Here is a 57,671-nt window from a genome sequence, read left to right on the forward strand (position 1 = left end):
AAGCATATGTTGAAGTTCCGTTAAGCGTTCACAATCTTGTGCCTCTATCTGATAAAGTTTGCCATCTATTAATACGGCATTATATGAACTAAAAAGTAACATCCGATCGAATCCTTGTATAGTCAATTGATATTCACTTTCTATTGAATCTATTAAGAATTGTAAAGGTGGTACTCCATCAACAAATTGTAGACGTTGAGTTGGTTGTCCATCTTTTTCAATCAATACAACATGCGTTTGTTCGAGTAAAGAACTAAGCCCAACCCAAGCAGATGGTGGTATAAGTAATAAGTCATCCCTAACAAGGATCGAATTGTTATTTGGTAGTACATTTAAAAAAGTAATTTCGTCACGGGCTACGCGAATTAATTGGTGTAGGACCGCGTCAACTTCGTTATTAAAGCAATGCTCGTTTGGGTCAAAGTATAATGTTGGAGTTAAAATACAAGGTTTCCCCAGCTTTATGTGTTGAAGAAAATTACGTATAGACGGAATTTTAGTTTGACCGATAAATACTTCCACACCAAACAAATTTTGCCCCACCCCAATTTGGCAAGGTTTAAGCAAAAATTGAACGTCAAGAATATCTCTTTTCTCAAAATGAAGTTGATGACGGCTTTTTCGAATCGGTTCGTCCTGAAACAGTGTCAGAATGCCCTCTGACAGTAATCCTTCTTGTGAGTGTGAATCGAGTGTACCTGTTGCTTCATTCCCCTGCCGTTTCTTTTCAAAGATAGCTAGTAAAACAGCCGCAACATGTTGACAACTCTTGCTAAAGTTTTCTAAACTAGGACAGCTACAGGATGCTTGAATATTTCCAGAAGCACTTTCAATTGTGACATTGAATTCTTCTGCTCCATAAACAGTTGCTGTACATAGATTTCTGCTGTAATCGTTAATTTTCACCTTATTAGCTTGATAATAAGAATCGCCTCTTTTATAGGATACGGTACCACACATTTCTTTGATAATTTTTTGATTGATTTTAATGTCCATGAATCCCGCTCCTTCCATGCGATTTTTACTAGAAATTTCTTTATTAATAACTAATGCTTATTTTATCATGTATTTTAGTGGCTATCGACAAATAGTAAAGACTACTGGGAATTTAAGGATGGTCATCCGGTTATTAGTGGAATGCTGCTCGTTTCGGGGGCAGATAAATGGAGATTTTACTGTTATCGGCAGAATCCTGCTCGTTTCTGGAGTAAATAAGGGGAGATTTTACTCTTATTGATGTAATCCTGCTCGCTCCGGGGGCAGATAAGCGGAGATTTTACCCTTATTGATGTAATTCTGCTCGCTTCAGGGGCAAATAAGCGGAGGTTTTACCCTTATTGAGGCAATATTGCTCGCTCCGAGGACAGATAAGATGATTTTTTACCCTTATTGAGGCAATCATGCTTGCTACAGTTGCAGATAAGCGGAATTTTCACCCTTATTGATGTAATCCAGCTTGCTCCAGGGGCAAATAAGCGGAGGTTTTCCGGTTTTCTATGTCTTACGAGCTGATTACCGGAAACTCTCCGCCTATTTTGACTATTAATTATTTATTATCGAGAAAAACTATCCCTAAGTCAGTAGTTATACTGGACGCACTCCATGCTTTTTATCTACACGGTCAACTTGTTTAGATTTATAAACATCCAGTCGTCTTTCTAAAGCTTCTCTTAGTTTATTTGGTTCAATGACTTCGTCAATAATAAGTTCTGATGCAAGTTTATAAATATCGATTTCTTCTCGATATTCATTACGTTTATTTTCAATGAAACTTGCTTGCTCTTCTTTTGGCATATCTGCAATTTTGTTTGCATAAACAGCATTTACTGCTGCTTCCGGCCCCATTACTGCAATTTGTGCACCTGTTAAAGCTATACATACATCAGGTTCAAACGCTGGACCAGCCATTGCATATAGCCCTGCACCGTATGCTTTTCGCACAATCACTGAAATTTTTGGCACCGTTGCCTCACTCATTGCAAAAATCATCTTAGCACCATGACGTATAATCCCTAATTTCTCTACTTGTGTCCCAATCATAAAGCCTGGAACATCCGCTAAGAAAATTAATGGAATATGGAACGCATCACAAAGTGAGATAAATTTAGCAGCCTTGTCTGCTGAATCGTGGAATAATACTCCACCTTTTACTCGGGGTTGGTTTGCAATAATACCAACGGATTGACCGTTGATGCGTGCAAGGCCTGTAATAATTTCTGCAGCAAATAATTTCTTCACTTCACAAAATGAACCTTCATCGATAATTCGATCGATTAAATCATACATATTAAACGCTGCGTTTTGATTTTTAGGAATAATTTCATCAAGTGTTTTTTCAAAGTTAGCTGGGACCTTTGGCGTTTCTATATTCGGTTTAATTTTAAAGTTATCTGGGAAGTAACTAATATAACGACGTGCATAGTCAATGGCTTCCTCTTCTGTTTTCACCAAAACATCTCCACAACCCGAAATTGTGCAGTGCATTCTTGCTCCGCCCATCGTTTCTAGATCCACCTTTTCTCCGATGACCATTTCAGCCATACGAGGCGAACCTAAATACATCGAAGCATTTCCTTCAACCATTACAACTACATCACAGAATGCCGGGATATACGCTCCACCTGCTGCAGATGGTCCAAACAGTAAACATATTTGTGGTATTTTTCCTGACAATCTCACCTGATTGTAAAAAATACGTCCAGCCCCTCGACGCCCTGGGAACATTTCTATTTGGTCAGTAATACGAGCACCTGCAGAATCTACTAAATAAAGTATTGGTACCCCTAATTTTTCCGCCATTTCTTGAATTCGGATTATTTTTTCAACAGTATGAGCACCCCAAGAGCCAGCTTTCACAGTTGAATCATTTGCCATCACACATACAGTTCGTCCGTGAATTTTCCCAATTCCAGTTACAACACCATCTGCAGGTAAATCTCCAGAAAGAACGTTTGCAAACGCGCCGTCCTCTACTAGTAACCCTTCGTCAAAAAGTAATTCAAGTCGTTCACGGACAAACAATTTCCCTTGTTCTTTATTTTTTGCGTGATATTTTTCTTTTCCACCTTTTTTAATTGCTGCTTCATATGCTTTATGTTTATTTTCAACAGATAGATTTGTCATTTCTCCCATCCCCCTTTTATTTACCTCTATATACAGGCGAGCGCTTTTCCTGAAACGCTCTTAATCCTTCCAAACGGTCCTCTGTATATAGCAATCGGCTATAGGCTAATGATTCAATTTGTAAACCCGTCGTAATATCTGTTTGTAAACCCTTATTGATGGCCGTTTTTGCCTGAACAAGTGAAAGCGGTGCATTTTTAGCCATTTCAGCCCCAAGCGCTTTAGCTTCAGCCGTTAAATTGCTAGATGGAACAACCTTCTCTACTATGCCGTACTCCAAAGCTTCATTTGCGGTTAATTGACGAGCAGTATAAATAAGCTCTTTCGCCTTACCTACCCCTATTAAACGAGGTAAACGTTGAGTTCCTCCTGCTCCTGGAATAATGCCGAGTGCTGTTTCGGTTAATCCAACCCTTGCATTGCTACTTGCAATTCGAATATCGCAAGCGAGTGCCAATTCTAAACCACCACCAAATGCGACACCATTGATTGCGGCGATGACTGGTTGTGGAAGCAATTCAAAATGACTCACCGTACGTCCAATTAATGCAACTGTCTGCCGTACTTGATCTTCACTCATCTCTTTACGCTCTTTTAAATCAGCACCAGCACAAAACGCCTTTTCTCCATCGCCTGTCACAATGACAACACGAACTGAAGAATCATATTGAATTTTTTCTAAAGCTTCATTCATTTCGTGTAACATTTGAATTGATAGAGCATTAGCAGCTTCGGATCTCATGAGTATTACAATTGCAATTCCGTCCTCTACTACTACATTTACGAAGTTTGACATGATTACTCCTCCCCACGTGCAATCATTACTTGTTTTGAGGATAATTTTTTTCCTAACACATTTTCCATCGAAAGTGCCACCTCAGTTACGCGTTCAAGCTGCACACCAGTTTCAATTCCCATTTCTTGCAACATATACAATAAATCCTCCGTTGCCACATTACCTGAAGCACCCTTTGCGTACGGACAACCGCCTAACCCACCAATCGAACTATCAAATTTCGTAATACCATGCATTAAACTGGTCATGACATTTGCTAGTGCGGTACCTCTTGTATCATGGAAGTGCATTGCGAGTTGTTCTGATTTAAAATGCCGTAACATTTCTATTAGCAAAGTATCTACTTGTGTTGGCACACCAACCCCAATTGTGTCACCTAAAGAAATTTCGGTAACTCCCATTTCAAATAATTTTTCCGCGATTCGTACCACTTGAGTAGGCTCTGTATATCCGTCGTATGGGCAGGTAATCACAGTTGAAACATAGCCACGTACGTTCTTTCCAGCAGCTAATGCCCCCTCTACTACTTCCTTTAAAATTGGAAATGTTTCATTAATTGATTTATTAATATTCGCTTGGTTATGCCCTTCGCTTGCTGACATAAATATGCTCACTTCATCAACATTGCACTCTAATGCTCGCTCTAGACCTTTCATATTTGGTACAAGCGCTGCATATGTCACATTGGGATTACGTTTAATTGACTTTAGAACTTTTACCGCATCTGCCAATTGCGGAATCCATTTTGGATGTACGAAGCTCGTTACTTCGATATAATCGAGCCCCGTTTCACTTAAACGATCAATTAATTTGATTTTTTCCTCTGTTGGAATAAATCCTTTTTCATTTTGTAATCCGTCACGTGGACCTACTTCCTTTAGTTGAACTCGTTTTGGTAGCTCCATCTACAAGTCTCCCTTACTCGATTTCTACTAAATCTGCTTCACTGTTAATGAAGTCCCCTTCAGCCACAATGACTCGTTTTACTGTACCACCTACTTCTGTAGCAATAGGAATTTCCATTTTCATGGACTCCAAAATAACAACATCTTGCCCAGCTTCTACAATATCACCTTCTTGAACTAAAACTTTCCATACCGTCCCCGCCATATCTGCTTTTATGATTGTCATATTTAGCCCTCCGTCGATTTAATAAATTAATAGAACATTCCAAATTAACTGTCTATACTGCCTTCAAAACCTTATTTTGATAAATAATATTCCTCTACGAAATTCGTTGTGGTTACTCCTTTTATAAATTGTGGATGAGTAACAATACCAAGTAACATCGGGATATTCGTTTTTATTCCCTCTATTACATAGTTTCGTAGAGTATTTGCCAATTTCACACATGCTTCTTCTCTCGTCTTTCCAAATACAATCAATTTCCCAATCATTGGATCGTAAAACGGTGTTACCTCGCTACCAGATTCAACTGCGATTTCATGGCGAATACCATCACCCTCAGGTAATTGAAGATACGTAATTTTTCCTGGCGATGGGAAAAACCTCACTGGATCTTCAGCATAAATGCGCACTTCAATTGCATGCCCATTTCTTTTAAGGCTTTCACGTGTAACATTTAACGTTTCCCCATTCGAAATTTTCAACTGTTGTTCGACTAAATCCAAACCAGTAATCTCTTCTGTCACTGGGTGCTCTACTTGCAAGCGTGTATTCATCTCTAAAAAATAAAAGTTTTGCTCACTATCTACTAAAAACTCGATAGTTCCTGCATTCGTATAACCTATATGCTTCGCTGCTTTTACTGATGCATCGAGCATTTTTTGTCTTGTCTCCTCTGAAATGAATGGTGACGGAGCTTCTTCTACAACTTTTTGGTTGCGTCGCTGAATCGAACATTCTCGTTCAAAAACCGGTACGACATTACCGTATTTATCAGCCAATACTTGCACTTCCACATGATGAGGCTGGTCAATATATTTTTCGATAAACATTGTTCCATCGCCGAAGAAGCTTTGTGCTCTCTTTTGATTGCCTTCAAATGCTTTTCGTAATTCCTCTTCGGTATGAACAAGCTGCATTCCAATTCCACCGCCACCTGCTGATGCTTTTAACATCACAGGAAAACCGATATTTTCTGCAATTTTTACAGCTTCATCTACGTCTGATATGGGATTATTGACACCTTGCACAATAGGAACTCCCGCTTGCTCCATTGTTTTACGTGCCTCAATTTTACTCCCCATAGCGCGAATAACATCTGATGAAGGACCTATAAATACAATACCTGCTTCTTCTACTCGTTTAGCAAAATTCGCGTTTTCAGATAATAATCCGTAACCTGGATGTATTGCATCAGCACCGGATTGTTTTGCTACCTCTAAAATCGCATCCATATTTAAATAACTTTGTGCAACGGGAGGCTTACCAATTAAATAACTTTCTGTTGCTTCTTTTACATGTAAACTTTCTGCATCTGCCTCTGAATACACGGCAACTGTTTCAATACCTAGCTTTTTACAAGTTCGTATAATACGGCGTGCAATTTCACCACGATTAGCAATTAACACTTTTTTAAACATTTCGATCCCCCCTCCCTTGTATTAACATCCAAGTTGACGTGAAATAACTACTCTTTGGATTTCCGAAGTTCCTTCCCCGATCTCCATTAACTTAATATCACGTAAGTGGCGCTCTACATCGTACTCAGCCATATAGCCATAACCACCGTGGATTTGTATTGCCTGATTACATGTTCTAAAGCCCATTTCTGAAGCAAACAATTTTGCGTATGCCGCTTCCTTTTTAAACGGTTTACCATTGTCCTTAAGCCATGCCGCTTTAAACACCATGTTTCGCGCTAATTCAATTTCCATAGCCATATCAGCTAATTTGAATTGAATTGCCTGTAACTTTGATATTGATTGACCAAATTGAACTCGTTCTTTTGAATATTTCAACGCTTTGTCAAATGCTGCTTGAGCAATTCCAACGGATAATGCAGCGATCGAAATACGTCCTCCATCTAATGTATTTAAAAATTGACCGAAGCCCTTTTTCTCATCGCCTAACACATTTTCTTTCGGAACACGTACATTTTCCAATATAATTTCACACGTATTAGATGCTCGAACACCCATCTTTTTATAGTCCGAACGAATTGTTACTCCGGGAGTATCAGTTGGCACAATAATCGCTGTAATTATATTTTTACCGCGCTCATTTTGCCCTGTTACAGCAGTAACAACAACCTGGCGAGCATAACTTGCATTAGTAATCCAACACTTCTCTCCATTGATGACCCATTCGTCTCCATCTAAATAGGCCTTCGTTCTAGTTCCACCAGCATCTGATCCTGCATTTGGTTCGGTTAAACCAAATGATCCTAGTGTTTTACCTTGTGCCATCGGAACTAAATATTCTTGTTTTTGCTCTTCTGTACCGAAGTTATAAAATGGTGTAGCACCTAGACTTACAGCTGCCGCATACGATAACCCTGTACCCCCACATGCACGGCCTATTTCCTCAACTGCTAGTGCATACGAAATCGTATCGCCCCCTGATCCCCCATACTTTTCAGGAAACGGTATACCAAACAGTCCAAGCTGCGCCATTTTGTCAAAGCTTTCTTTACGGAATTCATGCTTTTCATCTAACTCTCTAGCATGTGGCGCGATCTCTGCCTGAGCAAAATCACGTACCATATCCCGAACCATTTCTTGCTCTTTTGTCAATTCAAAATTCATTGTGAAATTCCCCCTATCCCCTTAGACCGACTAGTCGGTCTGATTATTGTTTAAAAAAAACTAGCTTATAACTAGTTATTTTCCCTTGAAATGATTAATTGTAATTCGTGAGCTTCTTTCAAGCCCACATCAGTAACAATCCCCCGTAAAACAATATCGTTAAAGTAGGCTGTGATTTTTTCCATGGATAGTGGACCATCACTCTTATACCATTTATATGTCCAGTTCACTAAACCGATGATAGCCATTGTTGTAATACTTGTTGAACTTTCTGAACGAAAATGTCCGCGTGCTTTACCATCATCAATTGCTCTTTCAATTAGCTTTCGATATTCTTTTCGTTTTTGATTAATCGTATCTTTATAGTCATCGTGTAAATAAGCGCTTTCATCATAAAAAACAGTAATATGACGATTGTATACATCAAAAACTCGTGTAAATGAAACTAGCATATTGTATAACCTTAAAATTGGAGAATCATAACTCTCATAAACTTGTTTCGTTTCAGCTAATACATGTGAAATAAAAATATCGTGGATTTCATAAAGTAACGAATCTTTCGACTTAAAATAGTGATAAAATCCTCCTTTTGAGGTTTTAGCTTTTTCAACTATTTCATCAATCGTTACACCGTGGTACCCCTTTTGTTGAAATAAATCAAGTGCTGTTTCAATAACTCTCTCTTTAAGCGATTGCTTCAATTTCTTTACCTCCTATATCACTCCCTAATCTGCTAATTTATATTAGGCTTTAATCTAGGATGATGTTGGAAAAAATATACCACTTGTTCAAAGCTTCGTCTAGTGGAAATTTTAAAAATTCGCAATATTACACCTACTACCTTCAGCTAGTCAAAAAACTCCATATGTTGTTTTTCACGTTTATAGTATTCTAGTCGATCTTGTAAAGTACCCGTGTGGAACTCGAATTTATGACCATCTGGATCAGTAAAATAGATCGATTTCTTATCTTTGTCATCCCTTGGGCGACTTGGTAGTAGGTTGACATTTAATTCCTTTAGCTTTTCTAACATTTTATCAAATTGAGATTCTTCAATCGTAAAAGCAATGTGTGTATATGATTCTTTTATTTCATTACGAGGAATGTCTTTTTCTACATTAAGAGCAAGCCACAACCCATTTAAATCAAAGTAAGCTGTGTTTCTTCCCTTTACTAACAACTTAGCATCAAACACTTTTTGGTAAAACTCTATGGAAATGTCTAAATGTGAGACGGAAAATAAAAAATGATTAACGCCTTTTATTGTCATTAAAATTGCTCCTAATTTATATTTTACTATGTAACTATCATATAACTATAAATTAAAAATGCGGAATAAATCACTTACTTCATTTGCAAAATAGCTCGGTTCTTCATTTAATAATTGATCTTTTGAATGACTTCCCCAATTCACTGCTACTGTTTTACAACCCGCTGATTTACCCATTTGAATATCAAATATAGCGTCCCCGACCATAACACAGTCGTTTACATCTAAAGAATAACGCTCTACAATTTTCAATATTCCATCTGGATGGGGCTTATAGTGTTCAACTTGGTCTGAACCAATCCAGTCAGTAAGATGTTGGTCTAATTGAAGTTTTTGTAAATTTCGATATAATACATCTGTTTTTTTACTTGATACAACAAACGTCATTATTCCATTTTTACCAAGAGTTTTTAATACTTCGTCGATTTGTGGAAAGGCGGTAATAGTTTGTTCTTCAAAGGTTTTATAAGCTTGGCGAAATCGTTGTAATAGCTCAGAGAAACTCTCATCATTCAATGTATGATTCGTCATTTCATGAAAAGACTGTTCAATAGGGATCCCCATATAATAATCCACGATTTCCTTCGTAGGGATAGGTAAATTACATTCTTCAAAAGCCTTTTGTGTTGCTAATAATCCACACTCTCCAGAATCCGCTAAAGTACCGTCAAAATCAAAAATAATTGCTTTCATGTATATTCACTCCTATTGCATTTCATAAATATTTTGTTTTGCATATTTTAGTAGTTGTTTTGAGTCTATAATTTCTAAAAACCCAGGAATTCGCCTTACAATTTCTTTTTCTTCAAAACTCTGGATACATCGATTTTGATGCCTTACCGTTATTCCAATAAATTCAGCAATGGTTTTTAATTCGCTCTTAGGAATAAGCGGGTTCATGAACCTACAATGTTCATCATGGGTAATGGATGCTAGAAAGCTAGCGAACCTGACTTCTGCCTCATGCAATAAATGAAAAGAGAGTGTCATCGATTTTGTTAAAAATTTACGACTAATCGACTGGAGCAACATTTCATTAAAGCTAATGTCTTCTCGTAATGTGTTTGCTCTTTTTATAGGTAATATCCCTATATGAACAGGTGTAACGGCCTCAATTGTATGTAATGTATCTACTTTTTGTACAAGCTCTATGTCACCAAATAGTTCTAGTGGGTTATTAAATGTAACAATTAATCGTTTGCCCTCTTCAGAAGTACTGTAAATTTTAACTTTTCCCTTTACCAAAAAAGAAACAAAGGGTAAGGGAAAACCTTGTTCATAAATACATTCTCCAGGAAAAAAAGATCGCCATTCAAGAAATTCTGTAGGGATTTTATATTTTTTGGATAGTTGTTCTTTATATTTTGTTATTGCATTTGCATCTTTTAGTATATTCAAGCTCATCCAACTTTCTATTAAATATACTTTAAAACTATCATAACAAAAAGGACATATGTCCATTACGTTAAAAAATTGTAATTTCGATTTAAAACACGTTTAAATATTTTATTAAAAACAGGAAAGAATAAATTTAAATCTCTTTCTAATTTTTAATTCTAGCCGTGAAAGGCGGTATTTTTATGGGAAAAATTAAAGTAAAACTTTGGACAAACCAATATGTCATTATAATTGCTTTATCGTTAGTGATGTTCGCTTCTTTTTATATGATTACTGCAGGGTTCCCAATATTTGTTTCTACCATTAGTGATAATCCTACTATTGCAGGAATCATGACGACGACATTAATGACCGCTTCACTAATTACCCGCTTTTTTGCAAGTGTTATTATCCAAAAGATCAATATGAAATTGCTGTTAGTTATCTCCATGGTCTATTTTATTGGTACGATTGGACTAACATTTTTAAGCGATGCTATTTGGTTTTTAATATTCATTCGAGCACTACAAGGAATTGGATTTTGTATGTTAACAACATTAGTGTTCACTATGTCCAGTAATATTGTTCCTAAGTCTAGACTTGGTGAGGGGATTGTATTTTTTGCCATGTCTACAAGCGTTGGGACGACAATAGGACCGTTAATCGCCATCTCTTACCTATCGAATTATTCATTTCAGTCATTGTTAATGTTAACACTAGGTCTCATGGCATTTTCATTCGTATGTAGTTTATTTACAAAAAATAATCCTGTTAATAAAGAAGAGTCTAAAGCTAATCCAGAGGAAACGAAAAATGAACCGTTCTATAAATACATGTTTGATAAACGTGTTTTACTTCCCTGTATTATAGTTTCATTAAACTATATGACCATCGCAGGCACTGTCAATTTTGTGGGAGCATTTGGGAAAGAAATAAATGTTGGAGGAAGTATTTCTCAGTTTTTTATCGCACAAGGGATTGCGATGATCATCGTTCGTGCCTTCTCAGGTAAAATTTTCGATCGATTTGGTCACAGAATACTCATCATACCAGCAGCCATCTCAGGGGCTGCAGGCTTATTTTTATTGGGCTTCTCAACAAGTATGTGGATGGTATTAGTTTCAGGGGTATTATTCGGAATCGCATTTGCTATCATTCATCCAATTTCCCAAGCATGGGCATTAACGCTCGTACCCCCTGAGAAAAAAGCAACTGCTAATTCCATGCTTCTCATTTTTATTGATTCTGGAATGGCCATTGGATCAGTTGCACTAGGAATATTAGCAAGTTATGTTGGATATGGTATGACTTTCATGTTTTCAGCAACGATTATGGTGATCATCTTAGTATTGTATCTATTTGGAAGTAGAAAAACTGAATCAAATAAAGTTGCAAAGAAAAAACCAACCATAGCGAAACAACCGCGCTTACGAACAGGCTTAAACTAATATTTACTGGGCTGTTCCTTGTCAGTATTGACATTGGGAACAGTCCATTTTTTTATCGTTCACCATAACGTTTTGCAAATGGTGATATCAGTTTTTTCGTCGTGGGAGTAACATATGGATTAGTTGGTTGGGGTTCTTTCATTCCTGTATAAGCAATCAACAACGTTTTTGCCTGTTTAAAAGAAAAATACGTTTTTGGATTTCTTTGTTGATCATCTAAATCTCCTAAGTGAGGTAGACTTTGGAAATCATCTTTAGTCGGGGGCAGGTGAAATAAATAGTCTCCACAAGAAATAAGTACAGTAGACGTTTGTCTTGAAAGTTTAGGGTTTCTAGAAAAATGTAACCCCATTTTTTCAGCTTTACCTTGTTTAATCAATTTCTCTAACGACTTTTTCTTTAATTCATATAAAAATTTAGGGTTTGTAGCTGTTTTTGCATGTTTGTTAATGACAAAAATTGCTTTTGATAAATTATCAATAGAGAAATCAAGATGATGTTCCTTTTTATGTCTTTTATCGTTCGAATTCATATTCTCACCTACTTTCAATACGATATTTGGTTTGCTAAAAACTACAAAAAACTGTACCAATATTATATAACGATTTACTATTAAATTTATAGTATTCTTTCTTATTTTTTCTCACATTAATCATTAAAAGTCTAAAGTTGCCGTTTATAAAAAAAGAAGTGCACTTTTGCACCTCTTGATTTTTACATTATTTTTGAAACCCTACACGAATTGTGCTATCAGTTGGTTAAATTTGTCATGTTCTTCCCAAAATGGACCATGACCACTGTAATGAAATGGCACAAGTATGGAATTTCTTATTTTTTGGTTTAATTCTTGCGCTTGTGCAAATGGAATCACTTTGTCATGAACCCCATGAATGATTAAAGTAGGTACATTTATTTTTGGAAGATCTGTATAGAGTTTTTCGTCTCTTAAAGTTATGATGATTGCAGCTGTTGACCAGCTAGCTGCTTGTAGTCCCATTTGCATAAACCAATCTGAAAATGGTTTTGTAATATATTGAAAGAAAAAGCCATCCGTTACGTCTTGCATCATTTGAGGTCGGTCATTTAAATTTTTCTTCAGAAAATCACTAGCCGTATCAGCGGTGAATCCAGTTGGCGCCGCTGCATCAACAAGTACAAGTTTGGATACTCCATATCCGTTGTGGCGTGAAACATATCTCATAGCTATTGCTCCGCCAGTTGAATGACCTAATAGCGTAAAGTCCTTTAGACGAAGTGCATCAACTAACGACTTTATATCATCTGCAAGTCGATTGAATGAATAACCAGTCATTGGTCTATCTGACTTTCCAAACCCTCTCCAGTCAACCCCTATACAACGATACCCCATTGCAGGTAAAACATTAAATTGATACTCAAATTGTTCATGGCTTAATGGCCACCCATGTAAAAATACAATCGTTTTCTTTCCACTTGGGTTAATATCTTCAACATATAATATCACACCTGAATCTACAGTAACGTAATATCCTATGAGGATACCTCCTTACTCAAATTGGTTGCCCAATAGGATATTCATCTTGCTATATTTAGGTGAGTTCCCTACCTTTATCTGTATTAAAAATCAGTTTATCGGCTGTTCTATTTCTCTAACTACCAACCATTTCTCATTCTGCCAACTCCAATTTTCGATGGTAAATAAACGTGCTAATACAACTTCATTTTTTACAATTAATTGTTCATAAAACACAACTGCATTTTCATTATTTCTTAAACGTATCACACGGTTCTCAAATCTTTTAGTTGCTCCTAAGAAATGATTCACCGACTGTTTCATACCTTCAATTGCTTCCTGTCTTGTAAAGTACAAAGGTTTTTCGTTACTACCGTTAAAAAAGGCAACATAATATTCGTCGGCCATTCTTTCAACCGTAGATGTATCGCCTGATTGCATTGCTTTGTTCCAATCTTTGATAAATTCATCATGCATCATTCTAAATTCATTTAGTTTGTTTTCAGTGTCTAACAATTGACTACCCTCTTTCAGTATAATTTTGTTTAAAATTCAATTAAAAATGGTTGGGCATCATCATTTAAACATAATTCAATTCTATTTCTGAAATTCTTAAAGGTTACCATTTCTAGTGCTTGTTCAATAGAAAAGAATCCTACTTCAAGGCTTTCTGGAGTTGTCGTTAACTCTCCTCCAATAGGTTTTGCTAAAAATAATGTATTGCAAATTGAGCGTTCTACATTTTGGAATATGCCACAAAATTTTATAATTTCTACATCAATGCCTGATTCCTCTTTTGTTTCCCTGATTGCTGCATCTTTTAGCGATTCACCCTCTTCTACTTGACCACCCGGCATTTCCCAGCCTCGTCTAGGTCCTTTAATTAATAAAATTTCATTGTTTTCATTAATAACAATCGTTGCTGCAGAAACTATATGTTTAGGTGGTGTGAAAGTATTGATTGCATTTTGATCCAAACTATTTCCCCCTCAATACTAATTTTTAATGTTTAGCTTACTTTTCCAAACCCTTGTAACATCGACTAATGATTTTCCATCGAAAGATAACTTATAAATATCGGGCATTTCTAACCTTTTCCAAAAATCGAAATTATATTGCTGATCGAAGTATTTCATGATTAAAACCATTATATTTCCGTGGGTACCGATGACGACATTTTGGTCTTTATATTGTTCTAATACTTGATTAATTGCTGCAATACCTCTTTTTTGAGCGACAAGATTAGATTCTCCACCATTCCATGAAAAATTTTCGTCCTCCCAAACTTTTGTAATTGCATAGTTAAAATCTTCGGCAGGTTCACTAGTTAGAATTCTTTCTTTAAATCCTTCATGGATTTCAACATCTTTTCCTATTAGGTTTGCTATACCCTGAACCGTTTGAATTGCTCTTCTATAAGGGCTTGAAATTACGATATCAATGGCTTCTGATTTTAATATTTCTGTTACCTTTAATGCATCAGCAAGTCCTTTTTCTGAAAGTGGCCTCCCTAACTCATCAGGTGAATAAATAGAGTGAGCATGCCGAGCAAGATATAGATTTGCCAATGATCTCCACTCCTTTAAAAATTATTTGATAATGCCCCTTCAACCAATATTAATGAAATAATTAATTATCCAAGAGTGTTCAACAGTAATTCTTCGCTTTTTCAAACTATACATCGTATAATAAGCAAACAAATGAAGAATTCAATTTTCCTTTAGTTTAATAAAGAGGTGCAATTACTTGAAACAATTTAAAACAGATTTACCTGAAAACTACGAAGCATTAAAAAAACAGGCGAATTATACATCAAGCTGGCGAAATCGTTTAGACGCAGTTGAAGAATTATCGAAATATAAAAACGAGAAAGTCATAGACTTACTTAAAAATCGCATGCAAAATGATACCGTTTATAAGGTACAATTGGCAGCCTATGATTCGCTAGTAGCTTTTGGCGAAGACGTGGAAAAGCCGTTACCCGCTCGTTTTGATATTATTAAAGGGACAGACAAGATTTTTCTACGTGTGAAAAAAAGCTTACCAAAGGACCACTCAGTTGCGGAATTTGCCGATAAACTAAAACGAATGCGTTTAGATGTATATGATGCATACGAAGGTGACAAAGGTGCACAATTTTTGCAATGGTTAGAGGAACGTTGGGCAAAACTTTAATAAATCAGATCACTCCAGTCATTCTCTTCACTTTTGAGAGAATGACTTTTTATCTAATGAGAGATCCTATTCCTCTATATAATTTAAAACCTCTTGAATGTAACTATCTAAAGGTTTGCTAGTATCAACTTTTAAACATTTATAATTATTTGGTTTTTTACTATTTTCAATCGTATATCTAAAATCTTCAATTGATTTTACTTCTTTTATTTGACTAATTTTACGATTACGATTTCTTAAACGATAATTTATCTCGTCAAAATCATTTAAATAGCATTCAACATATTTATATTTCACATTATATTTTAATGCTAGATTTGTTCCTTTTTGAACCATCTCCTCATATAAGCAAGGACAATCAAAAATGACATTGTGATTGTGAGATAAGTAAAATTCAATTAATGACCAGTCAATATTGTAAGATATTTTACCAGTCAGCTCTAATTCAATATCTATTTCTAATTGCTCTGTAGATTCCAATAAGGTAGTTTTCGAAATATCATGATCAACAATAATTGCACCAATTCTCTTTGCGATTTCCTGAGCAAGTGTAGATTTTCCCGAACCGGGGAAACCAGACATTTGAATGAAGAACATTAATTTACCTCAATTCTTATTACTTATTTATTCACTTTTTCCTAATGAAAAACCGTGAAATAATCGTCCACCATAAGGTTGTAAAACTTCGTCTACAAGTTGGATCACTTGTTTTTTGGCACTGAATTTATAAAACAATTCAAAAGTATCAACATATTGTTTAGCAAATTGTTCGTCATATTGTTTTAAAGAACGTACTATCCACTTTGATGTACCAATCCATTGACGATTTGTCCTTAATACGAATTCACTTACAAGTTCTGCTAGAGTATTAGCAATAAATATTTCTTCTTCTCGTTTGGTACAACCTATAAAATCATCCAACACATCCGTAATAAAATAGCGCTTAACCTTTATCGTTTCTTTTGACCATTCTTCTGGTCCCTCTTCTAAAATTTTAATCGCTTCTTTTTTAATACAATCAACAATTCCATCATCTTTTAGAATAATTCCTTCCGCAACCATTCTTGGCAAAGAAGGTCTTGCTCTTTGAACATCGTGATCAAAAAACTGTTTATATGAAGTAAGATTATGTACAAAGACTTCAATAGGCCATCCAAAATCAATGAGTGATTCACGGTAAGATGAAGGGACACTATTATCAAAAATAACAATATCAAGGTCAGATGTATCAGTTGCTACACCGCGTACAACACTTCCTGCTAATAGAGCTCCTTGACAACTTGGGAAGTATTTATTGAGAAATTGATAACCTGCTTCAATTGGTTGTAACTTGTTGTGCTCTTCCATAAATTACTCCTCGGTTTTACTAGTTTTTATTCTCTCCATCTCTTCTGCAACTTCTTTCATTTCAACTAAGTATTAGGATTTCTTTAAGTCTAGCTAAATTTTCTTCAAGAAATTTAGCATTTTTTTCAATTCCGCGCCGTTTGCACCAACCGATACTACAAAATGCATCGTAGAACCGATAAAAAGGTAACACAACCTCTAAATCGATTAAAGGGCGTATACTCTCATACCCTTCTTTGTATGCCTTATACAAAGTTGAATCATAGCTTAAGAAATCACGATACAATTTTGTGTAGTCCAATTCTGTTGAACCGAAACGTACGCTTTCAAAATCAATAACACCCGATACTCTATCGTCAGTTACAATAATATTTGCTGGACGAAAATCCATATGCACAAAGCCCGGGCCATCTGGAGGCGGAAGTTGTTCTTTCATTCTTTCAAATTTTTCAATCGACTGTTTGTACAGTTGTGGATCCAAAACATCTTTTACATCTTCAGCAAAACTGTAAAATTGTTTTCCAATAAAACTTGACCAGTTGTCAAATTCATTTTTTATACCAGTTAACTTTTTCGTAGCAGGTAGTTGAACGGCATGCATCGAGGCATGTAGGATACCTACTTCATATGCTACTGTTGTAGAAACGTTCGTTGTTAGCGGTTGGCCTTTTAATTCTGAAAGTAAAAATGCACCTGGACACTCTTCATCTCCATTCCAATAATCCAACAGTTCTGGTATTGCCACATTCCCTTTTAAAATTTCATAGGATTCGAGTTCTCGTTGATATTTCAATTTTGTATACGGGATTTTCACAAAGACATTCTCACCTTTGTGCAACTGACATTTGTAAACTGTTGAACTATGTGAATCTTCAACTTCATCCATAGATTTCATCTTCAATCCAAATTGTTCTATGACACGATTTAACATCTTTCATACCTCCCCATTCTTCGTCCGAAACTAAATTGTTCATATATTAAGTTCAACAAAAATAAGCATCAATCCTTCTAGGATTAATGCTCATTATATTGATGATGTTAATATTAAAGTACTACCTGAGTTACCTTCCTAAAGAGCTCATTTGAGTTGAAGTATACTCAATAAATTCACGAACAGCAGGTGAAGTATGTTTCTGCTTTTTTGATATTAAACCTAAAAGCCACGGGAATTTTGGATTAACGATTCTAATGGATTTAATTAAATTTGGATCCACTAAATTTTCAATGGGTTTTGGGAAAATCGAAATACCTAAATTTTCACTAATCATTCCTCGAATCATGTCCCACTGGGAACTTTCGTAAGCAATTTCCGGACGAAAACCAGCTCGTAGACACTCTTGAATAACGATGTCATGAATGGCAAATTCTTTTTTAAAAAGAATAAATGTTTCATTTACTAATTCTTTCATTTCAACTGTATCCCTTTGCGCTAACGGGTGGGAAGTATTTACGAAGAGCGACAATTCTCCATCTACAAACGGAACAACATTAAATTCCTTTTCATCCACTGGTAGCATAACTACAGCAAGATCTAATTGGCCATCACTAACAAGTTCCTTCGTTTTTCTAGAATCCTCTTCATATAGTTTAATTTTAATATCAGGATAAAGGTTATTAAAACCTTTAATAATTTTGGGGAAAAATAAAAAGCCGATGATTGGGGGAATACCAATTTTTATCTTACCCTTTTTTAAGCTCATTAAATCATAGAGGTTTGAAGATAAATCATCGAGTGACTCCATAATTATTTCGCCTTCAGCTAACACAATTTCCCCTGCTTCTGTTAATTCAATATTTTTGGCAGAACGGTCAATCAGTTCTATATTCAATTCTTCTTCCAAACTACGGACAGCTTTACTTAATGTAGATTGTGATAGGTGAAGTGATTTTGATGCTTTTGTAAAACTTTTATATTTCGCTACTTCGATAAAGTATGTAAGGTGTCTAATATCCATTTATGTAATCTCCATTCAATGAAATGTACATATATATTATAATCCATCCGTTCATAACACTCATGTAAATGGTTGCAAAATAAAAAAGAAAAGCATTCTGTATTACACAGAACACTTTCTTTTGTATGTCAAACAATAAATTTTCTAATTACTTTTTCTCTTTACCCATTGAATGGAATAATTGAATTGAAGATAGTGCATTAAATGGCATTTCTAAGTTGTGTTTAATGCTTTCTTCATAAGTAGCTTTTAAGTCTTTTTGTAATACTGCTAATGCTGTGTCTGCAGTCCACTCAGAAACATCGCTCCAGTTTCTTGCTACCCAGCTATCACCAGTACTTACATGTAATAATTTAATAATTTCTTCTTGTGGTAATCCGTAATGAGCTCCTAATTTTAAACCTTCTGCAACAGCATTCATGTTAATACCTAAGATCATGTTGTTTACTAATTTAGCAACTTGGCTGTTACCTGCTTCAGCACCATAGTAGAATGTGTTTGAACCCATAGCATCGAAGTATGGAGTAAAGCCTTTAACGATTTCCTCTGCACCTGAAGTCATGATAGATAATGTACCAGCCGCAGCACCTGATGCACCACCAGAAACTGCAGCACTGATTAATTTTAATCCACTTTCAGATTCAACACGAGCACCTAATTCGTTCATTGCATCTGGAGAAAGTGTACTCATAACGATTACTGTTTTACCGTCAGTGTTTTGTGCAGAAAGGATACCGTTTTCGCCAAAAATAACGTCAACGTTTTGTGCATAGTCACGAACCATTGAGATCACTGCTTCGTCAGCTAATTCTGCAACTTCTTTCACTGTATCTACCATTGTAAATCCTGCAGCTTCCGCTTTTTCGTAAACACCTTTCCAAGCGTCAAAACCGATTACTTCAAATCCAGCTTTTTTAAGGTTTGCTGCCATTGGGAAGCCCATTGTTCCTAGTCCGATAAATCCGATTTTTTTACCCATGATAAATTCCTCCAATATTGTATATATGTTATTTTGAAATACTAAAATCTATTACATTAAAAACTTTAGATGAAAGTTTGATGCCATATATTGTTGCAACAATTTGTTATTAAGCTAGTCCCATAATCGCCATGATTACAACAATCGCCATTGCTACCCAGTGAGTTACACAGACAGCAATGAAACCATTTTTAAATGATTCTTTCATTGTTAAACCAGTAATTCGGTTGAAAATTAATAAGAATCCTGAATAAGGAACGATTGAAAGTGAAACAGATCCGATTGCAACTGCACGATGAATTGTTTCTGGATCTAAGCCTAATTCTAAATAAGATGGAACGAAGTTAGCGATCGAAATACCGATTGCTCCTACAGCAGATGCTGTAATACCACCGATTAAACCTGTACCCACCATTAATGATAGAACTGGCGGTCCTGGAATCGATTGAATTAATGAGAAAATGCCTTGGAATGCTGGTACACCAGTCGCGATACTACCAAATGCGATTGTACTACCAGTTGTAATTGTTGAACCAACTGATTCATTTGCACCTTGGCTAAGTAAATCTTTCTGATCTTTGATTTGCTTGCGGAAGAAAATTGCACTTAATATTATTGCAATGATTAACGCAATGTAAATGATATAAGCTACATCACTGAAGATTAAGATTGTAGCTAATAATACTAAGATTGGTAAGAAACTGATAAAGAAACCTGGAAGATCACGTTTTTCTTCCTTCGCTGCTTCCGCCTCTACAAATCGATCTTCAAACACTTCATTTTTAGCTAAGCTACGGTTTAATACAATCTTCATGAATACTAGAATGAAAATGATCGCTGCAATTGTTGTAACGATACCGATTAATGCACCAGCAGTTAAGGAAGTACCTAATGCATTTGATGGAACAATGTTATGCATTGATGGTGCACCTGGTAACATCGTCATTGTAAACGTAGACGTACCACCGAAGATTGGAATAATTACTAATTTCCATGAAATGTTTAACTTTTGGAAAATTGGTTTCGCCATTGGAACTAACGCGAAAATAATAACGAAAACATTAATACCACCGTAAGTTAGAATTGCAGAAATGATAAATAATGCAACTAACGCGTTATATGGGTTTTTCGTACCTACAATTGACAAAATTTTATTGGCAATTGAAACTGTTGCGCCACCCATATCCATATATTTCGCTAAAATAGAACCTAATAAGAAGATAGCAAAGTTCCCTGCAACAAACCCAGCAAGGTATGTCATATAAGAATTCTCTTTACCAAACACTGATTCAAGTATTGGTACGTCGTTAAACAGTAGTAGTACAATCGTTGCAATAGGTGCTGCAACTATAATATTGAACTTTTTAACGATAAAGAGAATGACTGTTACTATACCTAATAAAATCCCTAAAATACCTAAAATATCCATTGTGAATTTACCTCGTATTCTCTTGATGTGAAGGATATTTAGCAAAAAACTATTATCCTAATATAGATTTGTGAAGCTAAAATTTTTGAATTGGTCTTATTTTTGTCCCCCTTCCAACTAGAACTTTATCTAAGTTAATCTTTTTCAAATAAGCGGATAGAAAATATTATCTTAGTATTTTATATTATTTTGAATTAATAATTCTTGAATTCGAGATATTGGTAAATGATAGTTCATAAAATACTAATACAACGAACTTAAAATTACTAAAAAATTAGAACATTCAGAAGTGCAAGTATTAATTTAACCGCTTTCATGATTGTCGAAAAAAATTAACTTTTTGTTCACATTTAGTATACATTTCATACACTCATTAGTAAAATGAATAATAGGAATTTAAACTATGCAATTTTTTCATAGGTTCGCTAAATACAAATTATTTAACGTTATATTAGAAAAACTAAAAAAAGCCAGTGAATGCCTTGTCGCAAAGCAAACTCTGACTTTTCTTTTGAGTTAATTTATCATTTCTTATAAATATTTAATAAAGCGTACCTTTAAATCTCCCGGGCTTTTTAACATACCCTTCAATGATATATCCACATTCAGTACATAACAGGTATTCAATTTCAGATCCGATACTCATTTTCCTTTAGAGTATTTTTACGAAACGGTACACAAAAAGTTTCATTATATTTACATTAGGTCAATATTTTAGAAATTTATAAGAAAAAATCTGAATCTATGTTTCTAAACAAAATGTCCGACGACACTGGTTTTCTATTAAGTTCTCTTGCCCAAATCGATAATTGTCCGATATGATGCACTTCATGCATACATATATGAAGAAGAACTTTTTCGTAAGGGAATCGATATGGTTCTTTTTCCTTCCGGTTTATTTTCAATACTTGGTCCTTAGCATTTTCTTTATTTCTGAATTCTAGTAAAAATAGTCGTGTTTTTTCTTTTATTTCGTTTGAATAATCAATTACTTCGCTAAGTGTATTTACCTCTTGCATATTTCTTTGAATGACAGGTTCTTTCATCATTTGATTTACCCAAATTTGTTCACAATCAATTACATGATACAAAGTATGGAGGAAACTCCCCATTCCACCAACACGCTTTTTATTTAATTCTTCCACAGGTAAACTTTCACACCATTTGAACCATTCATCTCGTATTTGCCAATTATATAAGAACAACTCATACATAACTTAACCCCTCCATAGTTTAAATGATTTATAGCATTTCTAATGCATAGCTGAAATTCCTTCTTCGCTCGACTTTTTTGTCACAAAATCAGCTGCTTTTTTTACAGATTCATTGCAATTTCCACCTAGCGATTACTTTCCTCATGTATACCTCAAAAACTACTAACTTAAAAAAGGAAATTTAAAAAATTTCATTAATAACTTCATGCTATACTAACTATACAATACTTGGAAGTTTATGTATCTACGCCAGATGAAAGGTGGTTTGTTGTATGGAGAGTAAACCTGTTTATGTTGAAATCGATATTAATACTGAAATGGACAAGTTATGGACAGCGACTCAAACACCAAACTTGCATGAAAAGTGGGATCTTCGCTTTTCTTCTATTACCTATTTGCCGAAAAAAGGAAATAATCCTCAGCATTTCTCATATAAACGAACTCTTGTATTCGGAAAGTCCATTGAAGGTTGGGGAATTACGATAGGGAGTCATGACGGAAAAAATGGTGAGAGAACCTCGTCATTACATTTTGGAACAGATGATGTCCTATCCCCTATTAAGGAAGGTAGAGGTTATTGGAAGTACCTGCCAAACGATAACTCCATTACCTTTTTAACTCAATATGATTATGATGTGAATTTTGGCAAATTTGGTCAAATGGTAGATCGACTGATTTTCCGCCCTCTTATAGGATGGGGAACGGCACTAAGTTTCGATGTGTTAAAAAGATGGATTGAAAAAGAAGAAACTCCTTTCTCTCAATATGTTCGTTTCTTTCTAGGCTGGATGATCACTTTTCTAGTTAGCTTTGTTTGGATTTATCATGGGCTGATACCGAAACTTATTTTTAAACATCCAGATGAAGTTTTCATGTTAACTAATGTAGTGCCCCTTTCATATGATGTAGCTTATTGGATTGTGATGTTTGCTGGAATCAGTGAAATTATACTCGGTGTATTATTTCTGTTGTATAGAAATAAACGAGTTTTATTTCGTTTACAGATCATTATATTCCCTCTTCTAACCATAACAGCGATCATGGCAGATCCAAGTACTTTGACTCAACCGTTTAATCCTTTAACGTTTAATTTAAGTCTTTTCGTTTTATCCATCGCCGGTTTCGTCTTAACGAAAGACCTACCAACCGCAAGTTCATGTAAGAGAAAGAGATGAGAACATGTCGATTTATAAAAAAATACTAGGTTCACAATTTAATAAATTGCATCCTAAATTACAAAAAAGGTATGCATTTTCAAATGGCGCTCCATTTATTGCAAAAGGAACGATGAAAAAGATTCAAAGGGGCCCAAAGATTCTTTATCCCATCTTTTTACTCGGGACAAAATGTAAGTTGCTATTCCCTGAACACGGAACGAACATCCCTTTTACTATTACGAATACGCCTTTAATTGGTCCAAATGGCGAGGAACAAATCCATTGGGAAAGAACCTTTTATTTTGGAAAAAAGAAGAGATATTTTAATGCACTGATGAGTTTCGATTCCAAACGCAACTTGATTAAAGATTATTTAGGTGAGCCAAGTCCACTCTATTCCGATTTAGCATTTATCGTTTCGTCTACGGGAGATTTGAAAATCGAATCAAGAAAACAACGATTGGTCCTAGGAAAAGTAGAGATTCCCTTACCGAAAATTTTTCAAGGTTTAGCGACTGTCACAGAAAAATACTGCGAAGAAAAAGACGTTATTCAAATATCCGTTGATGTTAGAAATCCATTAATCGGTCTGATTTTCGCCTACGAAGGAGAGTTCAACCTAGATGATATGGAATAAATGGACGTTTATATCGATTATTTTGTTTTTAATCGCAGTTATTTTTGGACAAGATCCGCCTTACCTTTTATTGCTAACAGTGGCACAGGTCGTTTATGTTCCTCTCATGTTGCAACTCATTTTGAAAAAGGATAGTTGGTTCAGCCGTTATTACGCTGTTTTTACCATTCCAGCTTTCATTTCTGTCGTCATTTTACATATAACTGATCAGTCAGAATGGGATGTTTTATTTGCAGCTATCTATTTGCTATTTACTTGTGTGGTTGCTGCCTATGGAATTAGCCGTTTTTTAACAAGAGGATTTGTACATTTTGAGGAATTCTCAATAGATGCAGCTTTTATAAGCTTATCCATAGGCGGTATGTGGTACTTCGCCTATATAACCAACATCGATACAGGATTTTCACCGATGATTACTTGGTTGACTGCGATCCATTTTCATTATGCTGCTTTTTTATTGCCTGTCTTTGTTGGATTGCTTGGTAGAATTTATAAGCCTCGGTTTTACCCTTTCGCTGCAGGAATTTTACTAATATCACTTTTCCTGTTAGCCATCGGGATTACTTTTTCTGTGTGGATTGAGTGGGTTTCGGTTGTGTTTTATATTATTGGAATCTATATGATAATCTACTACACTTTACAAGCACCCCTTGTGAGCCTATTCCAAAGATGGTTAATTGTATTATCATTTAGTTCATTAGGTGTAACAATTCTACTCTCATTTTTATATGCTTTAGGTCGTTTAACGAATGACTTTTCGGTTAGCATCGATTTTATGCTTCAGTTTCATGGAATGTTAAATTGTGTGATTTTCGCTTTATTAGGAGTAATTGGTTGGTCTATTTACGTTCCCCCGGCAAGGTCAATAAAATGGACATTTCCAGTTAGTAAAATACGAGGATCAATAATCATAGCAGAAAAGATACTTTCTAAAATTAAGGATGAGCGAGCTATTAATTCGCATAGGGGATTAGTAGATGAGATGGCATTTTATAGGCCGGATATCGAGATTGAGTCGCTTGCACCAGCGATTCGAGACTTTTATGAAAATACTTTTGATTATCGACTTTATGCAAATGTCCAATGGAAAACATGGTTTAAACCATTTGCTGCTGTTTATCGTTTAATTAGTTCCGTTGTCCAACAAATTAATCTTCCTTTATCAAGCAAACGTGTTGAAATGACGGGTGATATCATAACTGTAAATGCAGATTTGGATGGAAGAAGTAACCCAAGAGCATGGGTAAGAAAAATAAATAATCAAGTTACTTTTATTGCTTTATATTCATCTCATCGAACGAAAAATCGCACCTATATGAACATCGCTCTCCCCCTTCCATGGACATCGATGATAGGAATTTTAGAGTTACGTCAAGTAGGTGATGAGCTCCAATTATCAAGTAAAAAGCGCAACGGAGAGTCTGATGCAGGCATCTATTTAGCTTGGAGTAAGCAACTTCTTGCCTTACCAATAGAAGAAACATTTCATGTGAAAGAAATGGATAAAGGAAGACTTTATGCTGAGCATCATATGTGGATTTTTTCTATTCCGTTTTTAAAAATCACTTATCGTATTGAGCACCGTGACTTACAGCAAAAAGACGATTCCCTAAATTAATGTGGAATCGTCTTTGTTGTGAGGAACAAATGCAATAACAAGCACAGTCAAAATCACGAATATTAACATACCTGAACTAATAACGCCTATACCCATACCCAACCAAGATCCGATAATAAATGATGATAGAAGGACGGCTATAAAGGAAATTAAGCATAGTAGTAAGGATTTATTATTCGATTGTTTTAGAATTTTACAAACAATAAAAACAACTAAATTAATAACAAATCCTATACCAATCGGTATAAATATGTCCAACTCATAAAACCCCCTTGCCGAATTGGTTTAACAGTTGCAAACCATTAAATGGTTCCCATCAGGATCTTTGAAATTAAACCAGTGATTATGCTGAATTTCTGTTGTTAATTCAACATTCTTACTCTTCATAAACTCGTATGCTTCTTCTATGTCGCTCGTATTTAAATGAAAAAGCGGAATTTTAATTCTATTATCCTCTGAATAAATCTTGCTATCTAATACAATTCCCGTACCTTTCATAGGTAATATATACAAATGATCAAATAATATTTCACCATCTGCTGGTAAACCTAATATGTCACAATACCATTTTCGAGCTTTTTCAATATTACTCACGGGAATAAAAATAGTACCAACTTGATTTACTATAGGATTCATAAAATACCTCCATAATTATTTATATTGATTAAATTCGCCATGCATTATGTATCCCCCTTGTTAAGATTCAATTTAACTTTCTTTATATACATTCTTCATGTATGGTTGTCTTTTTGTATCTATTAAACTCCAATAGTTCGATAGTAGCCCATCTATGGTAACTGTTAATATAATTTCTGAATTGTTAAACTATTAATAACTTCCAAGAATATACTTGAAACTTAATTCAATCAGGAGGGATACAAATGGAGCAGAAGTTACATTTACTTCCGTATCAAGTGAATGAAGTAGTCGAAGCGGTGTCTGAAGTGCCTAAAGGAATTGAGCTTATTGCAGCGCCAAAAATTTGGGAGAAATCTAAAGGGAATGGAATTACGATTGCAATATTAGACACAGGCTGTGACGTTAACCATCCTGATTTAAGCACACGTATTATCGGCGGGCGCAATTTCACTAGTGATGATAATGGACAACCTGATATTTATACCGATTATAATGGCCATGGTACCCATGTAGCTGGAACAATTGCTGCCATCCATAATGGTGATGGAGTTGTTGGAGTTGCACCTGAGTCAAATTTATTAATTGTGAAGGTGCTTGATAAAAATGGATCCGGAAAGTATGACCGGATCATCAATGGCATTAATTACGCAGTGGAACAAAAGGTGGATATTATCTCTATGAGTCTCGGTGGACCTACCAATGTACCTGAGTTGCACCAGGCGATTCAAAACGCAATTGCTAACCAAGTACTCGTCGTTTGTGCAGCAGGAAATGAGGGTGATGGACAGAGTTCTTCCGATGAGTTTGCTTACCCTGGAAGCTACAATGAAGTTATCAGCGTCGGATCCATTAATTTGCAACGTCGCTCCTCTGAATTTTCAAATTCGAATAATGAAATTGACTTGGTTGCACCTGGTGAAGAAATCCTTTCAACGTATTTAAACGGAAAATATGCAAAACTTAGCGGAACGTCAATGGCAACCCCGCATGTATCCGGCGCACTTGCACTTATAAAGGATATTGCCAACAAAAACTTTGAGCGTAATCTAACAGAGACTGAACTCTATGCACAACTAATTAAAAGAACAATTCCTTTAGGTAACTCACCAAAACTAGAAGGTAATGGTTTGTTGTACTTAACTGTTGAGGAATATTTAGCGGAAGTGTTCAACGAACAATTATCTGCACAGGTATTGAATATATAATGGAAAAACTAGAATTGCTCTATCGTGAATGGGAATCAGCTAAGTCAGATTATCATCATAGTACTGATGACAGACCCTATTATGATGAAAAGAAAGATATTGAATTTAGAAATGAATATTATCAAGGCATTTCATTCACGGATGCAAATCTTCTAGAAAGTCTTCATAAGTTGTTAGAGAAAACTCATTCGAATCAGTTAAACTACAGCCCGCACCGTTATGTGTACCCTTGGGTTGATTTACAGGAAAACGGATCGTTAAAAAGTCTATATTCCGGTAATCGCATGGATCCCCTCACAGTCATTGAGGATGACATTCGGCTCCATGAAATGCAGGTAAAAGGTTTGGTAAGTATTTTATCAAACACACAATTTAACTGTGAACATGTCGTGCCCCAATCGTGGTTCGATAGTAAAGACCCGATGAGAGGAGACTTGCACCATCTATTTGCCTGCGAACCGACTTGCAATAGCAGTCGTAACAACTATCCATATTACGATTTCGACGATTATTTCCCTGAAGGTTCAATTTTAGGAATCAAAGACGGATGCGGCAAATCTGAAGATCATAAATTCGAGCCAGAATACGGCAAAGGGATCGTTGCTAGAGCAACACTTTATTTCCTCATTCGTTATCCAAACATTATTAACAAAGAACTTACTGATGTCTCTTTATTGCTAGAATGGCATCGAACTTTTCCGGTTTCAATCTACGAAAAGCACCGTAACCTGGCAATTCAAGAACTTCAAGGCAATCGAAACCCGATGATTGATTTTCCAGAGGTTGCTGAAAGAGTATTTAAAAAGCTTCTTTATTAAAAATTTAAAGACTAGTAATGAAAAGCCGATTGTATTATCTTTGAGCATGATGCAACCGGCTAAAATTCTTAGTGAAATCAAGTTAGATCCGCCTAGTATACTAGCTTAAGCGGAAATTCGAGACTGTCGATTAACTAGTTTCGAATGAAGAGTCTTTGTAGCCCAGTATGAAATATAACTTTTAGTAGATTGATGAGAGGAATCAATGCACAATGTTTGAAACCGGGAGCGGATCGAATTTGAGAAACGAATAATAGTAAAATAACGGGAGTTTTTACCGTTATCTATATAATTAGGAATTTTTTAGGAAAAATAAGAGTAGATTTTCCTCTTATTTTAAGAAAACCACCTCATTTTCACCTCTTTTTAGCAAATAAGGGTAATTTTTCCCTCTATTTAAGCGATTTTTCGGATATTTTACTAATTAGAGGGAAATTCTCCTCTTATTCATTCGATGAGTGAAATTCTGCGACCAAAGATAGACGGAAATACCACCAATATAGATATTTTATATACTTTAAGCAAAAGCGGATATTATGTTCGTTATCTAAAGCGGTAATGAGTTAATCGACAGCCACTAAACTCCCCTTATTTACCCGAAAACGAGCAATAATTTACAAATAGCGGAAAAAATTCCGCCTAATATTCTCTCACCTAAATTAGTAAACCCTTAAAATGTACAAAAAGCCTCTGCTAATGTTTTGGCAAAGGCTGGTAATGTAACTATTAAACGGATAAATCAAGTGATAAAAAATTCGGCAGTTGACTTTCTCGTTTATCAAGCATAATTTGATGAGGTTTGATGCCTTGCTCACGCAATACTTCAATGTTCTGAAGAAGAAACTCGTCGCTACCAACAATATAGAAGATTCCATCCTTAACAGCGGCAAGTTTTTTAACTTCTTCATAGTAGTCATTTCGATTGTCAACGAACTGTGCAGTGAAGTTTTTGGCAGTTGATGATTTAAAAATATCTGTAAACAAGAAATCTTTTGATGAGTCCACATTTAACGAATGAATTTGATTCACATTGTCTGCACGGTTGAAATATTCAAGAACAAGCGGTCTAAATGTTGCCAGACCAACACCTGATGACAGCAGGTAAACATTTTTGTCTTCTCTTTTCAACGGTACATTAGAATGTGTTTTAAATAGTGCAACTTGATTACCAATTTCAAGATTTCTTAATATCGATTTAAACTCAGAACATTGTTCTCTAATGCGAGTCGTAATCCCAATCGCATTTTCACTAGGTAAAGTAGAGATTGACATATGGCGAACAAGGCCTTTGTTTGGTTTTTCTCCCGCGTTGAATCCTTCTAGTGCAAAGTGTGTATGTGAACCTTCTTCCCAAGTAAAGCCTTCAGGAACGTCGAGCAAATATGTTTTAACCTCAGGATTTTCCTCAATAATTTTATTTATTTTCGTCCAGTAAATTTGCATTGTACAATCCCCTTTTTCAAAAATAGGTAGCTTTACTATCTACTATACATTAAGTGATAATTGTTCTCAATTAAAAAGATTACTAGTTTAATATATTTTATGTGATTTTATCTCGTTTTTTTAGTGAATTGCCCTTTTGCATCATAAAGATTATAAAACTTAGTCCTTTCGACAAGTCATTGTCCTACTAGTATCAACATATTGACCAATTTGCCCTATAAAATTAAAAAAGTAACGTGTGCTCTACTGCTAGATTTCACGTTACTTTCAACTTTGCTTCATTTCTATTTATGCAATTCAAACTATTTAATTTTTGCTTGCTTAAGTAAAGGCGGTGCAATGATTGCCGTTAGAAATGCAGCAAGGGCTGCCTCAACTAATCCGTTAGTAAGAAATACAGTTAGTACTGCTGTAAAAATCGCACCCGTACTGTTGGCATTAATAGCTTCTGCATATGCATCGTGAAACAGGAAAGAAATAGAACCCATGACTAAAAATGTATGTATAAACGTTGAAAAAAGGCCCGTTAAAAGTAAGGGTAATTTTTGTTTAGATGTATTCTTTAAAACTTTTTTCAAAGCTTTATAAATATAATAAGGAATCAATCCAACCATTACCCTTGGTACGATAGCAATAAATAATGCCCAAAAACTTCCCTGACTTGTACCTAATACAGGAATGGCCGGAGAAAAAGCAAAAGACAGTAATGTTGGAGCAATGGTATTTGTTATAATGCTCGTTATCCCAAACACAAATCCTAACATAGCGCCAATTTTTGGTCCAAGTATGATCGAAGCAATAATTATTGGGATATGAATGATCGTTGCTTTTATAACACCTAAATGTATAAAACCAAGTGGTGTTAGGGCACATAATAAAATAATCGATAAAAATATAGTGGTTAAAGCAAACTCTTTTATTTTCAATTTTAAACTTCCTTTAACAATTTAATTACCTTTTACTAAAAGGCTACAAAAGTTCAATTACTAATAACTATTAACTCAGTTTATTTTACTGTTTAAGTATTAGTGTTTTCAACATTTTTAATAATATTATTTGTAAACTTACACATTCAAAAAGTTTCAATTCTTTTGAATTTCTTTAAAGAATAAATTAAAAAAGCATGTTTTGATTAAACCAAAACATACTTTTCATCAATTTTTGTGATCTACTTACTTAAAATATACAATTTCCCATACATGTCCATCAAGGTCTTTAAAGTGTGCTGAATAACCCCAATCATAATCCTTTGGCTGATTTGGAAGAATGGTTCCACCGTATTTAGTAACATTTCTCAAAATCGAGTCCACTTCTTCTTTACTTTCCGCAGAGTTGCTCAGAATTACTTCTGATGACCTTTCAGTTGAATTCGACAGATTTAATTCCTCTAGCTCTGAACGAAGAAATAAAACTAATGACAAATTGCCTTCCATTTCAAAAATAACATGGTCTGCACCATCTACTAACCCTTCAGTTGGTAAACCTAATCCATCTTTATAAAAGGTAATGGATTTTTCTAAATTCTCTACAGCAAGAGTTATAATATTTATTCTTGGCTTCATCTAAACCCACCTCATAATGTGAATTGTCGTACTAATTTTCTTTAAATGTTAATCCCTCTTCTTCTAAACTGGACTTTAAGTTCGGGATTGACTTTGGACCCATGCCATGGATTCTTAAAATTTCTTTTTCTGTATACGTTGAAAGTTTTTGCAAGGTGTCTATCCCATCGTGTAGTAGCGCATTTCTTGCAGGTGAACTTAATTTCGATAGAAATCCGCTATTCGGTTTATGTTCTTTGTCACAAGTTGGGCAACTTTGACAATCACTACTTTTATAGAACTTATGCCCCTTTTCACAAATCCTTAAGGTTTTTTCAGCTTTCAAAATATCCACTCCTAACAATCTTCTTTTAATAATTTATCATAAAAATCCTAAATTTAAACGGTAGTACACACGGTTGGTAAATCATTAAATAGAAAAAGCGCAACTCCTCATCGGTTTGCGCTCATTTTACAATCTATTTTATTTAACTTGCAACAGATGGCCTAATATCCTTAAGTGATTTTGAATGTTTCTTCCAAAATAATGTTAATATCACTCCAAATACAAGTACCACTGCGGAAATATAATATGGATAATTTATATCAATGTCGAATAACATCCCGCCAATAATTGGCCCGTTCACATTAGCTAAACTTGTAAACATAGAATTCATACCACCGACGAATCCTTGCTCATTCCCTGCCACATTCGAAAGGTAGGTTGTAACAGCTGGACGGAATAAATCAAAGCCTACGAAGACAATAAACGTCACAAGTAATATAGCGAAGTAGGAATGAACAACTGTCATTAAGAAAACGAGAATGGCAGATAAAATTAAACTATATCGTATGAGTTTGATCTCTCCCCAAATTCGTGTAAGTCGATCAAACAATAACACTTGAGAAATGGCACCAAAAATTCCTCCACCCATAATGACAATTGCTATATCTTTTGGGGTAAATTGAAACTTATGATCTACAAATAAACTAAAGAATGATTCAAATGCAGCTAAACCAAATGATGCAATAAATATTAAAATAAATGCAGTGAAATATTTTCTTTCAAATATTTTTTGGAATCCAGGCTTTGCTTTTGTTTTATTAGTCTCAACTTTCGTTTCCTCTGAACGAACTGGTTCAGTGATAAATATAATTGTTAAAATAGCTGCTAGTGTACCTAATGCCCCAGCAAAAAAGAATGGGATGCGTGTTCCAAATTCCGCTAAAAATCCTCCAATACCAGGACCTATTATAAAACCTGTACTTATGGCACCAGACATGTAACCGAGGGCTTTTGGTCTCGTTTTTTCATTAGTAATATCAGCAATATACGCCGTTACACCAGGCATAATAAATGCAGCACTAATTCCTCCTAATATTCGGGAGAAAAATAGCATTTCAATATTGTTTCCTAATCCAAACAGAAATTCAGAAATACCGAAAACAAATAAGCCAATTACAATCATAATTTTTCGCCCAATACGATCGACTGCTTTTCCTGCAAATGGGGAAACAATTAGTTGTGCTAATGCGAAAGCAGCCGTCAAGTAACCAACTGTCTGTCCATTTATATTCAATTCATTCATTAAAGATGGCAACACTGGTATAACTAACCCGATACCTAAAAAAGCAATGAATAAATTCATTAATAATAACCCTAATGTCATATTATAAGACTTCATTTCACAAACTCCTTAACTTCACAAAAGTATACATTTGATTTTTCAACAGTATTTATCCTAGTATATATAGTAACTATATAGTCAAGGTGTTGATGTAAAAAATGAATAAAAAAAATGTAAAGTATTTAACTTCCGGTGAATTTGCCAAGCTTTGTAGAGTAAATAAACAGACACTATTCTACTATGATCAAATTGGTCTACTCTCACCGATTTATAAAAACGATAAAGGATATCGTTATTATTCTATAAACCAAATCGAGTTATTCTATGTAATTGATTTATTAAAAGAGCTTGGGATGTCCCTTAAAGATATTCAAAAGTACGCACAAAATAAATCGCCAGAAAGCTTTTTAAAATTAATGCATTTGCAAAAAGAGGAGATCGTGAAAAAACGTCAGGAAATTGAAATGAAGGAAAAGCTGATTGACACAAAAATTGAATTATTAGAGGAATCTCTAACAATCCCCTTCGATCAGATTGAGCTAACACATTTACCTGATGCCACTTTATATTTGAGCAGAAACATTGAAGACACTACGGATGATGAATTTGTCGAGGTGATATCCGAATTTATTGGAGAATTGAATGAAGCACATTTAGATACTGGATATCCAATAGGCGGTATAACGAAACGAAATCATGTGTTAAATGGGAACTATTCAAAATATACTTATTTATATATTGAACAGCCCCACCCAAAAGAAGGCCATCCTTATTTTAAAGCTGTTAAGGGCGATTTTTTAATTGGTTATCATATCGGAGAAGATCATACAATTAGCAGTACATATGAAAAGCTATTTTCAGAAATGGAACGATTAAATTTAACATTAGGGGATTATGTTTTTGAAGAATATGTGTATGATACTCTTGTAAAAAATCAAAAAGAACAATATGTAACAAAAATTATGATGCAAGTTAATAAAAACTAAACTTTCAAAAAAGTTAGTTCTTTGTAACAAACATTATTATTAAAAATTATTTTTCATTATTATCACTGCAATTAGCTTTAAAACAAAGTTTAAGGACTTAGATTGTTTTCGCAAACTAAGTCCTTTTATCCTTAAATCCTTCTTCCACTATTCTATTCCGTTAGGACAATCAAACTCGTTCATTTTGTTTGTTTCTCAGATTCCACTTCAAAATTCGTTGTTGATGTTGAGGCATCATATGAAAAAGTTATTTTATAATCCATTATTTCATTCGTTTCTACGTTTCGAATTGATGTTGTAACGGCTCCATCTCCTGCATAAACTAATCGACTACTATTTGCAATTTCGTATGTTTTTACACCATCTAATTCATTTACTGAGAAGTTTATTCTATGAATCGTATCGCCATAAATAAAAGCAATATTACAACTATTGTTTGCTACTTTATCGTAAAATGATATAACTGCTTTTAACATCGGTAATTTATTATCATCCACTAATATATAATCGGTGATTTTAAAGTTACGATAATCTTTGTTCTTCTTAAATGTTGCTATTGGATCTTCTTCAGAGTAATGTTCCATATCTAATGTTTGCTGTTCTTGATTTAATGACGTTTCTTGGGATTCTGGTACACTTTTAGTAGTATTAGAACATCCTAAAAGCATTAAAATTAAAATTATCCAATACGGAATTCTGAGTAAAAAACTTTTAGTTATTTGACTATCTTTCATACTCTCTCCTTTTAAATTCGTCTTTCGTACTTATCAACTAATCCGCCCATTAAACACTATATGTTCAACATAAAAGGTACTAACCCCTTTTGGATAAATGCCGTTTATTCATAAAAAAGCAATTCCCCAAATCGACCACCAAGTGTTTCTTGCATAAACATAATAAAAATACGTCAATCCAGTTTGGATAGACGCATTAATTGTTAGTTATATTCCATAAAAAATATAGGTGAAGAATCCACGTCCTGAAGCAACAATTGCTCTTGCCCTTTTAAACTTGTTTTCATCCAAACATCATACTGATTTTCTTTTGGAGTTTGGCGTAACCAAGTTATCGTTGAATTTAATACTTCAGGTGCTTTGTCGATTCCATTCTTCTTAGGAAATGTCAGTTGCTTTTGTTCCCCTGTTCTAATATTTATTAGATAGAGAGCTGTATTCATCGTAGGAACTGGTCCTTCCTCCCACTCTGTGTTTTCCTTTGCCCGCGCAACGATGATTTCGTCTTCTGTTAACCATTCAATATCTAGGTCAACAAAACCAGATGGCGTAAAATTTGTTGGTTTACTTGCCGAAGGAACATCTTTTACAGTCGCATTTTTATTTTTAACAAAAAATCTCCCCTCACCGGAAATAAAGGCAAGCTGATTTTTCTTTGGCGCCCATTTAAACCAATTATAAAATCCGAGCATCTTTGTGATCATTTGAAATTCCTCTCCATCACTGGAAAGTACACAAAGTGTATTGCTATCCATTGACCATGATGCCGTCGGAGTTGCCATAAAACTGACCCACTCACCATCCGAGCTCCATTTGAAATCTCCTGCATTAATTGCAAAAAAATCTTCTGTCATTTCAGGTAAGGTATAGATTGTTTTAACTTTAGTAGTATCTAACTTGGCATTGCTAGGAACTTGATAAATCCTAACGGGTTCCCAACCTGTTGGAAGTAAATCTGACGTAGATGAAACGATAAAAGACTGTCCATCTGGGTACCACTCATAAGAACCAACCCCAAGGGCAACGTTCTCAAATCCATAAGGTCGCCCGTCGCCCGTTTTTTATTTTTGTGACGTTTAATAGCCCCTGATTTTTAAAGGCAATGACATTTGAAGTTGGTGACCATTTAAAACTAGTCGCTTCCATTGATACTGGCTGGAAGATTTCCTTTTCAAACAAATCGTAAACATATAAATGTTGATTTGACCCATCTTCTACCCCTTTTAAAAAGCCAAGAAACCGTCCATCAATTGACCACTGGGGATTATAAACATACTGATCTTTTGTAATTTGGATTTCTTTGTCACCTTCTATTAACCAAAGATGATGGTCTCGAATAAACGCTGCCTTTTCAGGAACTTCTGCAGAAACGTGGATTGAAAACACAAGACTTAAGATGATTATTAAACATGTGATTCTATACGCCATTAAATTCCCTCCTTATGATAGGATGGATTATTCAATGGACGAAATTCGTATTATTAAATAAGATAATTATTTAATGATAACGTGATGTTCAACAGGTGATTCAAAAGATAATATCCAATCAGCAATATCTACGATGACTTGTTGGTCAACTTTTTGAGGGATTGCATATTCCTTTTTTATTTTCATAATGTTACCATATATAGAGGGCATGAATAAATGATTCAAATTTGGGTAAAGTTTGTATGTCGCATGATCTTTATTTTTCAATAACTCTTTATATCCTTCAAAGTCTTCGGTTACGTTCGCTTGGACATCCTTCTCACCTAATACGATAAAAACAGGCTTCTCCAATTTTGTTAAGTAGTCACTTGCTGGGTGTTCGCCCATTTCTTTAATGTAATATGCTCTGATGCCCGCAAAAAGTTTAGTGGACTTTGCCTTGTCATCTGACATATCGTATAAATTATCAAACTTTTTGGAGAATGCAGCAATTTGTTTTTTAGCTAGCCATCTTAATAGTTTATTTAAAGATTTTAATACTGCATCGTTTTGGCTCATCATTATTTCTTCTAACTTTCGTGGAGAACCTGCCATAATGATAATACCTGCAAAGTTACCACCTTCTGCATCAATTCTTGGTGCTAACATCCCACCAAAACTATGACCAATGATGAAGATTTTATTTGGATCAATTCTTGGATCATTACTTAATAAGTTTGCAGCAAGGATTGCATCTTCTATCGTTTCTTCTTTTACCGTCATACTAGGGTCATCTTTCATCACTTTACCGTAAACAAAAGTTCTTTTATCATAGCGAACACTTGCAATCCCTTTTCCTGCTAAACCTTCTGCAATATCTTTAAAGAAAGTGTTAGGTCCAATTTTCGCATCCATATTACTTGGGCCTGAACCATGTACTAACACAACTGCAGGTAACAATCCCACTGACTCATTTGGAATTGTCAATATCCCATTAAGGGGATATTTTGTATTAAATCCGATAATGATTTTCTCCTGAATCATTAAATAGCCTCCAATTTTTCATAAATTTCCATGAATAATTCGATAAGTGAATAAATAAATCCTTCAAATTATGCATATAAACTAGTAAATTATTCTTATAAATAAACATTATTTGGATACTAGTTAAGCATTTTGAAGTTCAAACGTACTCTTATCAAATTCCACTTATTCAAGATATTGAAAAACTAATAGTTTAATGCAATTAACCTTTGTTTATTTTGGGGAATATATTTAAGTATCAGAATGAATAGAGTTTCATTCTCCATTCATTAAAATTTCAACTGTTCCCCAAATTATCGAATGTATATTCCAGTTTATTACTGGTGATCTTTCAATTGAAATGGGGTGTTGTTGTTGAATAAAAAGCGATTACAATTACTCGTTTTCTTGTTAGGATTTTTCGTTTTAGGCTTCTTACTTTATAACTACCGCTATGGAGATACAACAATTCCAGAAATTGCACATGATTCATATAAATATAGTTCAATAGACTCTTTGACGTCTGGTGTTATTTATGTGATCGAAGGGGATGAACAGGTTCGAATCAATCTTCTTGAGGATGAAGCTGAAAAAATTTTATATGCTTTAAGAGAAGCGGTTGTCCATGGCACTGATGGAACATACAGTCCTGAATATACTGAAACGCAATATTTAATTTCTCTAGAAGATCCAAATATGGAAACAGAACATATTTCTTTTAGTATTTACCATGATTATTCTAAGAATGAAGCTATATTATTTCCATTTACAGTAAATCAATTCAAACCTGAACAGTACGTTGAAAAGACCGATTATTTGTATAAAACTATCTCATCAATTGTAACCAAAAGAGCTTCCTCATATTGAAGAAGCTCTTTTGGTTACTGTTAATTTTTTCCAATAGAGGCTACACTATTTTCATAGTCATTACCCCACAATTCCATGATAAAATTTCTTATTTTTGTATGCGTTTACATACAATCGGAAAATTTATTCATCATTAAGCTGTTAAGCCACCATCTACTGTAACAATTGACCCGTTCATATAACTTGCTTCATCGGATACCAAGAAACAAACTACATTTGCGATTTCTTCCGGAGTAGCCGTTCTTCTTAGCGGTCCATTTTGAATTGGATCGGACATGTCCAAATCCTTCGTCATATTTGTTCTTACCCCACCTGGACATACTGCATTGATTCGTATTCCCAATTGTCCGTACTCAGCAGCAGCAGTTTTAGTTAGTCCTACTACTCCATGTTTACTTGCAGAGTAACCACTTAAATAAGGTGTACTTTGAACACCTGCACTGGATGCTGTATTTACAATGACTCCCGATTGTTGCTCTTCCATTACTTTAAGTACATATTTAAGACCTAAAAAGGCACCTTTTAAATTGACCGCTAGTAACTGGTCAAACATTTCTTCGCTTAATTCTGCTAAAGGTGAAAAAGAACCCATCACTCCAGCATTATTGAAGAAAACATCGATTCTTCCAAACTCTTCTTTCACTTTTGAAACATAATTTTGTACATCCTTACTATTTGATACATCCGCTCGGATAAAAATACCTTTCCCCTCTTGTTCTTCAACAAGTCGAAGGGTTTCCTCTCCTGCTTCTGAATTGTAATCTACTAAAGCAACAATCATCCCTTGTTTAGAAAGTTTCAAACTTGCAGCCCTTCCTATGCCACTTCCGGCTCCAGTAATAATTGCTACACGATTTGTAATACTCATTGTCCACTCCCCTTCCTTAAATTAGATTAAAAGACGTTTATTGCAAGGCTTTTTGATTCGATAAAACAAATCCTTCATATCCTTTAGCTGATATTTCATTACATTTTTGTTTGTAATAATCAAACCCACCTAAATAAATTAAAAAACTTCGTGGTTTCCCTTCAATATTTGCACCTGTATACCAAGAATCTGTTTTAACATATAGAGTCATTTCTGCAATCTCTCGACAATGTTTACTCCACGCTTCTTCAGCTTCACTTGTTGACTCCACAGTATCTAAATTGTTCTGATTGAGGTATGCGATGCAGTCTGCAATCCAATCCACATGCTGCTCAATTGCAGAAGGCATGTTCACTAACACTGATGGACTTTCAGGACCTGTAATCATAAAGAAATTTGGAAAACCAGCAGTAGCAATCCCTAAATACGTTCTAACTGCCGCGCCATCTTCCCACTTCTCTTTCAAACTAACTCCATCTCTTCCTCGAATGTCAATTCTGAATAATGGCCCCGTCATCCCGTCATAGCCTGTTGCAAATACAAGTACGTCAAGTTCATATTCTTCGTTTTCTGTTCTTAGACCGTTTGGAGTAATTTCAACAATAGGATCACTCTTAACATCAACTAAAGTAACGTTTTCACGATTAAATGTTTCATAATACCCCGTGTCTAAGATCGGACGCTTCGTACCAAATAAATAATTTGGTAGTAATTTTTTTGCAGTTTCTGGGTTTTTAACAATTTCTTTTATTTTTCCACGTATAAATTCACCAACTGATTCATTCACCACTTCGTTTGTAAATAAATCATTAAACGTTGAAGTTAATGCAAAGCCACCTTCTTGCCATGCCTTTTCGTAAGTCTGTGTTCTCTCTTCTGGAGATACACTTAGGGCTGATATATTACGAATTTGAAGACCATTGCCTGTTGGAGACTCGTGCATAATTCTTCTAATCTCTTCATAGTTATCTTTCGTTTTTTGAATAAACTCCGGACTATATTTGTAGTTTCTAGCGGGAATCGTATACTGTGGTGTTCTTTGGAAAACAGTAAGATGGCCGGCTTCTTTTGCAATTTCAGGAATCGCTTGAACACCACTTGACCCGTTTCCAATGACGCCTATACGTTTTCCACTAAAATCTACTTTTTCTTTTGGCCAATTTCCTGTGTGGTACCAATTACCTTTGAAACGATCTAATCCTTTAAAGTTAGGAACATTTGCAGCTGATAGACAACCAACTCCTGAAATGAAATATTTTGCTTTTAAACTTGTTCCATTATTCAATTCAACATTCCATTGATTATTTGTTTCTTCATACTGGGCAGCAGTAATTCGCGTTTCGAATTGAATGTCCTTTCGAAGATCAAATTTATCAGCAACATAGTTAAGATAGTTTAGAATCTCTTCTTGTTCAGGATATTTCGACGTCCATGTCCATTCTTGGTAAAGCTCTTTTGAAAACGTATAGTTATAATAAATGCTCTCAATATCACACTTCGCTCCTGGATAGCGATTCCAATACCAAACACCACCTACATCATTACCAGTTTCAATTACTCGTACAGATAAGCCCAATTCCCGTAAGCGATGTAACATGTACAAACCTGAAAAACCTGCACCAATAATAACTGCATCAAATTCTTTTACTTTATCTATCATGTTTCCTCCTTTTTATTCTATTTATCTAACAAATCCACAAACTCACTCAAAAAAATATTTCTGAGTAGTAATTTAATAATATTGAAGTTTTTAATCTTTTATAATTCCCTATTTTTAGGGTCAGCACCCCCTATTTTAGGGGAACTCTTTTTTCGTTTTTATACCAATATTCAACATAGAATCATGAAAGATAGAATATATAGATAATAAAGGCATTATTTAGTATAAAAAGGGGATTTTCTATGGTCTCAAACTATACAATTCAACAAGCTGTTCAAAATCTTGAAAATATAGTAAGCCACGAGGAAAAACTTTATAAAATATTAGAAATCTATCTTGATCTATTTCCTGTTAAAAATTCTTACTTGTTACGGTATTCACCACTTGGGTTTCTGGGAGAAGGTGTTTTTTATCTTTCCGAGGACGAAGGTGTACATATCGGGGAAATTCGTGAAGATATTCGATCTTTTCCTATTATTTATTCAGCAATTAGTGAAAAAAGGGCAAAATATTGCACTGGACTTGAGTACCTAAAACAAGTCAGTATTAAATACACTATTCCCTCAAATCATAACTCTTTACTTGTCGTACCAATTTATAATGATGCATTTGTGTTTGCTTATATATGTAGTTCTGACTTTAAGGAGAACACAACGATTGATAATAAGCTTCTTGAGGCCTTTACTTATTATGGGAATTTGGTTGGGAAATTGCTAGGCAATACACAAGAGCACCAAGTAGAAAAACTATTAAGTAGAAGAGAATTGGAAGTATTGCGAAGAATATCTTACGGTGAAAGTACTAAAGAAATGGCTAGTACTATGAACATAAGTGAATTAACGATTAATCAGTACGTGAAAACGGCAATCCAAAAACTAGGTGCTCACAATCGTTCCCATGCAATCGGAGAGTTGTTTAGAAGAGGTTATATTCTATAATTCTTTATATTAATAAAGCGCAATTTCCTCCCTGGAAGTTGCGCCTGCTATGGATAAAATCTAGTTAGTGCAATACAGTTTTGCTAATCTGACATAATGCCACTTCAATTTCTTCTTTTGTATTACTTTCTAACATTTGTTGCAATACGTCTTTTAACTGTTTGCGATCTTCATCTGAAAGGTATTTCGTTGTTTCGTATGGATTCATGCTGACTGTCCCCTTTAAAGTTGCTCCAAGTGAGTTGTATCTTCCGTTCCACTTGTTTCTTCAATAGCTCTCCATGGTAATGAAATGGTATTATTTCACCCCGACAAAGAAAATAATACATACATTCGTTTTTCTTAACTACTTCATAATTTTCGTATTTTACGCCCTGTTTTAAAAGTGCCCTTTTTACTTTTTGAAACTCATCTTTTAAAATTTCGATTTGTCTTTCGCAAAGTGATAAGTACGGTCTTTTTACTGTAAATGATTCAAATAATTTCTGATCATGCTGCAATGATTTTATAGCTAATTCAAGAATGACATATAAATGAATATTGGACTTTATTTCCGAATTTATATTCATGCAGCTCCCTCTCTTTCTTATATATATATATTATAGGAACGTTTGTTCTGTTTTTCAAGTGGAGGAATATGGAATATATATTTGTTGTTAACTTTACTGAAATAAAAAAGAGCATGCTCTGAATTAATCAGAACATACTCATGATGGTATGACTCCGAAGGTAGGACTCGAACCTACGACCGATCGGTTAACAGCCGATTGCTCTACCACTGAGCTACTTCGGAATAATAATATTTTAATTCCCTTAAATATAATGGCCAGCATTGGTTTATTTTAAACATGAAATTTTAAAACTTTTTATTTAGGTTTTTTTATTTGGATCAAGGGATTAATCTATTTTGGGTTTGAATTGAGCACTTTGGAGTAGAATTGAGCACTTATGCTTTCGAATTGAGCACTTTTTGGGCGGAATTGAGCATTTTCGGGGCAAAAATAAGCAACTTTTTCCATGTTCGAAATTATTGAGCAAATTTGGGGTAAAATTGAGCACTTATGCTTTCGAATTGAGCACTTTTTGGGCGGAATTGAGCACATTTCACATCGAATTGAGCACTTCCCCTTAGAACCTAGCAACCGCGCCTTAGTGACAGGTTATTTCAAAACAAAAACCCAGCTTCTCCATCTTTCGATGAAGAAACTGGGCATTTTATTAAACTTATAATTGAACTATCCCCTCTTGCAACACTTCTTGTAAAAAAGGGCTCGGCGATCCCACGCTGAATAGCTCTAAATAATGCATCGCTCTTGTACAAACCGTATAAAAAACTCTTCGTAAACTTTCATCACCATATACATCCTTCGAAGCGTCATAAATAATTACGCCATCAAACTCGATTCCCTTAGACAAATAAGATGGAACAATAACGATTCCTTGCTCATATTCACTTGAATTGCTCTTGATAAGCTTAATATCTTTAATATGAGATAGAGATTCAAATGCATGCTTACTCTCTTCAGCTGATTTACAAATAATTGCGATACTATTTAAACCAAGTTCACGCCATTCAGTAACTTTCGCAGTAATCTCACTGTGTAGTTGTTCAACAGTAGCTACTTCGTTTAGAACAGGTCGTTCGCCATCACGTTCAAATGGAATAATTTCTTTACCATTCGGTACAAGTCTACGTGTAAATTCAACAATTGGCTTAGTCGAACGGTAACTTTGTTTAATTTGAATTAGTTCTGATTGATCAGGACCATAAAGATTCGTAAGCTTTTTGAAGTCATTCTTTTCACTTGTATGAGCAAAGATTGCCTGATTAAAGTCACCTAGCACAGTCATTTTAGCCATTGGGAAAATACGTTTTAAAAACTCAAATTGGAATGGTGAATAATCCTGCGCTTCATCTACAACGATATGTTTGATTGCACTGTTTGTCTGAAAACCTTGAATGAGTTCCTTTAATAGTAAAAATGGCGTCGCATCTTCATAATTCAATCGATCTTCATCTAACATTGCTATTGTTTCTGAGCAAACTTCACTCCACTCCGCAGGCAACTCCGCTTCAGTCCACTGTTTGATTTGATCCGGACTAATAAATAGTTGTTTGTATAACCCTTTAAAATCAATGAAATGAAAAGCTCTTACTCGTTTTCGCAGTGGCTTCAACTTTAAGTGTACAATCAACCGAGCAAGTGATTCTGGGTTCATATCATAATCCGCAATTGATGCCCCTGTTAAGCCTCTTTTTTTCGCTAAGTAAATACGAGCTTTCTGATACTCCTCGTTGCTAAGAAGCTCAATTTCATCTTGCACCCATTCGTTATGGCTTTCGATTTTTTGGATTTCATTGATTTTACTAATAATCCAATCCTTCAAGTTTTCAAGTCGATTATAAAATCGAAGGGTTGTATCATGACCATAAAAACGTTCTGAAATTTGTTTGGCAGTAATAATTGCCTTACCCCTAAAGATAATATCTTTAAACTGCATTCCTGATTTTTCAAGTGAAAGTCTATAGGACTGAATTGCATCAAAAAATTGAGTGGTTGCTTTATATCGAATACTTGCAAGTCTAGTCTGATAAGTTGGTGAATTTGATTGAGTTAAAACATATTCTAATTGCTCGAAAGGATTTTCGATTTGGAACTGATCACTAAGACGATGTTTCAAGTAATCTTGAAACGTAACTTGTTGCATATTCTCTTCACCCAGCTCAGGAAGTACATTGGAAATGTAACTACTAAACATTGAATTTGGTGAGAATAAAATAATTTGATCGGCATTTATACGGTCTCGGTATTTATAGAGTAAGTATGCAATTCGTTGAAGAGCAACAGAAGTTTTACCACTACCTGCAGCACCTTGCACAATTAACATTCTTCCTTGATCATGGCGAATAATTCGATTTTGCTCTTGTTGAATCGTCGCAACAATGCTGTGCATTTTTTTGTCTGTACCTTTACCGAGAACTTGCTGTAATATTTCATCTCCGATTGTGATACTCGTATCAAACATCGATTGAAGTTCCCCATTACGGATGATGTATTGCATTTTTTTCTCCAATACGCCGTGGACTTGCCCACCTGGTGTTTTATATTCCACTGGCCCTGGCTGATAATCATAATAAACACTTGAAACGGGAGCTCTCCAGTCATAAACTAAAAAATCCTCCCCACTTTCATCACTTAGCGCTGCAATACCAATATAAATTTTTTCTGGTCTAGATTCACCTTCTTCAATTAAATCGATTCGACCAAAGTAAGGTATTTCCTGCATTCTCTGTAATGTAGAAAGTCTTTTAGATGCATGTTTATGAGTACTTTGCATGACTGAAAGAGCTTGAGCTTCTTGTCGTAAACCGATAATCGTTTCGAGATAATCATCAAAAGTATCCGTATTTACTTTAACCTCATCCCAAAAGTGTTTACGTGCTTGAACGACTTCGTTTTTACGTCTACCTGTTTCCTCTTCTAGTTTGTTCATTTCCTTCGCAATGGTCTCCATCACAAATTCTACTCGTTTTTGCTCTTGTTCTTGTTCAGATCTCATAGAAAACACCCCTTAAAAAAATTAATTGAAAAGAGTTGACAACTACATCGATTACGCTATATAATTAAGATAGGGATAATATTTGTAAATTTACTAAAATCGATGTATATCTATATAAATTTAACATAACAACACGTTTAGTTCAATGGATTTTTGAATTAAACGATTTTTTTATTCTACAAATTTTCCTTCCACTCCGCCTACACTTGTTTCATTACTACTTCAAATACCCATAAATATCACTCATTAAACTTTACCCACATTTTTTCTATTCTAAGCCTTTAAGTCATTTCATTCACGTTCTCCACTTGATTTTAAAAAAATAGAACGTTTCCGCAGTGGATAACGTTCGTCAACAAATATTCAATTCAGTAATTCATCATTTTTCGAATCAATATATAGACTACCGTCGGGCTGAACCTCTGCATAAAACACATCAGAAAGGGAACGAACTCCAGCAATTTTTAATTGTGTTTCTAACCAATTGTTATCAAGATGTAATAGAGATAAATTAGTGTAGTTAATGATACCATCTGATATTACTCCAGTTGCAATGGGATACCTCTTCTTTTGCATCGGGATATTCATATCGCCTTTAGTTATAGGCATGTTCTTCTCTTTCATCAAAACAGAAAGTTTTCCACTCGTTTCAAAAATCGCATAATCAACATCTTTCAAAGAAAATATATCTTTATCACGTAAGAGCGCACTTAATGAATCCATATCAAGCTGCGTTTTTCTTAAAGACTTTTCAATGATTTTACCGTTTTTTATTACTATTATTGGTTCACCAATTGTGATCCTTCTAATCCATTGGAACTTAACATTAATAAAAGCCACAATTAATGTGAACAGTGCCCAAGCAACAATAGCTAACACTCCGTATAAAATACTTATATCATCACTTAATGCTAAGTTTGCAGCTAAAGAACCAATGGCAATAGCAGATATAAAGTTAAAGACAGTAATTTGACTTATTTCTTTACGCCCCATGATCTTTGTCATAATAAATAAAACGATAAAGGCTATTATCAGTCTTAGAGAGAGTTCCGATAGCTCCATCAAAATTATCTCCTTTTAGATCCTTATCTAAAGAAATTAATGTAAATAATTTTATATTGTCCTGAAATATTGATGTTATGCTATTCCTTTTCAGTTTTCGAACTAAAAATGAGTGCTTTTTTCACTAGTTGACTCGTAAATTCTGCTTTCCCATTTTGATATTGGTGAGTATCATCAGGAAACTTACTTGCGAGTTTTAATTTTAACTCCCCATACTTTTTCGCATCTTCAAGGTGATGCAATAAATATTCCTTAAAAGCTAAATGAATGTTAATGTCTTCATTTCCTTCTTGAAAAATATGCACATGATGAGTTCTATTTTCATTTCCTTTTGTAAAGTACCTTCTACCAGCAATTCCATTTTCCCCTCTAGGATTATAGCCTTTCGATATCATTGCATCATTATAAAAGTCGATTCTATTGATATCTTTTACGACAATTAAAATATCAATAATCGGTTTTGCATAGCCAATGGAAGGAATTGATGTACTTCCAATGTGGTATATTGCATACAATTCTTTTTTGAAAATTTGTTTTAATACTATTTCTTGTTCCTCGTATTGTTTAGTCCATCGCTCGGTCCATCGTCGAATTTCAGTTTTTCTCAATACTTCATCCCCTAGTTAAGTTCTCATAATTAACCATACATTCCATTAAGTAATACCGATCCTCTGGAAATGATAAAGGTAAAGTCTTAATTTCATCGACAGATTTCCAAGAAATATCATAGATGAGTTGATCCGGATCTTGAATTTTAAGTTCCCCACCGATGATTTCCACTAAAAAATAGTGGACTTCCACAAAATCGTTCTGTTTCACTTGTAGTTTTTCAACGATTTCAACGATGTACCCTGTTTCTTCGAACACTTCTCTAATACAACATTCTTCAAAAGTCTCTCCAAGTTCTTTTCCACCCGATGGTGAAGCCCACAATTTTTCCTCCTCCGGTTTACCTTGTAGAACCATTAATAATTCCCCAAATTTATTAATACAAATTGCAGAAGCCCCTTGCCACTTTTTCATTCAATTTACTCCCCCAAGTATTAATAATCTCCTATCTTGATCAACACTTTTCCCACATATTTTCGACTTTCTATCAATTGATGGGCCAATACGGCATCCTCTAAATCAAACACTTTAGCAATAGGTAGCGAGATTTTATTTGTTGCAAATAAATCAATAACTTTTTCAGCAGCTGGTAACAGTCGTTCTGGATCCAATTCTCTCGTAGTGCCCAAACTGAATCCTTTCACATTTCGACAACTGCTATGTACATCACTTGTTTTGATCGTCCCTGCGTTTCCACTACTATTTCCAAACTGAACAAGTGTTCCATAGAAGGCTAAGCATTCTAAACTTCTTTGCGTGACATCTCCTGCGACGGAATCAAATATAACATTTGCCCCAACATTAGCTGTTTCTATTAGAACTTGTTCTGTAAAAGTTTTATAGGTGCAAACCATATCTGCTCCTAAGCTTTTAACATAAGGTGCCTTGTCTAAGTTCCCCACAGTACCAATGATTTTATGAACACCCATTAATTTTGCTAATTGGGTTAACATTGAACCAACACCACCAGCCGCGCTATGAATGACAATCGTGTCAGTCGTTTTCACGTGTCCGATTTCGTAAAGTAACATATACGATAAGATCGATACAGTAGGCATGGCTGCCACTTCTTCAAAAGGTAAATTATCTGGAATCTTATAAACTAGTTTTTCATTAGCAACAACATATTCAGCATAAGAACCATTTTTAGGAAATGCAATAACTCGGTCTCCTACCGAAAAAGGTGAACCCGGCGCTACTTCTTGGACGACTCCTGCTACATCCAAACCGAGCATTAATGGAAACTTACCCTTTCCTTTATTCCCGATTCGCTTTTTTATATCCGCATAGTTTACACTTGTGTAAACTGCCTTTATTAATACTTCATGCTCAGCTATTGTAGGTATATCGATATCTGAATAGGTAAGTACATTGGCATCTCCGAATTCATGTTGAATTACTGCTTTCACGTAAATTCCCCCTTTTATACTCACTTTATCATAGGAGGAAATATGAGGGGAATTTAATAAAAGTTATCTAACTCTATAATTAATTGTTTTAATATGGAACTGGCGAATATTCTCCCTAAATTGGCGAATAAAACTCGTTCTGTGGCGAATAATTGATCCAATTTGGTGAATAACAGCCTCTGTTGATGCAAGAGATTGCAATGCTGGCGAATATTCTTTCTAAATTGGCGAATAACTCTCAAACTTTGGCGAATACTTAATTCGATTTGGCGAATAACTGCCCTCGCTTGATACATTTGATTGCTTTCCTAGCATAATATCCCCCTAATAAAGAAAAAAGGCGGAAGCATGAGCTCCCACCTCGTACTCTATTATTCTTCATCCATAAATGGATAAGCAACATCTGTAGTTGGTGCAAAGTTTTCTTTAATAACACGAGGAGTTGTCCAACGAATCATGTTGAAGACAGATCCTGCTTTGTCGTTTGTACCAGAACCACGTGAGCCACCAAATGGTTGTTGGTTAATCATTGCGCCAGTTGGTTTGTCGTTAATATAGAAGTTACCTGCTGCACTAGACAGGCGATTTTCTAAATGTACGATTGCTTGGCGATCTTGTGCAAAGATTGAACCTGTTAATGCGTACATAGATGCTGTATCTACTGCTTCTAATGTTTCTTCTAATTTGTCATTTTCATAAACATAGATTGTTAATACTGGGCCGAAGATTTCTTCCGTCATTGTTTTGAAGTTTGGATTTGTTGTTACGATTATTGTTGGTTGAATGAAGTAACCAACTGAATCGTCATAAGTACCACCAGCAATAATCTCCGCTTCTTCAGATTCTTTTGCATACTCAATATAGCTTACAATTGAATCGAATGCTGGTTTGTCGATAACTGCACCCATGAAGTTACGGAAGTCACGAACATCCCCAACTTTAATCTTTGCTACTTCTTCTACTAATCCAGTTTTTACAGTTTCCCATAAAGAAGTTGGAATGTATGCACGTGAAGCTGCAGAACATTTTTGCCCTTGGTATTCAAATGCACCACGAACAAGGTTCGCTACCACTTTGTCAGCTTGAGCTGTTTCGTGAGCAAATACGAAGTCTTTACCACCAGTTTCCCCAACTAAACGAGGATATGATTTGTAGTTCGCAATGTTCTCACCAACAGTTTTCCAAATTGTTTGGAATGTCGCAGTAGATCCAGTGAAGTGGAATCCAGACATACGTGGGTCTTTTAATACGATTTCTGAAACTTGTGAACCACGAGATGGCACAAAGTTAATAACACCTTTTGGTAATCCAGACTCTTCTAAAATACGCATGAAATAATAGTTTGCTAGAACTGAAGTAGATGCTGGTTTCCAAACGACAACGTTCCCCATCATCGCAGGAGCAGCTGGTAAGTTACCACCAATTGCAGTGAAGTTGAAAGGTGAAATCGCAAGCACAAATCCATCTAACGGACGGTAATCTGTACGGTTCCAAACGTTTTTCATGCTATCTGGTTGAATTTGATACACTTGGTTTGCATAATCTACACCAAAACGTAAGAAGTCAGCTAATTCTTGAGCAGCGTCAATTTCAGCTTGGATTGCTGTTTTTGATTGACCTAACATTGTAGCTGCATTCATAAGATCACGATAAGGACCAGAAATTAAATCAGCAGCTTTTAAGAAAATTGCTGCACGGTGTTCCCATGGCATATTAGCCCATGATTCTTTTGCAGCCATTGCTGCTTCCACCGCATCACGTAATTCTTTTTCACCTGCTTCTGAATAATTCGCTAATACATGTTGGTGATTATGTGGCATTACTACTTGTTTTATTTTATCAGTTGTTATATTTTGACCATTAATAATTATAGGAATTTCAACTACAGTATTTGATTGACGCTCTAATTCTGCTTTTAATGTTTCTCTCTCTTTTGTACCCGGAGCATAAGTGTTACCTGGCTCGTTTTTAGGAGTTGGGATCTTGAAAATACCGTTACTCATTACATCTCATCCTTCCTATTGTGTATTAATACTCTCTCAATATATCATAGACAAGCAATCTATACTAATAGAATATAACATTTTTTCACAAATGTCGCTTGTCTTGTTCAAAGTGTCTAATATATGCTCGTTTTTAACAAATAACCTTAGAAGGAATTTATTGTATGCGTACAGCCTTTTACCAGGTAAAAGACTCATAATAAGCAAAAAAATCACTCACATGCCAGTTACTAACATGTGAGTGATTTTAATTATTCTATATCGTTTTTAATTTTCGGTGATGGTTGAGTTTGGTATACTCTTGAATTTGGTGGAACAGATTGAGTAAGCCAAATATTCCCTCCGATCACTGAATCGTGGCCTATTTTTGTATCCCCACCAAGAATAGTAGCACCAGCATAAATAACCACATTATCTTCAATATCAGGATGACGTTTGATCCCTTTAATTGGGTTTCCATCCTCATCTAATGGGAAACTTTTTGCTCCTAGCGTTACCCCTTGATAAATTTTCACATTCTTACCTATCGTACAAGTTTCACCAATGACTACCCCTGTACCATGGTCAATAAAGAAGTATTCCCCAATTGTTGCTCCTGGATGAATATCAATGCCTGTTAAATTATGTGCGTACTCAGACATGATTCTCGGAATAATTGGCACTCCTGATTTATAAAGTTCATGGGATATTCGGTGGATTGTAATTGCTTGAATAGAAGGATAGCTAAATAAAATCTCTTCCGTTGAAATTGTAGCAGGATCCCCATTATAAGCAGCTTGAATATCCGTTTGGATCATTTTTCGAATTTCTGGGAATTTGCCAATTAAGTCCATAACGACTTGATCCGGATTTAGTTTAGCATTATCCGAAGATAAATTTTCCTCATTCGAAATGACTTTTTCAATTAAGTCCCGTAAATCGATGGCCGAAGTTCTTAATTTATTGCCAATTCCGATATTCACTCTAGATTCAAAAGTTAACTCTTTTTCACATAAGCATGGGAAAAGCGCATTACGAAAATTTTCTAGTATTTTATAAATCTTTTCTTGCCCTGCAAAGCCAATTGTTTTTTCAATTGAAAAATATGTTTTATGAACATCGACAAGTGAATTTGCAATGTTAGGAATTTCATTATTCAACCAATCATTTAGTTTCATCGTACGGTCACCTCAAAGATTATTATACACAAAATCTACCAATCTATGTACTTCATAAGCACTCATTAACCGAATGGATCAAAAAACTACTTTTAAATCGAGCCATATTAATATCCTATTATACTATATATTCTAAATTTACAAGCCAAAATTGTAAAATAAATTAGAGACCGTACTAATACGTTGAATTCCACGTTTGAAGGTTTCTCAAGCTACTTTTTTTCATTAATTTGTTATACTGAATTTAAAGAAAATTCTTTGTTATCTAAATATAGAAGTTATTTTGAGTAAGACTTAAAGGAGTGTTTATGTATTGGAACACAATGAGGAAATATTTGATATAACCATTATCGGTGGAGGTCCGGTTGGATTATTTACTGCCTTCTACGGTGGAATGCGGCAATGTTCTGTAAAAATTATTGAAAGTCTTCCCCAGCTTGGCGGTCAGTTGAGTGCTTTATATCCGGAAAAATATATATATGATATACCTGCATTCCCAAAGGTACGCGCACAAGATGTTGTAGACCATCTAATTGAACAAATGCAGCTTTTCGAACAAACAATTTGTCTTGGACAAGCAGTTGAAACCGTTGAAAAACTCGAAGATGGTACGTTTAAATTAACGACGAATTCGGAAACTCACTACTCAAAATCCATCATTATTACAGCAGGAAATGGTGCTTTTCAGCCGAGAAAAATTCAAATTGATGGTGGTGATAAATTTGAAAAAACGAATATGCATTACTTTATAAAAGATATGAATCAGTTTGAAGGGAAACGTGTGTGCGTTCTTGGTGGCGGTGATTCAGCAGTCGATTGGGCATTAATGTTAGAGCCTATTGCTAAAGAAGTGTATTTGGTACATCGTCGTGATACATTCCGCGCTCATGAGAGCAGTGTCGAAAATTTAAAAAACTCACAAGTTCAAATTATGACACCCTATGTTCCTGTAGAACTTGAGGGTGAAAATCGAATTGAAAAAGTAATACTTGAGGAAGTAAAAAGTCACGAAAAAGTAACGCTTGATGTCGATGATGTAATCGTCAATTACGGTTTCCTCTCTTCGCTTGGTCCCATTAAAAACTGGGGATTAGAACTAGAGAAAAACTCGATTGTCGTAAATAGTAAAATGGAAACAAATATTCCTGGGATTTTTGCAGCAGGTGACATAAGCACCTATGAAGGGAAAGCAAAACTAATCGTTACCGGATTTGGAGAAGCACCTATTGCAGTTAGTAGTGCAAAAATTCATTTTGATCCAACTGCTAAAAGACATATGATGCATAGTACAAGTTTGATGGACGAATTGAAGAAATAGAATAGAACAACAAAGCCATTAGCCTAATAGTGAATAATTGGGCTAATGGCTTTTAACTTTATTAGTATCTTTCATCTATGATCAGGTACGCCAGCATAAATTCCATAATTCTATTATGGAATATTCAATAATTCAAAAGTATATATAAAAATAATAACCTTAACTTTAGTAAAGAAGGTGAAATCTATTGCAACCGCTTGAGAATATAAGAGTTTTAGATTTGTCTCGTGTTTTAGCTGCTCCTACAGGCACAATGCTTTTAGGTGATCTAGGAGCTGAAGTGATTCGTATTGAACATCCAGAAGGTTCAGATAGTATGCGTGAATGGGGACCTTTCGTCAATGGGCAAAGCACATATTATTTAAGTGCTAATCGTAATAAAAAATCCATTACCCTTGATTTAAAACTAGAGTCTGAACGAGAAAAATTTAAAAAACTTGTATCAGATGCAGATATAATAATAGAAAACTTTAAAACCGGTGACATGAAAAAATTAGGGCTTCATTACGAAGAGTTACAAAAAGTAAATCCACGAATTATTCATGTTGCGGTTACAGGATTTGGACAAACAGGACCCCTCGCTTCGGAACCAGGTTTTGACCCAGTCATTCAGGCAATGAGTGGTTTGATGGATGTAACTGGAGCGATTGATGGAGAACCAACTAGAGTAGGTATCCCTATTGCCGATATCTTAACTTCTCACTATGTTGTCATTGGTGTTTTAGCAGCACTTCGCCAAAGAGATCTTACAGGGAATGGTCAATTTATCGATTTATCTTTATTTGATGTTCAACTGAGCAGTATGGCTAATGTTACAAGTGCTTATTTGAATGCAGGATATGTTTCAAAACGACTTGGCAATCAACATAATAATATTGCCCCCTATCAAGTGTTCAAGTGTAAAGATGGATTAATCATGATTTGTGCTGGGACTGAATTACAATTTATCAAACTATGTATGTTGTTAAACAAGCCCGAATGGGTTCAGGATGAACGATTCAAAACAAACGTCCTCCGAAAAAACCATGAAAATCTCTTAGCCGAAATGATTAATGAAATTACCGTTACGAAAAATCGAGATGAATGGCTTCAACTACTTCATGACTATAAAATTCCTGGTGGACAGGTACTTACTGTGGCAGAAGCTTTAGAACATCCACAAACGAAGGCTCGTCACTTAATTGGTGAAGTGGAACATCCGGTATACGGAACAGTAAAATTCATTAAAAATCCTCTTCAATATTCAGAGTTAAATATTCAATATAAATATGCACCGCCTATATTAGGTGAGCATAATGATTCTTTATAAATTTCTAGAATTAGCTTCCCCACTGTTTCTTATATCAACGAAAAAACATCCCAAAAGATTTAATTTAAACCTTTTGGGATGCTTTATTTATTTCAATGTTATGCTAAAATTTCTTCAATTTTTTGAATAACTCCCTCTTCTAACACAATACCTGAAGCTTTTACGTTTTCTTCAATTTGTTCTGGGCGGCTAGCACCAACTAGGGCACTTGCTACGTTTGGTTGTCTTAAAATCCATGCGATAGCAAGTTGAGAAAGTGTAATATCAAGTTCATTTGCTACTGTTGTTAAGTGATCTACCTTATTAAGATACTCATCTGTTAAGAATCGTTGAATTGAAGTATTATTCGTTGTTGCACGGCTTCCTTCAGGTATACTTGCTCCTTTTTTGTATTTACCTGTTAACACACCTTGTGCAAGTGGTGACCAAACTACTTGGCCGATACCGTGTTTTTCACTAACAGGAATAATTTCCTTTTCGATAACACGGTGGAACATATTATATTGCGGTTGATTTACCACAATGCGGTCAAGAAGTTTTTTATCTGCAATATGAACAGCTTCAGAAATTTGTTCTGCAGTCCATTCACTTACACCTAAATAAAGCACTTTTCCTTGACGTACTAAGTCGTCGAATGCACGAAGCGTTTCCTCTACTGGTGTTTCTTGGTCAAAACGGTGTGCATAATAAATATCAACATAATCGACATCAAGTCGTTTTAAACTCGCGTTAGCTTGTTCAATAATATGTTTACGTGAAAGTCCTCTATCATTTGGACCTTCTCCCATTGGCCAGAATACTTTTGTTGCAAGGACGATTGACTCACGTTGGAACTCTTTAATTGCTTGTCCAACTACTATTTCTGCTTCCCCGCGCATGTAGACATTTGCCGTATCGAAGAAATTAATTCCTAAATCATAGGCACGATGAATTGTTCGAATGGCAGAATCGGATTCTACATATCCACCGTATGTTAGCCAACTTCCTAAGCTAATTTCACTCACTTTTAACCCTGTATTACCTAATCGTCTATAATGTATAACCCAATTCCCCCTTCGAAATAAAATCTAAAATCCTATTAGACTTCTAGGTTTTATTTTAATGGTACATTTTGGGTCTGTCAATTAATGCAAACAGAATTTAAACCGCCTATGATTTTACACCCTCTTTTATTACTATTTTGATAATTTTATGGAATAAATTTATATTTACACAAAAATATGTTACCTTTCCCATAATCCATCGTCTATTTATTCGTAAGTAAAAAAATTGAATTGTGGAGGGTTTTCATGTCTTTATCTTTGCGAGTACCAAAATTGAGCGTGTTGTTTTTATCAGTATTATCAGTAATAGCTTTACTGCTCTTTACTCTAGCTCCAAAAGCATCTGCTACTATTAATTACGGCGAAGAAGTTTCAGCAGTGGCAAAAACTTATGTTGAAAGTCCTTATGAATGGGGTGGCACAACACCAAAAGGTTTTGATGCAAGTGGATTTACACAATATGTTTATAAAAATGCGGCAACGAAAATGAACATCCCAAGAACAAGTGCACTCCAATATAAAATGGGTGAATCCGTGAAAGATAGCGAATTGCAGGCTGGTGATCTAGTCTTTTATGAAACAGGTGAAAAAGGAAAAGTATCATTTGTTGGGATTTATAACGGGGATGGTACATTTACAGGAGTTACGATCAGTGGCGTAAAAATTGTTAAAATGAGCGATCAATACTGGAAAGACCGTTATGTTGGTGCAAAACGGATAGTTAAATAACATAACAGTTAAAAATCTGCTATTCAATAGAAAATGAATAGCAGATTTTATTAGGTTTCATTCGTCTCTATTTTATTCATTTCCTTATTCATATACATTCGTTTATCAATTAATTTGAACATTTCATTTAGGTTTTCATCTTTAGTTGGAACAAATGTCATTCCTATACTGAGTGCGATTGTAAATCCTTTATTCATCCAATCAATATTCTTTTGTTTTATTTTTTTATTAATTAATGCATGAATGGCAACTTGTTCTTCTTCTCTATGTGATATATAAAGAATAAACTCGTCTCCCCCAATGCGGAAGACCCTATGTTTTTTTGATGAAATATGTTTTAAACAGTCCACCGTTTCACGTAAAAATAAGTCTCCCACATTATGGCCTAACTGATCGTTAATTTGCTTAAAATTATCTAAATCTACTAAGACAAATGTACCTGATGCTCCTTCTTCAGGAAATCTCCTTTTAAATTCTTCCCAAGATGACCTATTTTCCGCGCCAGTTAAAGCATCTGTTAATGCAATTACTTCTAAGTCATTTACTTTTTTGAAATACAAAACAGAGAAATAAATAGAATATAAAAGTAAAACTGTTACGAAAATCCCCCATATACCATAAGCTTCATATAATAATACCATACAAATACTTAATAGATTTTGACTTGTATAACCCCAATTTAAATCATACTTAATGAGCTTGATTTGATTTAGTAATGAATTTTTCTTTCGATAAGAGACAATAATTGCTGCGACGAAACGATTAATAAAAAAGTGTGCCACTATTCCTAATCCAAGCCAACAAAATGCTTGAGGAAGTTCGTAACCTAATACTTCAGACAACGTATTCGAAACTAAGGTGACGGCTAAGATCCCCAAAGTTAAATGTCCAAATGTAATAAACGCATTATGAATGTTTGTCCATTTAGAAAAATTAAAAATTAAAACTCCCGTAAAGGTTATTAAAACCGAATAATGATACGGGAAGACAAATGCACTAAATATTACAAAACCTATAAAGGGTCTCCAAACACTACCACTTGGTAAAGTGACAGCCATTGAAAAGGTCATAATAATTAGAACGACAATTATAAAACTATCTGTTAAATTCTTTGGATTTATTTCATCTTGTATTAATTCAAATATTGAATATAGTAAGCTAGTAAACCCAAAAATAGCTATACAAATAACTACGATAGTTTTACCAAAGTATCCTAATTGATGCTTATTTTTTTCAATCATCAAAACACATCCAACAAAAAATATAAAAAATTATTCACTTAAACGTTAGGCACATAGCCCTAATTCAATTGCCCTATCATCTATCATACAATACTTTCCTTTACAGTTCATGTATTTGCTCTTAAGCAAAATCAAATCATTAATAGATTATTTAATACGAAATTACTAAAGCGAATATGTAAGTTGGTATGATTAATCTAACTAACCACTTCTTATAATTTAACTGCCATCCCTGGCAATATTTTTAGTAAATAACATTCAATTCAACATAATAAATTTATCTATTTAATAAACTATTAGAAAATAAATAGTATTCAAGTGTAACAATGAATATAACAGATTAACGGAGGGGATTTAAATGGATAAAGTGACAGTACTAGGAGCAGGAACGATGGGACATGGCATTGCCCAACTATATGCGCAAGCAGGTTTTCAAGTTTCCTTATATGATATTAATAATGACATTTTAAAGAATGCTTTAACTAGAATTACAAACAACTTGAATCTGTTAACAAAATACAATAATCTTACTATAAATAAGGATAAAGTGTTGCATCAGATTTCAATTACTACTAACCTTGAAGACGCGGTTCTAAATAGTCATTTTATAATTGAAGCCGTTTCAGAAAATTTATCGATTAAATTTGATTTATTTCAAAAACTAGAAGAAATTGTGGATGAGAAAACGATTATCGCATCCAACACTTCCACGTTCTCTATCCAACAATTATCTGAAGGACTTCAAC

The 57,671-nt window shown here is 34.8% G+C and carries 60 protein-coding genes and 1 tRNA gene (2 of these 61 cut by a window edge); 14 read left to right on the plus strand and 47 right to left on the minus strand.

Annotated features, from left to right (window positions below; all coding sequences use genetic code 11):
• The 11 genes from CRO45_RS15415 to CRO45_RS15465 all read right to left on the minus strand — a co-directional run.
• A protein-coding gene (locus tag CRO45_RS15415; RefSeq protein WP_097150524.1) for a DEAD/DEAH box helicase crosses the window boundary here: on the minus strand, positions 1–996 show its beginning. The gene continues 2,217 nt to the left of window position 1, outside the view; the window shows 996 of its 3,213 coding nt (coding positions 1–996); the start codon lies at positions 994–996; its stop codon lies beyond the left edge, outside the window.
• A 588-nt stretch (positions 997–1,584) separates the two neighbouring features.
• Positions 1,585–3,123 carry an acyl-CoA carboxylase subunit beta gene (locus CRO45_RS15420; RefSeq protein ID WP_097150525.1) on the minus strand — a complete coding sequence of 513 codons (1,539 nt, stop codon included), beginning with the start codon at positions 3,121–3,123 and terminating at the stop codon, positions 1,585–1,587.
• Positions 3,124–3,139: 16 nt separating this feature from the next.
• On the minus strand, positions 3,140–3,919 hold the full coding sequence (locus tag CRO45_RS15425) for an enoyl-CoA hydratase (RefSeq protein WP_097150526.1): 780 nt from the start codon (positions 3,917–3,919) through the stop codon (positions 3,140–3,142).
• Between the two features lie 2 nt (positions 3,920–3,921).
• Positions 3,922–4,824 carry a hydroxymethylglutaryl-CoA lyase gene (locus CRO45_RS15430; protein ID WP_097150527.1) on the minus strand — a complete coding sequence of 301 codons (903 nt, stop codon included), beginning with the start codon at positions 4,822–4,824 and terminating at the stop codon, positions 3,922–3,924.
• Between the two features lie 13 nt (positions 4,825–4,837).
• Positions 4,838–5,050: an acetyl-CoA carboxylase biotin carboxyl carrier protein subunit gene (locus tag CRO45_RS15435; RefSeq protein WP_097150528.1), complete on the minus strand. Its 213-nt coding sequence runs from the start codon at positions 5,048–5,050 to the stop codon at positions 4,838–4,840.
• Positions 5,051–5,121: 71 nt separating this feature from the next.
• Entirely contained in the window at positions 5,122–6,465 is a 1,344-nt protein-coding gene (locus CRO45_RS15440) for an acetyl-CoA carboxylase biotin carboxylase subunit (protein WP_097150529.1), read from the minus strand.
• Between the two features lie 21 nt (positions 6,466–6,486).
• Positions 6,487–7,629 carry an acyl-CoA dehydrogenase family protein gene (locus tag CRO45_RS15445; RefSeq protein WP_097150530.1) on the minus strand — a complete coding sequence of 381 codons (1,143 nt, stop codon included), beginning with the start codon at positions 7,627–7,629 and terminating at the stop codon, positions 6,487–6,489.
• A 71-nt stretch (positions 7,630–7,700) separates the two neighbouring features.
• Complete coding sequence (locus CRO45_RS15450) at positions 7,701–8,330, minus strand: TetR/AcrR family transcriptional regulator (protein ID WP_097150531.1); 630 nt, start codon at positions 8,328–8,330, stop codon at positions 7,701–7,703.
• A 146-nt stretch (positions 8,331–8,476) separates the two neighbouring features.
• Entirely contained in the window at positions 8,477–8,899 is a 423-nt protein-coding gene (fosM, locus tag CRO45_RS15455) for a FosM family fosfomycin resistance protein (protein WP_097150532.1), read from the minus strand.
• A gap of 45 nt (positions 8,900–8,944) precedes the next feature.
• Complete coding sequence (locus CRO45_RS15460) at positions 8,945–9,592, minus strand: HAD family hydrolase (protein WP_097150533.1); 648 nt, start codon at positions 9,590–9,592, stop codon at positions 8,945–8,947.
• A gap of 12 nt (positions 9,593–9,604) precedes the next feature.
• Complete coding sequence (locus CRO45_RS15465; protein WP_170949515.1) at positions 9,605–10,297, minus strand: Crp/Fnr family transcriptional regulator; 693 nt, start codon at positions 10,295–10,297, stop codon at positions 9,605–9,607.
• 182 nt (positions 10,298–10,479) lie between these two features.
• Here CRO45_RS15465 and CRO45_RS15470 point away from each other — a divergent pair, with 182 nt between their 5' ends.
• A complete protein-coding gene (locus tag CRO45_RS15470) occupies positions 10,480–11,724 on the plus strand; it encodes an MFS transporter (protein ID WP_097150535.1) in 1,245 nt (414 codons plus the stop codon).
• Between the two features lie 52 nt (positions 11,725–11,776).
• Here the strand turns inward: CRO45_RS15470 and CRO45_RS15475 are convergent, their stop codons facing one another.
• From CRO45_RS15475 to CRO45_RS15495, 5 genes are all read right to left on the minus strand, one after another.
• Complete coding sequence (locus CRO45_RS15475) at positions 11,777–12,256, minus strand: YkyB family protein (protein ID WP_097150536.1); 480 nt, start codon at positions 12,254–12,256, stop codon at positions 11,777–11,779.
• A 201-nt stretch (positions 12,257–12,457) separates the two neighbouring features.
• On the minus strand, positions 12,458–13,237 hold the full coding sequence (locus CRO45_RS15480; protein WP_097150537.1) for an alpha/beta fold hydrolase: 780 nt from the start codon (positions 13,235–13,237) through the stop codon (positions 12,458–12,460).
• A gap of 90 nt (positions 13,238–13,327) precedes the next feature.
• Positions 13,328–13,732: a hypothetical protein gene (locus CRO45_RS15485; protein WP_235864616.1), complete on the minus strand. Its 405-nt coding sequence runs from the start codon at positions 13,730–13,732 to the stop codon at positions 13,328–13,330.
• Positions 13,733–13,761: 29 nt separating this feature from the next.
• Positions 13,762–14,193 (minus strand): NUDIX hydrolase, encoded by a 432-nt coding sequence (locus CRO45_RS15490; RefSeq protein ID WP_097150538.1) that lies wholly within the window; start codon positions 14,191–14,193, stop codon positions 13,762–13,764.
• A gap of 18 nt (positions 14,194–14,211) precedes the next feature.
• A complete protein-coding gene (locus tag CRO45_RS15495; RefSeq protein WP_097150539.1) occupies positions 14,212–14,784 on the minus strand; it encodes a histidine phosphatase family protein in 573 nt (190 codons plus the stop codon).
• 178 nt (positions 14,785–14,962) lie between these two features.
• On the opposite strand from CRO45_RS15495, the gene CRO45_RS15500 reads away from it, so the two are divergent.
• A complete protein-coding gene (locus tag CRO45_RS15500) occupies positions 14,963–15,391 on the plus strand; it encodes a HEAT repeat domain-containing protein (protein WP_097150540.1) in 429 nt (142 codons plus the stop codon).
• Between the two features lie 66 nt (positions 15,392–15,457).
• Here the strand turns inward: CRO45_RS15500 and CRO45_RS15505 are convergent, their stop codons facing one another.
• From CRO45_RS15505 to CRO45_RS15540, 7 genes are all read right to left on the minus strand, one after another.
• The gene (locus CRO45_RS15505) at positions 15,458–15,988 is read right to left on the minus strand and encodes an AAA family ATPase (RefSeq protein WP_097150541.1); all 531 of its coding nucleotides are present in this window, start codon (positions 15,986–15,988) and stop codon (positions 15,458–15,460) included.
• Between the two features lie 27 nt (positions 15,989–16,015).
• Positions 16,016–16,738 (minus strand): nucleotidyltransferase domain-containing protein, encoded by a 723-nt coding sequence (locus tag CRO45_RS15510; RefSeq protein ID WP_097150542.1) that lies wholly within the window; start codon positions 16,736–16,738, stop codon positions 16,016–16,018.
• A 61-nt stretch (positions 16,739–16,799) separates the two neighbouring features.
• Entirely contained in the window at positions 16,800–17,669 is an 870-nt protein-coding gene (locus CRO45_RS15515) for a phosphotransferase family protein (protein WP_097150543.1), read from the minus strand.
• Between the two features lie 130 nt (positions 17,670–17,799).
• A complete protein-coding gene (locus tag CRO45_RS15520) occupies positions 17,800–18,693 on the minus strand; it encodes a LysR family transcriptional regulator (protein ID WP_097150544.1) in 894 nt (297 codons plus the stop codon).
• 148 nt (positions 18,694–18,841) lie between these two features.
• A complete protein-coding gene (locus CRO45_RS15525; protein WP_097150545.1) occupies positions 18,842–19,672 on the minus strand; it encodes an NAD(P)-dependent oxidoreductase in 831 nt (276 codons plus the stop codon).
• 109 nt (positions 19,673–19,781) lie between these two features.
• On the minus strand, positions 19,782–21,101 hold the full coding sequence (locus CRO45_RS15530) for a GntP family permease (RefSeq protein WP_097150546.1): 1,320 nt from the start codon (positions 21,099–21,101) through the stop codon (positions 19,782–19,784).
• 722 nt (positions 21,102–21,823) lie between these two features.
• Positions 21,824–22,315: a DinB family protein gene (locus CRO45_RS15540; protein WP_097150547.1), complete on the minus strand. Its 492-nt coding sequence runs from the start codon at positions 22,313–22,315 to the stop codon at positions 21,824–21,826.
• Between the two features lie 272 nt (positions 22,316–22,587).
• Here CRO45_RS15540 and CRO45_RS15545 point away from each other — a divergent pair, with 272 nt between their 5' ends.
• The 3 genes from CRO45_RS15545 to CRO45_RS15555 are packed head-to-tail and all read left to right on the plus strand — an operon-like array spanning position 22,588 to position 25,727.
• Positions 22,588–23,490: a DoxX-like family protein gene (locus tag CRO45_RS15545; RefSeq protein ID WP_097150548.1), complete on the plus strand. Its 903-nt coding sequence runs from the start codon at positions 22,588–22,590 to the stop codon at positions 23,488–23,490.
• Between the two features lie 4 nt (positions 23,491–23,494).
• Positions 23,495–24,109, plus strand: coding sequence for a DUF4166 domain-containing protein (locus tag CRO45_RS15550; protein WP_097150549.1), 615 nt, complete (start codon positions 23,495–23,497; stop codon positions 24,107–24,109).
• Positions 24,096–25,727 (plus strand): YndJ family protein, encoded by a 1,632-nt coding sequence (locus CRO45_RS15555; RefSeq protein ID WP_097150550.1) that lies wholly within the window; start codon positions 24,096–24,098, stop codon positions 25,725–25,727. Before CRO45_RS15550 ends, CRO45_RS15555 begins: the two co-directional genes overlap by 14 nt.
• On the opposite strand, the gene CRO45_RS15560 is transcribed toward CRO45_RS15555, so the two are convergent.
• Positions 25,719–25,985, minus strand: coding sequence for a YesK family protein (locus tag CRO45_RS15560; RefSeq protein ID WP_097150551.1), 267 nt, complete (start codon positions 25,983–25,985; stop codon positions 25,719–25,721). The genes CRO45_RS15555 and CRO45_RS15560 overlap by 9 nt on opposite strands.
• A 27-nt stretch (positions 25,986–26,012) precedes the next feature.
• Positions 26,013–26,363 carry a VOC family protein gene (locus CRO45_RS15565; RefSeq protein WP_097150552.1) on the minus strand — a complete coding sequence of 117 codons (351 nt, stop codon included), beginning with the start codon at positions 26,361–26,363 and terminating at the stop codon, positions 26,013–26,015.
• Positions 26,364–26,608: 245 nt separating this feature from the next.
• Here CRO45_RS15565 and CRO45_RS15570 point away from each other — a divergent pair, with 245 nt between their 5' ends.
• Together CRO45_RS15570 and CRO45_RS15575 are read left to right on the plus strand one after the other, a co-directional pair.
• Complete coding sequence (locus CRO45_RS15570; protein WP_097150553.1) at positions 26,609–27,571, plus strand: S8 family peptidase; 963 nt, start codon at positions 26,609–26,611, stop codon at positions 27,569–27,571.
• Complete coding sequence (locus CRO45_RS15575; protein ID WP_170949516.1) at positions 27,571–28,389, plus strand: endonuclease I family protein; 819 nt, start codon at positions 27,571–27,573, stop codon at positions 28,387–28,389. Before CRO45_RS15570 ends, CRO45_RS15575 begins: the two co-directional genes overlap by 1 nt.
• Before the next feature lie 726 nt (positions 28,390–29,115).
• On the opposite strand, the gene CRO45_RS15580 is transcribed toward CRO45_RS15575, so the two are convergent.
• The 5 genes from CRO45_RS15580 to norA form a co-directional block, all read right to left on the minus strand.
• Entirely contained in the window at positions 29,116–29,832 is a 717-nt protein-coding gene (locus CRO45_RS15580; protein ID WP_097150555.1) for a ferredoxin reductase domain-containing protein, read from the minus strand.
• 302 nt (positions 29,833–30,134) lie between these two features.
• Positions 30,135–30,758: an ECF transporter S component gene (locus tag CRO45_RS15585; protein ID WP_097150556.1), complete on the minus strand. Its 624-nt coding sequence runs from the start codon at positions 30,756–30,758 to the stop codon at positions 30,135–30,137.
• A 246-nt stretch (positions 30,759–31,004) separates the two neighbouring features.
• Positions 31,005–31,394, minus strand: a complete 390-nt coding sequence (locus CRO45_RS15590) for a VOC family protein (RefSeq protein WP_097150557.1) — start codon at positions 31,392–31,394, stop codon at positions 31,005–31,007.
• 31 nt (positions 31,395–31,425) lie between these two features.
• The gene (locus CRO45_RS15595; RefSeq protein ID WP_097150558.1) at positions 31,426–31,719 is read right to left on the minus strand and encodes an RNA polymerase alpha subunit C-terminal domain-containing protein; all 294 of its coding nucleotides are present in this window, start codon (positions 31,717–31,719) and stop codon (positions 31,426–31,428) included.
• Positions 31,720–31,861: 142 nt separating this feature from the next.
• Positions 31,862–33,058, minus strand: a complete 1,197-nt coding sequence (gene norA, locus CRO45_RS15600; RefSeq protein WP_097150559.1) for a multidrug efflux MFS transporter NorA — start codon at positions 33,056–33,058, stop codon at positions 31,862–31,864.
• A 101-nt stretch (positions 33,059–33,159) separates the two neighbouring features.
• On the opposite strand from norA, the gene CRO45_RS15605 reads away from it, so the two are divergent.
• A complete protein-coding gene (locus tag CRO45_RS15605; RefSeq protein ID WP_097150560.1) occupies positions 33,160–33,987 on the plus strand; it encodes a MerR family transcriptional regulator in 828 nt (275 codons plus the stop codon).
• Positions 33,988–34,166: 179 nt separating this feature from the next.
• Here CRO45_RS15605 and CRO45_RS15610 read toward each other — a convergent pair whose 3' ends face one another.
• From CRO45_RS15610 to CRO45_RS15620, 4 genes are all read right to left on the minus strand, one after another.
• Positions 34,167–34,721, minus strand: a complete 555-nt coding sequence (locus CRO45_RS15610; protein ID WP_097150561.1) for a hypothetical protein — start codon at positions 34,719–34,721, stop codon at positions 34,167–34,169.
• 203 nt (positions 34,722–34,924) lie between these two features.
• A complete protein-coding gene (locus CRO45_RS20390) occupies positions 34,925–35,503 on the minus strand; it encodes a hypothetical protein (RefSeq protein ID WP_328588641.1) in 579 nt (192 codons plus the stop codon).
• 247 nt (positions 35,504–35,750) lie between these two features.
• Complete coding sequence (locus CRO45_RS20395) at positions 35,751–36,149, minus strand: TolB family protein (protein WP_328588642.1); 399 nt, start codon at positions 36,147–36,149, stop codon at positions 35,751–35,753.
• A 66-nt stretch (positions 36,150–36,215) separates the two neighbouring features.
• Entirely contained in the window at positions 36,216–37,172 is a 957-nt protein-coding gene (locus tag CRO45_RS15620; RefSeq protein WP_097150562.1) for an alpha/beta hydrolase family protein, read from the minus strand.
• A 354-nt stretch (positions 37,173–37,526) separates the two neighbouring features.
• Here CRO45_RS15620 and CRO45_RS15625 point away from each other — a divergent pair, with 354 nt between their 5' ends.
• Positions 37,527–38,018: a hypothetical protein gene (locus CRO45_RS15625; protein ID WP_097150563.1), complete on the plus strand. Its 492-nt coding sequence runs from the start codon at positions 37,527–37,529 to the stop codon at positions 38,016–38,018.
• Positions 38,019–38,151: 133 nt separating this feature from the next.
• Here the strand turns inward: CRO45_RS15625 and CRO45_RS15630 are convergent, their stop codons facing one another.
• Positions 38,152–38,886 carry an SDR family NAD(P)-dependent oxidoreductase gene (locus tag CRO45_RS15630; protein ID WP_097150564.1) on the minus strand — a complete coding sequence of 245 codons (735 nt, stop codon included), beginning with the start codon at positions 38,884–38,886 and terminating at the stop codon, positions 38,152–38,154.
• Positions 38,887–38,923: 37 nt separating this feature from the next.
• Positions 38,924–40,546 carry a flavin-containing monooxygenase gene (locus CRO45_RS15635; protein ID WP_097150565.1) on the minus strand — a complete coding sequence of 541 codons (1,623 nt, stop codon included), beginning with the start codon at positions 40,544–40,546 and terminating at the stop codon, positions 38,924–38,926.
• A gap of 242 nt (positions 40,547–40,788) precedes the next feature.
• Here CRO45_RS15635 and CRO45_RS15640 point away from each other — a divergent pair, with 242 nt between their 5' ends.
• Positions 40,789–41,484: a response regulator transcription factor gene (locus CRO45_RS15640; protein WP_097150566.1), complete on the plus strand. Its 696-nt coding sequence runs from the start codon at positions 40,789–40,791 to the stop codon at positions 41,482–41,484.
• Positions 41,485–41,548: 64 nt separating this feature from the next.
• Here the strand turns inward: CRO45_RS15640 and CRO45_RS20125 are convergent, their stop codons facing one another.
• The 9 genes from CRO45_RS20125 to epsC form a co-directional block, all read right to left on the minus strand.
• A complete protein-coding gene (locus CRO45_RS20125; protein WP_170949517.1) occupies positions 41,549–41,692 on the minus strand; it encodes a hypothetical protein in 144 nt (47 codons plus the stop codon).
• Positions 41,693–42,205: 513 nt separating this feature from the next.
• Positions 42,206–42,277, minus strand: a tRNA-Asn gene (locus CRO45_RS15650).
• 431 nt (positions 42,278–42,708) lie between these two features.
• Complete coding sequence (gene helD, locus CRO45_RS15655; RefSeq protein WP_097150568.1) at positions 42,709–45,045, minus strand: RNA polymerase recycling motor HelD; 2,337 nt, start codon at positions 45,043–45,045, stop codon at positions 42,709–42,711.
• A 363-nt stretch (positions 45,046–45,408) separates the two neighbouring features.
• On the minus strand, positions 45,409–46,107 hold the full coding sequence (locus tag CRO45_RS15660) for a YetF domain-containing protein (protein ID WP_097150569.1): 699 nt from the start codon (positions 46,105–46,107) through the stop codon (positions 45,409–45,411).
• Positions 46,108–46,187: 80 nt separating this feature from the next.
• Positions 46,188–46,715, minus strand: coding sequence for a GrpB family protein (locus CRO45_RS15665; RefSeq protein ID WP_097150570.1), 528 nt, complete (start codon positions 46,713–46,715; stop codon positions 46,188–46,190).
• A 4-nt stretch (positions 46,716–46,719) separates the two neighbouring features.
• Entirely contained in the window at positions 46,720–47,130 is a 411-nt protein-coding gene (locus CRO45_RS15670; protein ID WP_097150571.1) for an NUDIX hydrolase, read from the minus strand.
• 20 nt (positions 47,131–47,150) lie between these two features.
• Entirely contained in the window at positions 47,151–48,125 is a 975-nt protein-coding gene (locus tag CRO45_RS15675; protein ID WP_097150572.1) for a quinone oxidoreductase family protein, read from the minus strand.
• Between the two features lie 371 nt (positions 48,126–48,496).
• Complete coding sequence (gene pruA, locus CRO45_RS15680; protein ID WP_097150573.1) at positions 48,497–50,128, minus strand: L-glutamate gamma-semialdehyde dehydrogenase; 1,632 nt, start codon at positions 50,126–50,128, stop codon at positions 48,497–48,499.
• A gap of 251 nt (positions 50,129–50,379) precedes the next feature.
• On the minus strand, positions 50,380–51,285 hold the full coding sequence (epsC, locus tag CRO45_RS15685) for a serine O-acetyltransferase EpsC (protein ID WP_097150574.1): 906 nt from the start codon (positions 51,283–51,285) through the stop codon (positions 50,380–50,382).
• 313 nt (positions 51,286–51,598) lie between these two features.
• Here epsC and CRO45_RS15690 point away from each other — a divergent pair, with 313 nt between their 5' ends.
• Both CRO45_RS15690 and CRO45_RS15695 read left to right on the plus strand, forming a co-directional pair.
• Positions 51,599–52,603 (plus strand): NAD(P)/FAD-dependent oxidoreductase, encoded by a 1,005-nt coding sequence (locus CRO45_RS15690; RefSeq protein ID WP_097150575.1) that lies wholly within the window; start codon positions 51,599–51,601, stop codon positions 52,601–52,603.
• A gap of 187 nt (positions 52,604–52,790) precedes the next feature.
• Positions 52,791–53,912: a CaiB/BaiF CoA transferase family protein gene (locus CRO45_RS15695; protein ID WP_097150576.1), complete on the plus strand. Its 1,122-nt coding sequence runs from the start codon at positions 52,791–52,793 to the stop codon at positions 53,910–53,912.
• A gap of 98 nt (positions 53,913–54,010) precedes the next feature.
• On the opposite strand, the gene CRO45_RS15700 is transcribed toward CRO45_RS15695, so the two are convergent.
• Complete coding sequence (locus CRO45_RS15700) at positions 54,011–54,952, minus strand: aldo/keto reductase family protein (RefSeq protein WP_097150577.1); 942 nt, start codon at positions 54,950–54,952, stop codon at positions 54,011–54,013.
• A 249-nt stretch (positions 54,953–55,201) separates the two neighbouring features.
• Between CRO45_RS15700 and CRO45_RS15705 the strand changes: the two genes are divergently transcribed.
• Positions 55,202–55,684, plus strand: a complete 483-nt coding sequence (locus CRO45_RS15705; RefSeq protein ID WP_097150578.1) for a C40 family peptidase — start codon at positions 55,202–55,204, stop codon at positions 55,682–55,684.
• Positions 55,685–55,734: 50 nt separating this feature from the next.
• Here CRO45_RS15705 and CRO45_RS15710 read toward each other — a convergent pair whose 3' ends face one another.
• Positions 55,735–56,925 (minus strand): GGDEF domain-containing protein, encoded by a 1,191-nt coding sequence (locus CRO45_RS15710; protein WP_097150579.1) that lies wholly within the window; start codon positions 56,923–56,925, stop codon positions 55,735–55,737.
• Positions 56,926–57,283: 358 nt separating this feature from the next.
• On the opposite strand from CRO45_RS15710, the gene CRO45_RS15715 reads away from it, so the two are divergent.
• Positions 57,284–57,671 carry the 5' portion of a 3-hydroxyacyl-CoA dehydrogenase family protein gene (locus CRO45_RS15715; protein ID WP_097150580.1) on the plus strand. 545 nt of this gene lie beyond the right edge of the window, so 388 of the gene's 933 nt are visible here — the first part of the coding sequence; its start codon is at positions 57,284–57,286; its stop codon lies off the right edge, out of view.

The sequence above is a fragment of the Ureibacillus acetophenoni genome, assembly GCF_900220965.1.
Lineage (GTDB): Bacteria > Bacillota > Bacilli > Bacillales_A > Planococcaceae > Ureibacillus > Ureibacillus acetophenoni.

Bases quoted from the DNA above. Each gene is read 5' to 3' on its own strand.
- CRO45_RS15420 (WP_097150525.1), bottom strand. From the start codon at position 3,123: ATGACAAATCTATCTGTTGAAAATAAACATAAAGCATATGAAGCAGCA.
- CRO45_RS15425 (WP_097150526.1), bottom strand. From the start codon at position 3,919: ATGTCAAACTTCGTAAATGTAGTAGTAGAGGACGGAATTGCAATTGTA.
- CRO45_RS15430 (WP_097150527.1), bottom strand. From the start codon at position 4,824: ATGGAGCTACCAAAACGAGTTCAACTAAAGGAAGTAGGTCCACGTGAC.
- CRO45_RS15435 (WP_097150528.1), bottom strand. From the start codon at position 5,050: ATGACAATCATAAAAGCAGATATGGCGGGGACGGTATGGAAAGTTTTA.
- CRO45_RS15440 (WP_097150529.1), bottom strand. From the start codon at position 6,465: ATGTTTAAAAAAGTGTTAATTGCTAATCGTGGTGAAATTGCACGCCGT.
- CRO45_RS15445 (WP_097150530.1), bottom strand. From the start codon at position 7,629: ATGAATTTTGAATTGACAAAAGAGCAAGAAATGGTTCGGGATATGGTA.
- fosM (WP_097150532.1), bottom strand. From the start codon at position 8,899: ATGACAATAAAAGGCGTTAATCATTTTTTATTTTCCGTCTCACATTTA.
- CRO45_RS15460 (WP_097150533.1), bottom strand. From the start codon at position 9,592: ATGAAAGCAATTATTTTTGATTTTGACGGTACTTTAGCGGATTCTGGA.
- CRO45_RS15470 (WP_097150535.1), top strand. From the start codon at position 10,480: ATGGGAAAAATTAAAGTAAAACTTTGGACAAACCAATATGTCATTATA.
- CRO45_RS15475 (WP_097150536.1), bottom strand. From the start codon at position 12,256: ATGAATTCGAACGATAAAAGACATAAAAAGGAACATCATCTTGATTTC.
- CRO45_RS15505 (WP_097150541.1), bottom strand. From the start codon at position 15,988: ATGTTCTTCATTCAAATGTCTGGTTTCCCCGGTTCGGGAAAATCTACA.
- CRO45_RS15510 (WP_097150542.1), bottom strand. From the start codon at position 16,738: ATGGAAGAGCACAACAAGTTACAACCAATTGAAGCAGGTTATCAATTT.
- CRO45_RS15515 (WP_097150543.1), bottom strand. From the start codon at position 17,669: ATGTTAAATCGTGTCATAGAACAATTTGGATTGAAGATGAAATCTATG.
- CRO45_RS15520 (WP_097150544.1), bottom strand. From the start codon at position 18,693: ATGGATATTAGACACCTTACATACTTTATCGAAGTAGCGAAATATAAA.
- CRO45_RS15525 (WP_097150545.1), bottom strand. From the start codon at position 19,672: ATGGGTAAAAAAATCGGATTTATCGGACTAGGAACAATGGGCTTCCCA.
- CRO45_RS15530 (WP_097150546.1), bottom strand. From the start codon at position 21,101: ATGGATATTTTAGGTATTTTAGGGATTTTATTAGGTATAGTAACAGTC.
- CRO45_RS15540 (WP_097150547.1), bottom strand. From the start codon at position 22,315: ATGTATGAGTTGTTCTTATATAATTGGCAAATACGAGATGAATGGTTC.
- CRO45_RS15545 (WP_097150548.1), top strand. From the start codon at position 22,588: ATGGAGAGTAAACCTGTTTATGTTGAAATCGATATTAATACTGAAATG.
- CRO45_RS15550 (WP_097150549.1), top strand. From the start codon at position 23,495: ATGTCGATTTATAAAAAAATACTAGGTTCACAATTTAATAAATTGCAT.
- CRO45_RS15555 (WP_097150550.1), top strand. From the start codon at position 24,096: ATGATATGGAATAAATGGACGTTTATATCGATTATTTTGTTTTTAATC.
- CRO45_RS15565 (WP_097150552.1), bottom strand. From the start codon at position 26,363: ATGAATCCTATAGTAAATCAAGTTGGTACTATTTTTATTCCCGTGAGT.
- CRO45_RS15570 (WP_097150553.1), top strand. From the start codon at position 26,609: ATGGAGCAGAAGTTACATTTACTTCCGTATCAAGTGAATGAAGTAGTC.
- CRO45_RS15575 (WP_170949516.1), top strand. From the start codon at position 27,571: ATGGAAAAACTAGAATTGCTCTATCGTGAATGGGAATCAGCTAAGTCA.
- CRO45_RS15580 (WP_097150555.1), bottom strand. From the start codon at position 29,832: ATGCAAATTTACTGGACGAAAATAAATAAAATTATTGAGGAAAATCCT.
- CRO45_RS15590 (WP_097150557.1), bottom strand. From the start codon at position 31,394: ATGAAGCCAAGAATAAATATTATAACTCTTGCTGTAGAGAATTTAGAA.
- norA (WP_097150559.1), bottom strand. From the start codon at position 33,058: ATGAAGTCTTATAATATGACATTAGGGTTATTATTAATGAATTTATTC.
- CRO45_RS15605 (WP_097150560.1), top strand. From the start codon at position 33,160: ATGAATAAAAAAAATGTAAAGTATTTAACTTCCGGTGAATTTGCCAAG.
- CRO45_RS15610 (WP_097150561.1), bottom strand. From the start codon at position 34,721: ATGAAAGATAGTCAAATAACTAAAAGTTTTTTACTCAGAATTCCGTAT.
- CRO45_RS20390 (WP_328588641.1), bottom strand. From the start codon at position 35,503: ATGGCAACTCCGACGGCATCATGGTCAATGGATAGCAATACACTTTGT.
- CRO45_RS20395 (WP_328588642.1), bottom strand. From the start codon at position 36,149: ATGGCGTATAGAATCACATGTTTAATAATCATCTTAAGTCTTGTGTTT.
- CRO45_RS15620 (WP_097150562.1), bottom strand. From the start codon at position 37,172: ATGATTCAGGAGAAAATCATTATCGGATTTAATACAAAATATCCCCTT.
- CRO45_RS15630 (WP_097150564.1), bottom strand. From the start codon at position 38,886: ATGAGTATTACAAATCGTGTAGCAATTATTACTGGAGCCGGAAGTGGC.
- CRO45_RS15635 (WP_097150565.1), bottom strand. From the start codon at position 40,546: ATGATAGATAAAGTAAAAGAATTTGATGCAGTTATTATTGGTGCAGGT.
- CRO45_RS15640 (WP_097150566.1), top strand. From the start codon at position 40,789: ATGGTCTCAAACTATACAATTCAACAAGCTGTTCAAAATCTTGAAAAT.
- CRO45_RS20125 (WP_170949517.1), bottom strand. From the start codon at position 41,692: ATGAATCCATACGAAACAACGAAATACCTTTCAGATGAAGATCGCAAA.
- helD (WP_097150568.1), bottom strand. From the start codon at position 45,045: ATGAGATCTGAACAAGAACAAGAGCAAAAACGAGTAGAATTTGTGATG.
- CRO45_RS15660 (WP_097150569.1), bottom strand. From the start codon at position 46,107: ATGGAGCTATCGGAACTCTCTCTAAGACTGATAATAGCCTTTATCGTT.
- CRO45_RS15670 (WP_097150571.1), bottom strand. From the start codon at position 47,130: ATGAAAAAGTGGCAAGGGGCTTCTGCAATTTGTATTAATAAATTTGGG.
- pruA (WP_097150573.1), bottom strand. From the start codon at position 50,128: ATGAGTAACGGTATTTTCAAGATCCCAACTCCTAAAAACGAGCCAGGT.
- epsC (WP_097150574.1), bottom strand. From the start codon at position 51,285: ATGAAACTAAATGATTGGTTGAATAATGAAATTCCTAACATTGCAAAT.
- CRO45_RS15705 (WP_097150578.1), top strand. From the start codon at position 55,202: ATGTCTTTATCTTTGCGAGTACCAAAATTGAGCGTGTTGTTTTTATCA.
- CRO45_RS15710 (WP_097150579.1), bottom strand. From the start codon at position 56,925: ATGATTGAAAAAAATAAGCATCAATTAGGATACTTTGGTAAAACTATC.